Annotated in this window: 48 protein-coding genes (2 of these 48 cut by a window edge); 23 read left to right on the top strand and 25 right to left on the bottom strand. The window is 43.1% G+C overall.

Annotated elements, in window-relative coordinates:
* On the top strand, positions 1–1,891 hold the 3' portion of the coding sequence (locus FHS86_RS13510) for a methyl-accepting chemotaxis protein (RefSeq protein WP_429414578.1). The gene continues 2 nt to the left of window position 1, outside the view; the window shows 1,891 of its 1,893 coding nt (coding positions 3–1,893); its start codon straddles the left edge of the window (only 1 of its three bases is visible, at position 1); its stop codon occupies positions 1,889–1,891.
* Positions 1,892–1,924: 33 nt separating this feature from the next.
* Here the strand turns inward: FHS86_RS13510 and FHS86_RS13515 are convergent, their stop codons facing one another.
* Complete coding sequence (locus FHS86_RS13515) at positions 1,925–2,407, bottom strand: Lrp/AsnC family transcriptional regulator (RefSeq protein WP_429414580.1); 483 nt, start codon at positions 2,405–2,407, stop codon at positions 1,925–1,927.
* 224 nt (positions 2,408–2,631) lie between these two features.
* Between FHS86_RS13515 and folE the strand changes: the two genes are divergently transcribed.
* Positions 2,632–3,255, top strand: coding sequence for a GTP cyclohydrolase I FolE (gene folE, locus FHS86_RS13520; protein WP_429414583.1), 624 nt, complete (start codon positions 2,632–2,634; stop codon positions 3,253–3,255).
* A 21-nt stretch (positions 3,256–3,276) separates the two neighbouring features.
* A complete protein-coding gene (locus FHS86_RS13525; protein ID WP_429414586.1) occupies positions 3,277–4,533 on the top strand; it encodes an amidohydrolase in 1,257 nt (418 codons plus the stop codon).
* Here FHS86_RS13525 and FHS86_RS13530 read toward each other — a convergent pair.
* The gene (locus FHS86_RS13530) at positions 4,519–6,105 is read right to left on the bottom strand and encodes a PAS domain-containing sensor histidine kinase (RefSeq protein ID WP_429414589.1); all 1,587 of its coding nucleotides are present in this window, start codon (positions 6,103–6,105) and stop codon (positions 4,519–4,521) included. The genes FHS86_RS13525 and FHS86_RS13530 overlap by 15 nt on opposite strands.
* Before the next feature lie 351 nt (positions 6,106–6,456).
* Between FHS86_RS13530 and fabD the strand changes: the two genes are divergently transcribed.
* Positions 6,457–7,347: an ACP S-malonyltransferase gene (gene fabD / locus FHS86_RS13535; RefSeq protein WP_429414592.1), complete on the top strand. Its 891-nt coding sequence runs from the start codon at positions 6,457–6,459 to the stop codon at positions 7,345–7,347.
* A 94-nt stretch (positions 7,348–7,441) separates the two neighbouring features.
* A complete protein-coding gene (locus FHS86_RS13540; protein WP_429414594.1) occupies positions 7,442–8,134 on the top strand; it encodes a DUF2490 domain-containing protein in 693 nt (230 codons plus the stop codon).
* Here the strand turns inward: FHS86_RS13540 and FHS86_RS13545 are convergent.
* The 3 genes from FHS86_RS13545 to FHS86_RS13555 form a co-directional block, all read right to left on the bottom strand.
* Positions 8,124–8,639, bottom strand: coding sequence for a hypothetical protein (locus FHS86_RS13545; RefSeq protein WP_429414597.1), 516 nt, complete (start codon positions 8,637–8,639; stop codon positions 8,124–8,126). The two genes, FHS86_RS13540 and FHS86_RS13545, sit on opposite strands and share 11 nt — an antisense overlap.
* An 8-nt stretch (positions 8,640–8,647) precedes the next feature.
* Positions 8,648–11,632: a PEP/pyruvate-binding domain-containing protein gene (locus FHS86_RS13550; protein WP_429414600.1), complete on the bottom strand. Its 2,985-nt coding sequence runs from the start codon at positions 11,630–11,632 to the stop codon at positions 8,648–8,650.
* A 155-nt stretch (positions 11,633–11,787) separates the two neighbouring features.
* Positions 11,788–12,417 carry a peroxiredoxin gene (locus FHS86_RS13555; protein ID WP_429414603.1) on the bottom strand — a complete coding sequence of 210 codons (630 nt, stop codon included), beginning with the start codon at positions 12,415–12,417 and terminating at the stop codon, positions 11,788–11,790.
* Positions 12,418–12,651: 234 nt separating this feature from the next.
* Between FHS86_RS13555 and FHS86_RS13560 the strand changes: the two genes are divergently transcribed.
* From FHS86_RS13560 to FHS86_RS13595, 8 genes are all read left to right on the top strand, one after another.
* The gene (locus tag FHS86_RS13560; RefSeq protein ID WP_429414606.1) at positions 12,652–13,065 is read left to right on the top strand and encodes a Fur family transcriptional regulator; all 414 of its coding nucleotides are present in this window, start codon (positions 12,652–12,654) and stop codon (positions 13,063–13,065) included.
* Positions 13,066–13,338: 273 nt separating this feature from the next.
* Positions 13,339–13,503 carry a hypothetical protein gene (locus FHS86_RS13565; protein ID WP_429414609.1) on the top strand — a complete coding sequence of 55 codons (165 nt, stop codon included), beginning with the start codon at positions 13,339–13,341 and terminating at the stop codon, positions 13,501–13,503.
* Between the two features lie 703 nt (positions 13,504–14,206).
* Complete coding sequence (locus tag FHS86_RS13570) at positions 14,207–16,129, top strand: ORC-CDC6 family AAA ATPase (RefSeq protein ID WP_429414611.1); 1,923 nt, start codon at positions 14,207–14,209, stop codon at positions 16,127–16,129.
* 288 nt (positions 16,130–16,417) lie between these two features.
* Positions 16,418–19,213 (top strand): type I restriction endonuclease subunit R, encoded by a 2,796-nt coding sequence (locus FHS86_RS13575; protein WP_429414614.1) that lies wholly within the window; start codon positions 16,418–16,420, stop codon positions 19,211–19,213.
* A 49-nt stretch (positions 19,214–19,262) separates the two neighbouring features.
* Positions 19,263–19,655 (top strand): GxxExxY protein, encoded by a 393-nt coding sequence (locus tag FHS86_RS13580; RefSeq protein ID WP_429414617.1) that lies wholly within the window; start codon positions 19,263–19,265, stop codon positions 19,653–19,655.
* A gap of 84 nt (positions 19,656–19,739) precedes the next feature.
* The gene (locus FHS86_RS13585; RefSeq protein ID WP_429414620.1) at positions 19,740–21,386 is read left to right on the top strand and encodes a class I SAM-dependent DNA methyltransferase; all 1,647 of its coding nucleotides are present in this window, start codon (positions 19,740–19,742) and stop codon (positions 21,384–21,386) included.
* Between the two features lie 2 nt (positions 21,387–21,388).
* Positions 21,389–22,621 (top strand): restriction endonuclease subunit S, encoded by a 1,233-nt coding sequence (locus FHS86_RS13590; RefSeq protein ID WP_429414622.1) that lies wholly within the window; start codon positions 21,389–21,391, stop codon positions 22,619–22,621.
* Between the two features lie 2 nt (positions 22,622–22,623).
* Positions 22,624–23,679 (top strand): DUF4917 family protein, encoded by a 1,056-nt coding sequence (locus tag FHS86_RS13595; protein WP_429414625.1) that lies wholly within the window; start codon positions 22,624–22,626, stop codon positions 23,677–23,679.
* Positions 23,680–24,044: 365 nt separating this feature from the next.
* Here the strand turns inward: FHS86_RS13595 and FHS86_RS13600 are convergent, their stop codons facing one another.
* The gene (locus FHS86_RS13600; RefSeq protein ID WP_429414628.1) at positions 24,045–24,434 is read right to left on the bottom strand and encodes an HU family DNA-binding protein; all 390 of its coding nucleotides are present in this window, start codon (positions 24,432–24,434) and stop codon (positions 24,045–24,047) included.
* A gap of 852 nt (positions 24,435–25,286) precedes the next feature.
* Between FHS86_RS13600 and FHS86_RS13605 the strand changes: the two genes are divergently transcribed.
* On the top strand, positions 25,287–25,853 hold the full coding sequence (locus FHS86_RS13605) for a helix-turn-helix domain-containing protein (protein WP_429414631.1): 567 nt from the start codon (positions 25,287–25,289) through the stop codon (positions 25,851–25,853).
* Between the two features lie 107 nt (positions 25,854–25,960).
* Complete coding sequence (locus FHS86_RS13610) at positions 25,961–26,803, top strand: ATPase (protein ID WP_429414634.1); 843 nt, start codon at positions 25,961–25,963, stop codon at positions 26,801–26,803.
* Position 26,804: 1 nt separating this feature from the next.
* Here FHS86_RS13610 and FHS86_RS13615 read toward each other — a convergent pair whose 3' ends face one another.
* The 13 genes from FHS86_RS13615 to FHS86_RS13675 all read right to left on the bottom strand — a co-directional run bounded on the left by FHS86_RS13615 (position 26,805) and on the right by FHS86_RS13675 (position 37,983).
* On the bottom strand, positions 26,805–27,410 hold the full coding sequence (locus tag FHS86_RS13615; protein ID WP_429414637.1) for a DUF4294 domain-containing protein: 606 nt from the start codon (positions 27,408–27,410) through the stop codon (positions 26,805–26,807).
* Positions 27,367–27,654, bottom strand: coding sequence for a helix-turn-helix domain-containing protein (locus FHS86_RS13620; RefSeq protein WP_429414640.1), 288 nt, complete (start codon positions 27,652–27,654; stop codon positions 27,367–27,369). Before FHS86_RS13620 ends, FHS86_RS13615 begins: the two co-directional genes overlap by 44 nt.
* Positions 27,655–27,925: 271 nt before the next feature.
* Positions 27,926–28,180, bottom strand: coding sequence for a DUF2442 domain-containing protein (locus FHS86_RS13625; RefSeq protein ID WP_429414643.1), 255 nt, complete (start codon positions 28,178–28,180; stop codon positions 27,926–27,928).
* 67 nt (positions 28,181–28,247) lie between these two features.
* Entirely contained in the window at positions 28,248–28,397 is a 150-nt protein-coding gene (locus FHS86_RS13630; RefSeq protein ID WP_429414645.1) for a DUF4160 domain-containing protein, read from the bottom strand.
* A gap of 48 nt (positions 28,398–28,445) precedes the next feature.
* The gene (locus FHS86_RS13635; RefSeq protein ID WP_429414648.1) at positions 28,446–29,393 is read right to left on the bottom strand and encodes an N-acetylornithine carbamoyltransferase; all 948 of its coding nucleotides are present in this window, start codon (positions 29,391–29,393) and stop codon (positions 28,446–28,448) included.
* Between the two features lie 146 nt (positions 29,394–29,539).
* Positions 29,540–30,787, bottom strand: a complete 1,248-nt coding sequence (locus FHS86_RS13640; RefSeq protein WP_429414651.1) for a glutamate-5-semialdehyde dehydrogenase — start codon at positions 30,785–30,787, stop codon at positions 29,540–29,542.
* 62 nt (positions 30,788–30,849) lie between these two features.
* Positions 30,850–31,938, bottom strand: coding sequence for a glutamate 5-kinase (proB, locus tag FHS86_RS13645; RefSeq protein WP_429414654.1), 1,089 nt, complete (start codon positions 31,936–31,938; stop codon positions 30,850–30,852).
* A gap of 77 nt (positions 31,939–32,015) precedes the next feature.
* Complete coding sequence (gene proC / locus FHS86_RS13650; protein ID WP_429414656.1) at positions 32,016–32,819, bottom strand: pyrroline-5-carboxylate reductase; 804 nt, start codon at positions 32,817–32,819, stop codon at positions 32,016–32,018.
* Positions 32,820–32,841: 22 nt separating this feature from the next.
* Entirely contained in the window at positions 32,842–33,963 is a 1,122-nt protein-coding gene (locus tag FHS86_RS13655; RefSeq protein WP_429414659.1) for an aspartate aminotransferase family protein, read from the bottom strand.
* A 147-nt stretch (positions 33,964–34,110) separates the two neighbouring features.
* Complete coding sequence (gene argC, locus FHS86_RS13660) at positions 34,111–35,079, bottom strand: N-acetyl-gamma-glutamyl-phosphate reductase (protein WP_429414662.1); 969 nt, start codon at positions 35,077–35,079, stop codon at positions 34,111–34,113.
* 83 nt (positions 35,080–35,162) lie between these two features.
* Positions 35,163–36,359, bottom strand: coding sequence for an argininosuccinate synthase (locus tag FHS86_RS13665; RefSeq protein ID WP_429414665.1), 1,197 nt, complete (start codon positions 36,357–36,359; stop codon positions 35,163–35,165).
* A gap of 420 nt (positions 36,360–36,779) precedes the next feature.
* Entirely contained in the window at positions 36,780–37,496 is a 717-nt protein-coding gene (locus FHS86_RS13670; RefSeq protein WP_429414667.1) for a GNAT family N-acetyltransferase, read from the bottom strand.
* 4 nt (positions 37,497–37,500) lie between these two features.
* The gene (locus FHS86_RS13675; RefSeq protein ID WP_429414670.1) at positions 37,501–37,983 is read right to left on the bottom strand and encodes an arginine repressor; all 483 of its coding nucleotides are present in this window, start codon (positions 37,981–37,983) and stop codon (positions 37,501–37,503) included.
* A gap of 208 nt (positions 37,984–38,191) precedes the next feature.
* On the opposite strand from FHS86_RS13675, the gene carA reads away from it, so the two are divergent.
* The 8 genes from carA to FHS86_RS13715 all read left to right on the top strand — a co-directional run bounded on the left by carA (position 38,192) and on the right by FHS86_RS13715 (position 47,679).
* The gene (gene carA / locus FHS86_RS13680) at positions 38,192–39,277 is read left to right on the top strand and encodes a glutamine-hydrolyzing carbamoyl-phosphate synthase small subunit (protein WP_429414673.1); all 1,086 of its coding nucleotides are present in this window, start codon (positions 38,192–38,194) and stop codon (positions 39,275–39,277) included.
* A 31-nt stretch (positions 39,278–39,308) separates the two neighbouring features.
* On the top strand, positions 39,309–42,545 hold the full coding sequence (gene carB, locus FHS86_RS13685; protein ID WP_429414676.1) for a carbamoyl-phosphate synthase (glutamine-hydrolyzing) large subunit: 3,237 nt from the start codon (positions 39,309–39,311) through the stop codon (positions 42,543–42,545).
* 301 nt (positions 42,546–42,846) lie between these two features.
* Positions 42,847–44,385, top strand: a complete 1,539-nt coding sequence (locus FHS86_RS13690; RefSeq protein WP_429414679.1) for an AbgT family transporter — start codon at positions 42,847–42,849, stop codon at positions 44,383–44,385.
* A gap of 350 nt (positions 44,386–44,735) precedes the next feature.
* Positions 44,736–45,005: an RNA recognition motif domain-containing protein gene (locus FHS86_RS13695; RefSeq protein ID WP_429414683.1), complete on the top strand. Its 270-nt coding sequence runs from the start codon at positions 44,736–44,738 to the stop codon at positions 45,003–45,005.
* A gap of 202 nt (positions 45,006–45,207) precedes the next feature.
* Entirely contained in the window at positions 45,208–45,660 is a 453-nt protein-coding gene (locus FHS86_RS13700; RefSeq protein WP_429414686.1) for a cold-shock protein, read from the top strand.
* 96 nt (positions 45,661–45,756) lie between these two features.
* A complete protein-coding gene (gene rluF / locus FHS86_RS13705; RefSeq protein ID WP_429414689.1) occupies positions 45,757–46,503 on the top strand; it encodes a 23S rRNA pseudouridine(2604) synthase RluF in 747 nt (248 codons plus the stop codon).
* 156 nt (positions 46,504–46,659) lie between these two features.
* On the top strand, positions 46,660–47,202 hold the full coding sequence (locus FHS86_RS13710) for a carbonic anhydrase (RefSeq protein ID WP_429414692.1): 543 nt from the start codon (positions 46,660–46,662) through the stop codon (positions 47,200–47,202).
* A 90-nt stretch (positions 47,203–47,292) separates the two neighbouring features.
* Complete coding sequence (locus tag FHS86_RS13715; protein ID WP_429414695.1) at positions 47,293–47,679, top strand: DUF6122 family protein; 387 nt, start codon at positions 47,293–47,295, stop codon at positions 47,677–47,679.
* 102 nt (positions 47,680–47,781) lie between these two features.
* On the opposite strand, the gene FHS86_RS13720 is transcribed toward FHS86_RS13715, so the two are convergent.
* The 6 genes from FHS86_RS13720 to FHS86_RS13745 form a co-directional block, all read right to left on the bottom strand.
* Positions 47,782–48,441: a class I SAM-dependent methyltransferase gene (locus FHS86_RS13720; protein ID WP_429414698.1), complete on the bottom strand. Its 660-nt coding sequence runs from the start codon at positions 48,439–48,441 to the stop codon at positions 47,782–47,784.
* 221 nt (positions 48,442–48,662) lie between these two features.
* Positions 48,663–49,430, bottom strand: coding sequence for an undecaprenyl-diphosphate phosphatase (locus tag FHS86_RS13725; protein ID WP_429414701.1), 768 nt, complete (start codon positions 49,428–49,430; stop codon positions 48,663–48,665).
* A gap of 206 nt (positions 49,431–49,636) precedes the next feature.
* On the bottom strand, positions 49,637–51,877 hold the full coding sequence (locus FHS86_RS13730) for a hypothetical protein (protein WP_429414704.1): 2,241 nt from the start codon (positions 51,875–51,877) through the stop codon (positions 49,637–49,639).
* Positions 51,878–51,894: 17 nt separating this feature from the next.
* Entirely contained in the window at positions 51,895–53,958 is a 2,064-nt protein-coding gene (locus tag FHS86_RS13735) for an OmpA family protein (protein WP_429414707.1), read from the bottom strand.
* A gap of 201 nt (positions 53,959–54,159) precedes the next feature.
* A complete protein-coding gene (locus tag FHS86_RS13740) occupies positions 54,160–57,363 on the bottom strand; it encodes a PAS domain S-box protein (RefSeq protein WP_429414710.1) in 3,204 nt (1,067 codons plus the stop codon).
* Positions 57,364–57,577: 214 nt separating this feature from the next.
* A protein-coding gene (locus FHS86_RS13745; protein WP_429414713.1) for an NAD(P)/FAD-dependent oxidoreductase crosses the window boundary here: on the bottom strand, positions 57,578–57,671 show its end. It continues 1,199 nt past the right edge of the window; 94 of the gene's 1,293 nt are visible here — the last part of the coding sequence; the start codon falls outside the window, past its right edge — the gene reads right to left on this strand; it ends in the stop codon at positions 57,578–57,580.

Below are 57,671 nucleotides of genomic sequence, written 5' to 3' on the forward strand. Positions count from 1 at the left end.
GAACATACGATTTCGTTGGTCCTATAAAGCAAAAATCCTGGCAACCTTGCTTTCCGTTACAGGTTTTATTTTTATTTCAATTCTTGTTTTTTACTTTTTAAATTTTCAGAAGGTCGTGTACAACGATGCGACCCGAATGGTCAATGCCAATGCTCGTGAAAACGCCAATCAAATTGCAGGTGAATTCAATACCGACATCGGGGTATGCCGCTCACTGGCCAATGTAATTGCCTCTGTTGAAGGCTATCACAGTTCGGAGCGCTGGCCCGAATACGTCGATCAGCTGAAAATGATCGACCGTCGGTCGGAAGGTTATCTGAATGTTTGGACCAGCTTTGAGCTATCATCCTTTCGAAAAGGGTACACAAAAGACCATGGACGCAGGGTACTCAATGTATATACAAGCAAGCAGCAACAACACGTAAACGATTATTTTAAAAATCTCGAAGGCGATGATATTGGCAGCAGCTACCATAAAATCAAGCTGTCGAAACAAGAAGCAGTGATTGAACCCTACTTGTTTTCATTAACGGGAAACAAGGAAGACGAACAGCTGGTAACCAGTATTTGTGTTCCCATTTTGAACAACAGCAATAAATACATCGGCCTGGCCGGAATCGACATTGGTCTTGACCGTTACAAAAAGCTAACCGAAGCCATTAAACCGTATGCTGAAAGCTATGCTTTCATGATTGCTTACGATGGTACAGTGATAACCCATCCCGACACCAGCATCATTAACCAATCCTTCATCGATGCTTATCCCGGCATTGAGGAAGCCTATAACTTAATCGCTCAATTTCAGGCTGGCGATCCGGTATCGTTCAGGCACAGTTCCGAACAAGGTGATTATTACTATTCTTTCGCTCCCATTGTTATTGGTGATACCGAGACTCCCTGGACCCTCGCTACCGTGACACCAGCCAGGGTCATTTTCTCTGAATCGCGGGCCATACTCTGGCAAACCATAATACTGGGCTTACTGGGAGCACTGGTTTTCTCACTTGTAACCTGGCTCATTGTAAACCGGTTAACCCGAAACATCAAACAATTTACCCTTTTTGCCAACCGGGTCAACGAGGGAGAATTAACCGCCTCGCTCGACATCGAGCGCAACGACGAAGTAGGCATGCTGGCCGATGCACTGCGCCGCATGGCAGCCTCATTACGAGAAATAGTCAATCAGCTGAAAATAAGCTCTGCCAATATTAGCGAAGCAAGCGAACTACTCAACACCAATTCGCAGTCGATCTCCTACAGCGCCAGTAAGCAGGCTGCCGAGGTAGAAGAGATTTCCTCGGCACTTGAACAAATGGTCACCTTTATTGAACAAAATGCTCAAAACTCGAAAACAACCGAAGAAATAGCCCTTTTATCAAAAGAGCTGGTGAATCAGAGCAGCGTGGCATCCAATAAGGCATCCAAAAGTATCCTCGAAATTACAAGCAAAAACAAACTCATTTCCGACATTGCTTTTCAAACCAACATCTTATCACTCAACGCTGCCGTCGAAGCAGCCCGTGCAGGTGATGCCGGCCGTGGTTTCAGTGTGGTGGCTAGTGAAGTACGCAAACTGGCAGAGCGAAGCAAAATAGCAGCCGAAGAAATCGCCAAATTATCCGATGTGATGGTCAATGATTCGGGCCAGGCCGAACAATCGCTCAATTCGGTACTGCCTGAAATTGCAAAAACCACCAACCTGGTTCAGGACATTTCGGTGTCGAGTAAGGAACAGGCGGAAGGTGTCAGGCAAATCAACATGTCAATCAGAGAACTGAACGACATCACCCAGGACAATGCCTCATCGGCCGAAAACCTGGCAGCCAGCGCCGAAGAGTTATCGGCTCAGGCCCGGCAACTCGAAGAGTTGATTGGTGCCTTTAAATCGTAAAACAAAAAAGAGGGCTGATCCCTCTTTTTTTTATCACTTGATTGGTACCTGCCGTTTAAATTCAAGTTCCAGCGACATGAACGTTTCAGTACGTGCTATGCCGTCAATCTTCTGAAATTCTTCATCGATAATCTGTTTCAGATGCTTGTTGGTCTTGGTCATTATTTTGACAAAAATGGCGTACTGTCCGGTGGTATAGTGACATTCTACAATCTCCGGAATTTTCTTTAGCGCTTCAACAACCTGCTGGTGAAACGAAGCTTTTTCGAGATGAATGCCCATGTATGCACAAGTGTTATAGCCCATTTTCTCAGGACTCACAATGAACTCCGAGCCGGTAACCACCCCCATATTCAACAGACGCTGAACCCTTTGATGAATGGCAGCCCCTGATACGCCACATTCCCTGGCTACTTCAAGAAACGGAATGCGTGCATTCCGCGTAATTAATGATAATATTTTCTGATCGAGTTCATCGATATGCAATTGGTTTAATTTTTCCACACTCATCATCATCTAATTTGTAATTTGAAATCGTAAGCTAAATGTACAAAAAAACTACAGATAATAAATATTGCTGCGGAAATCATCAGCAATATTTTCAGATTAAAAGAAAAAATAAGCTTGAACCAATAAGTTAGGCACTTGTTTCTACTGCATCATTGCGTCAATTCAAAGTTTAGGATTTAAAACATTCAGGGTTTATCAAATAATTGGTTAATTTGTAAAAAAATAATCGAATGGAATTTTCACTCAACAAGAAATCATCCAGCTATCGGAAGATTGAAAAATACGATGAAAAGATAACCGATGATTTATCAGCTCATTATCAGTCGATCATTGAATTACTGGGAGAAGATCCGGCACGCGAGGGTCTCGAGAAAACACCGCTAAGAGTTGCCAAAGCCATGCAGTTTTTACTTCAGGGCTATGAAATGAACCCGGAACAAATCCTGCGTTCTGCCATGTTCAAGGAAGACTACCGGCAAATGGTAGTGGTAAAAGACATTGAACTGTTTTCGATGTGCGAACACCACATGCTTCCTTTTATCGGAAAGGCACATGTGGCCTACATCCCCAATGGCTACATTACCGGCCTCAGCAAGGTGGCCCGTGTGGTCGAAGCTTACTCAAGGCGTTTACAGGTGCAGGAACGGCTTACCACACAAATCAAACAATGCATCGACGAAACCCTGCACCCCCTGGGAGTGGCAGTAGTCATCGAAGCCCAGCATCTATGCATGCAAATGCGCGGCGTGCAGAAACAACATTCGGTAACGACCACCTCCGACTTCACAGGTGCCTTTAACCGGGTAGCCACCCGTGAAGAATTTCTGAAAATTATTGGAACCAATTTACACTAAACAAACACATTCCCATCTTCAATGAGCATCCTCATCAAAAAGGTTCAGCTGAACAATCAGACCAAAGACATTTACATTGCCGGTAACACCATTCAGCACATTGGCGAACAGCTCGATCTGAAAGCCGATCGGATTATCGACGGTAAGGACAAGGCAGCTGTACCAGGGTTGGTAAACGGCCACACCCATGCAGCCATGTCGCTCATGCGGGGTTATGCCGACGACATGCCGCTGATGCCCTGGCTCGAAGAAAAAATCTGGCCGCTTGAAAAAAAGCTGACCGAGGAAGATGTGTATATTGGAGCTAAACTGGCCTGTCTTGAAATGATCAAAAGCGGGACCACGCTTATGATCGACATGTACCACTTTTTACCGGGAACAGCCCGGGCAGTCGAAGAAATGGGCATCAGAGGAATGCTGACCTTTGCCGGCTTCGATTTTGATCAGGAGGAACTGGCTAAAAAATACATGAAAACGGTCAGTAGCTACTATCAAAACATGGAGCATTTTTCCAAACGCATTCAATTTGCCATGGGCCCTCATGCCATTTACTCGGTTTCCACCAAATTGTTAAAATGGATCAGGGATTTCGCTGCCGATCATGCTTTGAAAATTCAAACCCACCTGGCTGAAACCACACGGGAAACTGAAGATGCCATTAAAAAATTTGGAATGCGCCCGGCACGCTACCTCGAATCAATCGGCTTCCTGGATAGCAATGTCAGCCTGGCCCACGCCATCTACCTTAACAACGAAGATATCGATATACTGGCCGATACCGGCGCACAGGTCGTGCACAATCCGGCATCGAACATGAAGCTGGCCTCGGGCAATCACTTTCGCTTTGCCGATTTTAAAAAAGCAGGCATCCCCGTCAGCATCGGTACCGATGGTGCCTGCTCGGGAAATAATCTCGACATGTTCGAGGCCATGAAATTGGCAGCCCTCATGGGCAAGGTCACCTGGCAGGATCCGACCCTTTGGACTGCCGAGGACACCTTTGCTGCGGCAAGCAGTGTGGCTGAAATACTTACAGGCTTCAAAACAGGCAAAATTGAAGAAGGCTATCTGGCCGACATCAACCTGATCAATTTAAAGTTGCCCGAAATGACGCCCAATTTCAACCTCATCTCCAACCTGGTTTATTCGGCCAGCGGAAACGTGGTGGATACCGTGATTTGTGACGGTAGAATTCTGATGGAAAACCGACATGTTCCCGGCGAAGAAGCCATTCTGGAAGCAGCCTCAAATACTGCCTTCAATTTAATCGGGCGCTGATACCGTAAACGGGATGGAAAACCGAAAAGTACTTCCTTTTCCTTTTTCAGAGTTGATACTGATTTCACCTCCCAATAAGCTTAAAATCCCCCTGGTAATCGAAAGCCCCAGTCCGGTTCCTTCTCTTTGTGCACGTTCATCAAGTTGATTAAAACGCTCAAAAATTGCTTCAAAATTTTCCTTATCAATACCAGATCCGGTATCGCTGACAAAGAAACTGACTGTTTCTTCTTCAGCCTTTTCAATTCCAAAAACAATGCGTCCTCTTTCAGTAAACTTCAGTGCATTGTTGAGCAGGTTGATAAAAACCTGATTCAGCCTGGTTTGATCGGTATACAGCATTAATTCGGCATAGCCCTTACTGGTACTTACAATTTCAATGCTTGTTTTTTGCTTCTTCTTCCTTTCTTCTTTCATGGTTCTTTCAAGCGACCCAAGCAACTGAACCACATCGAAGCGGTTTCGGCTAATCTTCATCTGCTTCGATTCCAATTTTGAAATATCGACAATATCATCGATAATCCGAAGCAGATGACTCCCTCCATTTTCAATCAGGCGGGCATATTTCTGTTGCTCTTCAAACCCGAGTTCACCGGAAGCCAGAATGTATGAGAATCCCAGAATTGAGTTCAACGGGGTTCTGATTTCATGACTCATATTGGCCAGAAAAGCCGATTTCAGCTGGTCGCTTTCCATGGCTTTTTCCATGGCTTGCTTTAGCTCCGAATTGATTTGCCTGATTTCGTCCAGACGCCGGTGTAGCTCTTTATTCAAGGCACTCAAAGCATCATATTGTCGGGCAATCTGTTTGTTTTGCTCTACAATGGAGCGTCTTGCCATAACCCGTTCGTGTACATCCCTCACAATCCCAATCATGACCAATGGCTGGTTTGCTTCATTATATTTCACCGTGCGCCCATGTTCATTCACCCAGCGCCATTCTCCTTCCCTACTTCTCATCCGGTATTCACAATAAAACGAATCGGCTTTTTCTTTAAAATAAGCCTCCATCTTCTCATGAATCATCTTCAGATCATTAGGATGAATCAAAGCATGAAAAGCATCAATTGAATCAGGTAGCGCTTCGGCTGTGTAGGCAAGGCTTTTAAAAAGCTGAGGTGTAAATACAGCCTTTCTGGTCCGGTAATGTACTTCGTAAACCGATGCCTTGTTCACTTCGAGCGATAAATACAGGCGGTCCTGTATATGATGCAGGCGGCGCTCCGCTTTTCTCTTTTTAAGTAGCCCGGAAGCCTTGCTTTTCTTTATTTCTGTCTGCTCATTTTCCAGTGCTGCTTCCCTACCCAAAGCCGGCTTATTTTGTTTTTGAAGAAAGGCAGCCACAATTTTGCTGGCATGGCCCGCCAGCTCACAATCATCATTGCTTAAAAATCCATCATATTCAATTCCTCCGTTTGCCTTATCACCAAATGAAATTGGCCAATAAGCCCTTGCTTTACCCTCATGCTCATTCACAAAATGAAAGTTCGCTTCACGAAAGTGCCGTTTAAGTAAAGCAAGGTATTGCACCATGAGCATTTCATCATTGCTTTCGAGTAATAAAGCAGACAAATCATTTAAAAACTGATGTTTGAAATTGGCATTCTGCATAAATAATTCAATATAACATGTTCGAATAAGATGAATTCATGCGTCGAACAGGATTAAAAAAGGATCTGAATATACTATTTTTTTAATGCCCAATGAGCGATGTACCAGCTTAAGTTATTCAAAATAATCAACCACCTGTTCGAACATTCCGCACAAACTGCTTCAATTGCAGAGTTTTTACTTTGATGGTCGGCGCATTGTCTCAAAAATTTTACTTTTGCGCATCAAACAAAAACTTGTAATTACGAATGAACTTTCGTTCACCAAGGCCACATAGTAGTAGAAACCATTAAATCAAAAAAAAGAATAAAAATGAAGGCATTTATTTTTCCAGGTCAGGGAGCACAATATCCGGGAATGGGTAACGATTTGTACGAACGTACTGCCATCGGTCGTGAACTTTTCGATCGGGCCAATCAGCTTTTGGGTTTCGACATCACGGAAGTGATGTTTAAAGGAAGCGCCGATGAATTAAAACAAACCAGGGTGACCCAGCCGGCTATTTTTCTCCATTCGGTTATACTTGCAAAATCACTGGGTAAGATTTTTGAACCTCAAATGGTAGCCGGCCACTCGCTGGGCGAGTTTTCGGCACTGGTAGCTGCCGGAGCACTCAGTTTTGAAGACGGTCTGTTGCTGGTTTCAAAAAGAGCGCAAGCCATGCAAAAGGCCTGCGAAATGCAGGAGTCGACCATGGCTGCCATTGTGGGTCTCGACGACGACACGGTTGAATCGGTTTGCAACGAGGTAAGCGGCATTGTGGTGGCAGCCAATTACAACTGTCCCGGCCAGCTGGTCATTTCGGGTGCCGTCGACGCGGTAAATACTGCCTGCGAACTGCTGAAGGAAAAAGGAGCAAAACGCGCCCTTCTTCTGCCTGTTGGCGGTGCATTTCACTCACCCCTGATGGAACCGGCACGCGAAGAACTGGCTGCAGCCATTGCAGCAACCACTTTCAATGAGCCCATATGCCCGGTATTCCAGAATGTGAATGCGCAGCCCAATACCGACCCGTCGGCCATCAGGCAAAACCTGATTGCCCAGCTCACCGGCCCGGTACGCTGGACACAAACCATCGAAAACATGAGCGCTGCCGGAGCCAGCTCCTTTACCGAAGTAGGACCGGGAAAAGTATTACAGGGACTGGTAAAGAAAATTCATCGCGATGCCGTTTGTAATGGCTACGATCAGTTGCCCGAATAAGAAAACAAGCATACAAACAGGAGTATTCCGCCCTATTTCAGGCCGGAATACTCCTTCGCTTTTGTACACAGGCAGTCTCAAAAAGAAAACCGTCATGATGTTTTTCTTTCGTTATCAACAAGCAAATAAAGGGAGAAAATTCCAGCTTACAGGCAGCTTACTGCTCTTGTTCCTGTCGGGCACACTAAGTGCTGCTGAAAATACCGGCGATTTTCACATCTGGAATACCAACAGTGTGAAAGGATCGCTGACAGAAAAATGGACCCTCAGCTTTGCCAACAAAAACCACATCAGCACGCAGCTGCAGGCCATTGATTTAAGCTACTATGAAATGGTTGCCGGCCGATCGCTGAACCCGTGGCTCAGTACAGCCATTGGCTACCGCAACCTGTTTAGTAAAAAGGCAACAAACTGGAACGAAGAGCAAAGGCTCATGGTCTATCTTTCATACAAGGGAACAAAAGGAAAACTTTATGCGCGCTGTAGTATGCGCTTAAGCTATCGGTGGCTGCAAAACAGCAGCAACAACATGCGCTACTACAATAAACTAACAATAGGATCTTCCTTAAAGGCCGGGACCTTAAAACTCAGTCCCTACCTGGCAGAAGAAAGTTTTGTTCTTCTTAACAGCCAGGCTTTTCACATGGCACGGGTATTTGCCGGATGCAGTATTCACAACAACAGCCCGCTCGCCTTCGATTTTTATTTCGGACGTCATTACAGCAAAGCCAACGAGCAATGGTCGTACTATCAACTGGCAGGACTTGGATTGTCGTTTACTTTTTAGCAGGCAGTGCTGATCGTTGCAAAACGCTCACCACATCGAACAGCTCATTTTCAATAAGCTGCTGAAATTCCTTTTTTGAAGGATCTGCCAGGTAGTATTCCTTTTCCTGGTCGAGCACCTCAACATCCATGAAACGACGCAGCACTTCTATTGAACGTTCATCGGCATTCAACATGTACACAGCCAGTTTGCCCTCATAGAATTTTCCCATAAAAACGGAGAAATAGAGCGAATCGCGAAAGTTGGCAAAATAGAAATCGTTGTAATACTTCACCAACACCTCTCCTTCTCCGGGTGTTTTAGAATTCAAAACAAAGGTATCGGCGTCCACTACAAGATAGTCATTCATTATTGTCACCGACATCAGTGAATCGGAATAGTATCCCTGCAAGTCCTTTTCGAAATGCTTAATGGCCATCCCCTTTGCCGGTTGCGGAGTACTAAAGTACAACTGTGCACATTGGGTAAAGAATGGAATGATCAGGATTATTATTATTCTCTTCATATTCAACATTATTTCTGACGTATCATTATTTTTCTCGCTCTTCCATCCATCAGTATTTCAAGCGGACCCGAAAAACGTACGTGCTTGATATAGTTGGTGCGCCGCACTACGGGCAACACCTTCAGCATATCGGTATTGACAAACGACTCTCCCGAATTGTAAGGCACCGAAAAGTAGCCCACGTTCATCGAAGTGACATTGTGAAAAAAATGTGACCCGAGCGAGGCGTCGATCGGGAAATCCTCGAGCCCCAGTTCCACAATGACCCGGGCATTCGATATCTGCGACCACACTACCGGAATGCCGGTAAAAGGATCGAGTGTACCCCAGCGCCCCGGACCAATCAGTATATATTCCTTTTTTTCTTCAACCATCAGGTCATTCAAGCGTCCAAGCTCCCTGGCCATTTCACGCGTTCTGGTCCGGTCGAAACTGGCAATATCAACGTAAATCAAATCGCGGATATGATCCAGCTTTCCATTGCCCATGCCCCGGGTGGCATACATCAGGGTGTTGCTTCTGTCTGCCTCATCAATGTCAACCAGCACCAGATCTTCTTTTCTGATCAGGGGCTTGATTTGCAGCAGGTAAAGGGTGGGTTGTCCGTTCTCGTCCGATTTATCCAGATCGACCGAATATTCCAGTTCAACAGGTGCCCCCATGGCTTCCTTGAAAATGCTTAATAACAGATGAAGCGAATCGGCCAATGGTATATGATCGTATTTCAACACATTGGCAAAATCGATCACGCGGGGCCCCAGTTTTTGAGTACCCGGTAACAGCATGTCGTTTTCGAAATCATAAGTTGACACCAGGTGGGTAATGGTTCCGTCCTTCTCGGCCTCCCGAATGGGAAATTTTTTGATGGTTGCCATTTCTCCTTCACTATCGAGATCAAACTCGCTCCTGGTCATGTCGATGGCATAAAATTCCACCTGGGTATCACGCATCAGATCGTTCACCGAGGCAGGATTAATTTTGGGATAACGCGGACAAAAACGGAACGATTTCTCCCCACCAACCACATACATCCCCAGTCCTACTCCTGCCACCGAGAATCCATCCGACGGCTCCATGTAGGCCACCGGATAATAATTGTACGACTGGGCAATTCCACTAATGTGCGGATAATACTTCTGATTGTACTCATGCCCCACCACTTCCTGAATAATGACGGCCATTTTTTCCTCTTCCACCTTGTAATTCACGGCATTAAAATACGAACGGGCCGTATGGGCAAAGGTTGATGCATACACCAGCTTAATGGCCTCGCGCAACTGCTGGTGCCGTACATTGATATTGGGATGATTGTTGGGCAATAAAAAAGTGCTGTACACCCCTGCAAAAGGTTGTAGCAGCGAATCCTCGAACAAACCCGACGATCGAACGGCCAGTGGCTTTTTCATATTCACCAGGTATAGAAACAGCCGTTCGTTGAGTGCTTCACTTATTTTTCCCTTCAGAAAAAGCTCATTAATATTGTCGTAGTTGTGCTGAACAATAATCTTATTGTACAGATCGTTGGCCTCGATAAAGGCATCAAATTCGAGGGCTCCGATGATGGCAGTGGCGGGCATCCGAATGTTGATATTGGGGATAATTTTCTTGAAATCGATGTTTTCGATGAAGTTGGAAATAAACGCCAGTCCACGCCCCTTGCCTCCCAGCGATCCTTTGCTAAGTCTGATCAGATAACGGTTGCCTTTTACCAGGCTGGGGTCAAAGTTGACAATGCGCCCCCTCAACTGTTGCATCTTCACATTTTCGAATACCTTTAGAATAAAATCACGCACATCCTTTTTGTGCTCAAATTCATCGGCCTGTTTCACCATGAGCTGTTCGGCCATGTTAATCTCCCCCCGGGCCATGAGCCATTTCGAAAATTCATTGCGGGAAGCATGATACAAAATCGATTCAATGGGCACTTTTTTCATCAGTTCCTGAAACTCGTGCAGGGAATGGGCCTCGGCCACTTTGCGTCCGTCGGGCATTAAAAATTCAAAGTTTCCAAAGCCCAGCCGCCTGAATATATAACGTTGAATGTCTTTTGAAAGACTGTCGGAATTCTTATTGATGAAATCGGCCCCCACCGTAGCGGCCCTTTCCTCATTGCTTACATCGTGCGACTGCAGCAGGAGCGGAATTTCAAACTGAATGGTCTGTTTAACGTATTTCAGCAATTCAATTCCGGCATCAATGTCGTCGATCCCGTTGCGCGAAAACTTCACATCGCTGATGACACACAAGAGGTTGTCCTTGTACTTGTTAACGATGGCAATGGCTTCCTCGTAGTTACTAACCAACAGAATTTTAGGCCGTGCCCTCATTTTCAGAATCATGTGCAGCTCGTCGGTCGAGTCGTCCGAAACCAGATTCTGGGTTTGCAGCATCACATGGGTATACAGCAGTGGCAGGTAGCGTGAATAATACTTCACCGAGTCTTCAACCAGCAAAATGATGCGTACACTGCCCACATTCACATCGCGCCATACATTTTTCTTGTCTTCAATGTATTTGATCATGGCCAGAAAGATGGTGGTATTCCCATTCCACACAAATACCCGGTCGATAAAGTGAAGCGGTTCGGCCGTTTTGGTAAAGTAAGCCAGATCGTAATTGTTATTCACCAGCAAAAGAATAGGCAAGCGGGGCTTGATGCTGTTGATTTCGCGCGCCACACTCACCGGCGCCTCCCGGTCGACACCAGCCATGATAATCACCATGTCGAAATGTTTCTTGTCGAGCACATCGATGGCCTCGGCATAGGTGTTCACACTGGTAAAACGGGGAGCCGAATAAAGATTCAGCTGCAGGTATTCACCAAATATCTTGTCGGAAAACTGACCTTCGCGCACAATCGAATAAGCATCGTACTTGGTAGCAATCAGCAGAATTTCCTTGACCTTGGTAGGCATCAGCTCCTGAAAAATATCACGGTCGCTTTTCCGTTTTTCGTAGATCGAAGCAAGCGATACATTTTTAATGTCAATCATAGAACTCAATAGTTGGTGTTGGACGAAATTAATAAAATAAGCCGGCTAAAAGCTGAGCAAAAGCACAAAAAAAGCCGGTATTTCGCATACCGGCTTCACGCCTGACTTAATAAAGTCGAAAATATAATGTAAATCAGTTTTTTGGGTTAAATGCCTTAATTCTTCGACAGGTAAGTGGCAACTCCCTCAGCTGTTGCATTCATTGCCTGCTCGCCTTCTTTCCAGTTGGCCGGACATACTTCACCATGTTCCTCAAAATGCTTCAGTGCATCCACCATGCGCAAAACTTCATCAACGCTGCGACCTAAAGGCATGTCGTTTACCAGCTGGTGACGTACAACACCTTCTTTGTCGATCAGGAACAATCCACGGTAGGCCACCGGATCGCCCTTAAATTCAGCTTCGTCGTTTTCATTGTATTCATAATTACCTGCCAGTACTCCATAATTCATGGCGATGGTTTTCGACAAATCGGCTACCAGCGGATATTTCACGCCCTTAATGCCCCCTTTGTTTTTATCGGTATTCAGCCAAGCCCAGTGCGAATATTCCGAATCGACCGAACAGCCTACAAGGGCCACTCCCCGCTTTTCAAATTCCTCTATGCGGTTTTGAAAAGCAATGATCTCGGTGGGACACACAAAAGTGAAATCCATGGGATAAAAATAAAACACTACATATTTTTCACCTTTGAATTGCTCCAGCGAAAAGTTTTCTACAATGTCGTTCCCATTGATTACTGCCTTTGCATTGAATACCGGTGCTTTTTTTCCTACTAAACTCATATCAACTATTTTAAGATTCTAATTACGGATTTGTTTCATTTTTGTAATGATTACAAATTAACTCAAGCCGTGTGAGACCTGCAAGACTTTGCCTGTTTTTTTATTGTTAAAAGCACAGAACACCTATTTAATGCTGAATTCCTGAATCTTAGTAATGTTAAAATAACATTAAGTCACCCTAAAGGGATAAAATCAAAACTTTCTCTATATTTGTAATCAAATCAATTATTTTTTATGAAGCATTTTAGTGAATACCTTAACAGCAATGGCATCCGGCCTTCCTTACAGCGGCTTAAAATTTACGAGTACCTGTATACCAGCCGCAACCACCCGACGGCCGACACCATCTACACCGCACTGGCACCGCACATCCCCACCCTGTCGAAGACCACGGTGTACAACACCCTGAAACTGTTTGTATTGAAAGGGGTCGCTGTGGTGGTGAATATCGAAGATCATGAAGCGCGCTACGATGCCGACACCTCGGTACACGGGCACATGAAATGCAAAGGCTGCGGCCAGCTCTTCGACATCAGCCTTACTGCCGGTGATTTCAGACTGAACCGGCCCGACGGTTTCACCATCGACGAAATGCAGATTTACATGAAAGGCTATTGCAAGGTTTGTAATCCGAACAAAAGCAATTGAAGGATATTCAGGATTTCACAGCTGTTGAAGCTTTGTCCGGAACAGGCACTGAAGTCCTGGCCACAGCAGCCATTAAGTAAATGACCGGCTTTTGTACCGCAGGCATGTTGCCAATTAATTGACTGTGCTGACGGAAGCAAACGTTCGTTTGATTCCCTTTCGGTATTCGAGCGAGGGATAACCAAATATCACAAACAGACCTTCCCTACTGCGATACCTAATCCCATACGCTGATCTGAACCTTCGCGCCTTTCTTCCATTTTGAATCAACGGATGTACTCCGCCAAGCAAGCAGCTTCCCAGTCCGAGCGACTCAAGGCCAACAGTCCCCGCCTGCCCTTTGAGATTTCGGCTGCACTGGCTGCCGATTACGGCCAGCTATACCCAACGCGCTGGGGCGCCATGCTAAGCATCAGCAAGCGCTGGGGGAATGAATAAGCTGCACCGTACCAGCCTGTGCGCATAAATAATTGAACCCTGGCTTTTAGCATGGCCCCTTGAATATTTTGGATCGTATCATCCCAGCTTCTTTTTTGCAGTATGGCCTTAGCCACTCCGTGCACCCTACCGCAGCCCTGTCCTCTTTAACTTTTACCGGTAACGCTTCGCAGAATGGAAGCACGGGCTTGCTTCTCTGCAAACTTAAACACACAGCAGTACAAATACAGGGCTTAAACAAGTGAATTACTTTGTCTTCAAGCACCATCAGCAAATTCACTGCAAGCCTGTCAGCGTCTTGAATGCTGACAGACATCTTTTCAGGCTCGCCATTCGTTCCGGCACAATACTACTCCTTTTCTCATACTCCATCCTCCACCCTTTACTCATCAAATCAAACCATTCACTCAATAAATCCGACCATTTACATAATATTTTTTTAAATGTCTATAAAATTCCTTTACTTAGAAGTGGTGAAGACGCAATGTGTTGGAAGGAAGAAAACAACAAAGCAAAAACTGATGCATGCAGTAAATAGAAGAGCAGATACCACCTGGCCCGGCTTCATGAAAAATCCACTACTTTGAATTGAATGCTTCGCGAAATGCTATCTATTGACAAGACTGTGGTGAAAATAAAAAAGAACACAAGATTAGCAATATAAACAGAGTAAATTTAAAACCGATGAACAAATCTTAACAAAATGGATAAAAGACAAAAACAAAAATTGAGAGATGCTTTTGATTCAATATTAAGAGCTGATTATATTACTCTTGACAAATTGGAAGAACTCGACAATCTTGAAAGCTATTACATTGACTATTTCGGTATTTTACAAGGTATACTGCAAAAACAAGATAACTATATATCAGGAAGGCGAGGCACTGGGAAAACTACAAATTTACTGAGAGCATATTATGAATGCTTAAAAACAATTGCCCCAAAACTAAAAGATAAAACTAGTGTCCTAGGAGATACCAAAATACTTCCAATATTTATTGACCTCAGTACTTGCAATGACCTCTTCGATTCAGACAACGATTTAAATCTGGTTGAAGTTCACTTTATTCGACAAATAATCGAAGCTCTCAAGAGACAACTCGCTTTAATGTTTGATGAATCTTTTCTATTGATATTTAAAAAGGAAAATCCTGCATTAAGTGACTTAGATTATATTGAGAAGGTATTGGTAGAAGGAGTTAAATTATTCAATCAAAGAAGTGTATTAGTAAAAGAAAGAAGCAAAGAATCAGCTCAGGCATCGGTTAGCGCAAAAGCATCTTTCACAGACGCATCAATTGAAGCTAATTTATTTGATACAGCAGAGGTTGAAGAAGAAAAAAGTTTTTCTCAGTTACGTGGATTAAACGTTCAAGATTTTCTAAATAAAATAAATGATATCAAGAGAAAAGCAAAAATTGATTCTATTTTCGTATTTATTGATGAGTTTTCTGATTTGAATAAATCATCCCAATTAAAATTTAGTTCGCTCTTAAAATCATTCCTTGGTTCAAGAATGGGTATGTTCTTCAAAGTAGGGGTAATTACGGATAGATTTGATTTCGGAGACAAAATTATTTTGGGTAGAGATATTTTCCCAATACCTTTGGATTTTAATGAATATGTGGAAAGATTTGGGGGAGCAGTTGCTGCAATGAACAAAATGCAGGAATTTGTTCAAATTCTAATCGAAAAAAGAATTGAAATATTTTGCCCTGAGCTCAGCGTGTATGAAGTATTTAAAGGCAACTTATCAGAAGCTTATTATAGGATTACTAGAGAAACTATTGGAGTTTCAAGAACAATTGGGATGATTCTACAAAATGCTTTTATTCAGGCTCAATCAACACAGAATGATAGTCGAATTGGATTGACTGAAATAAATTATGGAATAAGCAGTGCAAGAAAAACATATCAAAAACAGTTTATTGGAAGTGTAAAACGTAAACTTGTTTTTGGATTCTACATGGATATGTGGAATGCCATCCTTAAGAAAGCTCTTGCAGAAAAAAGCAAATTCCCAGACAGAGCAGCTAGTCATCTAATGATTGATCCGCTTAGAAAAGAATATTTAAATGTTTTATGTGAGAATTTCTTGATACATTTCCTATCTGAAAATATCTCATCAAAACACGGAGGAAACTACAATTTATATTCAATTGATTTTGACATTTGTGCTGAGCTTAGCATCAAATATGCTGACAAAAAAGATGATTATACTCCAATTAGATTTGTGTACGATTCTGTTCTCTCAGAATTTGACCCATATTTCCTCCAGACAAAATCCAAAAGTTACCGATGTCCTAAATGTGAAAAGATTTATGCAGAAGATGAAGTCGTTAAATTTAAAGTAAAAAGATGTTTTGATGATGATGAAAAACTAATTGAAATTGTCCATCAAGATATGCCGACAACTGAAGGCAACTATGCAGAAGTAGAAATAAAAATTCTTGGACTTATTTCACAATTGACAAAAGAAGAAGAAACAACTGCGAGGGAAATAGCAGATTCGGTTGGCTGCACAGTACAAAAAGTAGCAATTTGGGGGACAAGAGTTTTGGCTAAAAATGGTCATATCTGTATCGGCCAAAAAAATGGGAGAAATTTCTATTACAATAATGAATAAAATTCTAAACCTGCTCCTCGAAACACACAGAATGATGGCAAGCGCCTGGTGCGTATATGATCCACGCCTTTCAAATAGTGGATTTATAATCATCTCATTCCTGGTCAAAATAACTGGCTTGCTTGAAAATGCCAAGATGTAGCTCCCCGGATAGACACAGTGCAGAATTCATAGCCCGCCCCGCTCTTTTGCAGAAATACCCTCGAGTATATATTGCAGCTGAGTAATTTTAACGACACACACGGTGCTATAGTGAAGCTTAAATTGTATTTTTGAATCTTTTGATAAATGAAAAACGAAAAACTAACAAGAAAAGAAATTATTGACATCCGGCTAAAACTAGCCGGATGGAATGTTAGTGATCGTTCACAAGTAATTGAAGAATTTGACATCATTGTTGACCAAAACCTGGTTCAGGAAGCTCCTACTCCTTATGCCGGACACCAATTCAGCGATTATGTTTTGCTCGGAAAAGATGGCAAACCCCTGGCAGTTGTTGAAGCCAAAAAGACTTCTGTTGACGCTGCTATTGGACGCGAACAGGCAAAGCAATATTGCTATAACATTGTAAAGGCTCAGGGAGGAGAACTCCCTTTTTGTTTTTATACCAACGGACATGATATTTACTTTTGGGATTTGGAAAACTATCCGCCCAAAAAAGTATATGGATTTCCGACCCGTGATGATTTAGAACGATACTTATACATTCGCAAATCAAGAAAGGCATTAGCTGGCGAATTAGTAAATACTAAAATTGCAGGACGGGTGTATCAAATAAATGCTATCCGTATGGTAATGGAAGCCATTGAAAAACGGAAACGAAAGTTTTTGTTGGTAATGGCAACCGGAACAGGAAAAACAAGAACCTGTATTGCTTTTGTAGATGCTTTAATGCGTGCCGGATGGGCTGAGCGCATTTTGTTCCTTGTGGATAGAATAGCACTGCGTGACCAGGCATTGGAAGCTTTTAAAGAACATTTGCCTAACGAACCGCGATGGCCAAAACAGAGTGAAAAGGAAATAGCCACCGACAGGCGTATTTATGTTTCCACTTACCCGACTATGTTAAACGTAATCAGGGATGAGAAAAAAAGCCTTTCGCCCCATTTCTTCGACTTGATTGTGATTGATGAAAGCCATCGAAGTATTTACAATACGTATCAGGAAGTTTTAGACTATTTCAATACCATTACATTGGGTTTAACAGCTACGCCAACCGATGTAATTGACCACAATACCTTCGATTTGTTTGAATGCGAAGATGGTGTACCCACTTTTGCATATTCATACGAGGAAGCCGTAAATCATATTCCACCTTACTTGTGCAATTTTCAGGTAATGAAAATTAAAACCAAGTTTCAGGACGAAGGCATAAATAAAAGGACGATTACGCTCGAAGACCAACAAAAATTGATTGTTGAAGGGAAAGAAATTGAGGAAATCAATTACGAAGGCACCGATATTGAAAAAAAGGTAATCAATCGGGGAACAAACGCATTGATTGTGCGAGAGTTCATGGAAGAATGCATCAAAGATGCCAACGGTGTTTTGCCCGGCAAAACAATCTTCTTTTGTATCAGTAAAGCCCATGCACGGCGGATTGAAGAAATCTTCGATTCACTTTATCCCGAATACTGTGGCGAACTGGCAAAAGTATTGGTAAGCGACGACCCTCGTGTTTATGGTAAAGGCGGCTTGCTCGACCAGTTTACCAAAAACGACATGCCTCGTGTGGCTATCAGTGTGGATATGCTCGATACAGGTATTGATGTTCGGGAATTAGTAAATCTTGTTTTTGCAAAACCTGTTTACAGTTACACCAAATTTTGGCAAATGATTGGACGAGGAACACGTTTGCTCGAACCTGCCAAAATGAAACCGTGGTGTACCGAAAAAGATATGTTCCTTATTCTGGATTGTTGGGACAATTTCGAATATTTCAAACTCCATCCGAAAGGAAAAGAGCCAAAACAGCAGATTCCTTTACCTGTTCGTTTGTTTGGTGCACGGCTGAGTAAAGTTGACGAAGCGCAAAATCAAAATGAAACGGAGATTGCATCAAAAGAGATTACAAAACTTCAAAAGCAAATAAAAACGCTGCCTAAAAACTCGGTGGTGATTATTGATGCTCAGAATGATTTGCAACGATTAGAGGATGATAATTTCTGGAACAATTTGACTGCCGATAAAATTGAGTTTTTGGAATCGGTTGTAAAACCATTGTTCCGCACGGTTTCCGATTCCGATTTTAAAGCCATGCGATTTGAAAAGGATATTGTGGAAGTATCGTTGGCTCATCTGCAAAAGGATGAATCTAAATACGAAACCATTCGCGAAAGCATTGTAGAAAAAATTGGCGAATTGCCTTTGAGTGTTAATATTGTAGCCAGAGAAGAGGAACTGATTAAAAAAGCGCAAACCAATCATTATTGGGCAACCATAAATGAAAGCAAGTTTGACGAATTGATTGAAAAAATCTCTCCATTAATGAAGTTTCGTGAAGCAGTGATTACGCTTCCGCCTGCAAAATATAACCTGAAAGATATTGTTTCGGAAAAGGAATTTGTGGAGTTTGGCCCGCAACACGAAGCCTTGAGCGTGGCAAAATACCGTGAACTGGTGGAGCAAAAAATTAACGAACTGGTTTCTTCAAGTCCGATGCTGCAAAAACTAAAACAAGGCTTGGAATTAACACCCGAAGAAACTGAACAACTGGCGGAAGACCTGCACAACGAGCATCCGCATATTACCATTGATTTACTCCGCAGGGTTTACAACCATCGTAAAGCACAATTGGCTCAATTTATCAAACATATTTTGGGCATTGAAATACTGGAAACTTTTGCCGAAACCGTAAGCAAAGCATTTGACCAGTTTGTGAATCAACACAGCTATTTAACAAGCCGCCAGTTACAGTTTTTAGACTTATTGAAGAATTATGTATTGGAAAAAGGTGAAATCACCAAACGCAACCTGATTGAATCGCCGTTTACCATGATTCATCCCGAAGGCGTAAGAGGCATTTTTAATGCCAGAGAGATTGAAGAAATTATTGAATTAACGAACAAAGTATTAGCAGCCTAAATTGTCTGAATCAGGATGAACAGAATTTGTGAATTTTCAGAATAGAAAAATGGAAAAAGATGAATTGACATATAAAATTATAGGCTGTGCAATGAAAGTTCACAATACCATGGGGCCAGGTTTTCAGGAGGTGATTTATCAACGTTGTCTGGCTATAGAACTAAAAAGAGCCGGTATCGACTTTCAAAGAGAGCAGGAACAAACCGTTTTCTACGAGGGCATTCATGTTGGTACACGACGTGCTGACTTTATTGTTGAAGATAAAGTGGTCGTTGAATTAAAGGCATTGGTCAATTTGGAAGATGTTCATCTGGCTCAGGCAAAAAACTACACGGTTGCTTATGATTTTCCTCTTGGCCTTTTAATTAATTTCGGCAGCCAAAGCTTACAATATAAATTGATATTTAATCCTAAATATCACCCCAAACCAAATTCAGTGTAATAATTTTAAAAATTTTGTAAATTCTTTAATTCAGTAAATTCAGATTCAGACAATATGCTCCAAAATAACAGCACATTAAAATCATTGATAGCCAAGCTCTGGCAAAACTTTTGGGAGGGCGGAATTGCCAATCCCCTAACGGCCATTGAGCAAATGACCTATTTAATTTTCATGAAACGTTTGGACGATTTGGAAGCCAAACGCGAGCGTGATGCCGACTTTACAGGTGAAACCTATAATTCTCGTTTTGCTGGCACTTATACCTTGCCAGGCAGCAACCAAAAAATCGACAAAAGCGAATTGCGTTGGAGTGTGTTTAAGCATAAACCAGCCGATGAAATGCTGATGCATGTGCAAACCCGTGTATTTCCGTTTATGAAAAACTTAAATCGTCAGAAGCAGGATTTTCAGAATGAAAGAATTACCGGAATTGTAAATAATAAAATAGAAAACCAGAGCAAAGTAAATCCTGAAAATTTTGTTAATCCTGTAAATTCTGATTCAGACAGTTTTACCCGCCACATGGAAAATGCGGTTTTTATAATGCCTAAAGCCAGTTTGTTGGTTTCGGCTATTCAGCTGATTGAAGATATTTTTACTGAAATTGAATGCGATGCCACTGAAGGCGGACAATCTTTTCAGGACATTCAGGGCGATGTATACGAAATGCTGTTGGGCGAAATTGCACAAGCAGGCAAAAACGGACAGTTCCGTACACCAAGGCACATCATTAAATTAATGGCTGAACTGGTTGCACCGCAATTAGGACAACGCATTGCCGACCCTGCTTGTGGTACGGGTGGTTTCTTATTAGGTGCTTACCAATACATTTTAAGCGATTTGGTGCGTAAAAAAGATGCTTCGAAACTGGTAACCGACGAAGATGGTTTTGAACGTGCTGCCATTAGTGCCATACTCACGCAAGAAGTAAAACTGATACTCGACCAAAGCTTTTCGGGTTACGACATCGATACTACCATGGTTCGTTTGGGCATGATGAACCTGATGATGCACGGCATTGATGAACCCTTGATTGACTACAAAGACACCCTTAGCAAAAGTTTTAACGAAAACAGCCAGTACGATGTCATTATGGCCAATCCGCCATTTACAGGCAATATAGACAAAGGCGACATAAACGAAACACTGCAACTACCCACCACCAAAACGGAGTTGTTGTTTGTGGAGCGTATTTTCCACATGTTGAAAATGGGAGGTACGGCTGCTGTAATTGTGCCACAAGGCGTTTTGTTTGGTAGCGGCAAAGCCTTTAAAACTTTGCGTCAAACACTTATTGAAAAAGCCGAACTAAAAGCCGTTATTGCTATGCCAAGCGGAGTGTTTAAACCTTATGCAGGAGTAGCCACCGCCATTTTACTATTTACCAAAGGCGGAGAAACCAACAATGTTTGGTTTTATGGCATGGAAAACGATGGTTATAGCCTCGACGATAAACGCAACAAAATTGCCAACAGCGATTTACAGGATATTGTAAAGCAATTCAGAAAATCCAGAAATTCTGCAAATTCTGATTCAGACAGAAAGGGAAAACACTTCTTCGTTCCCAAAGCCGAAATTGAAGCTTATGGCTACGACCTGAGTTTCAGCAAATACAAAGAGGAAGTGTACGAAGAAGTGGTGTACGAAAAGCCTGATGTGATTATAGGCAAACTGGAAAGTATCGAAAGTGATATTAATAAGGGCTTAGCAGAACTTAAAAGGATAGTTTAATTATGTTGGAAAAATTAGGTTCAGTTTGCGATTTTCAAGGAGGTACACAACCACCAAAAAAAGAGTGGTCTGCCATAAAACTTGATGGTTATATAAGGATGCTTCAAATAAGAGATTTTACACAGCCAAAAGAGGAGTTTATTGGATATGTAAAAGATAAGGCCACTCTAAAAAAGTGTAATTCTGACGATATTTTAATTGGGAGATATGGAGCTTCAGTAGGTAAAATATTAACTGGTCTTAGCGGTGCATATAATGTTGCAATTATTAAAACAGTTCCAGATGATGAAAGGCTTGACAGAAAATATCTTTATCATTTTCTAATAAATCCAAGGTTTCAGAATTTTATAAAGAATATTGGTGGTCGTGCCGCTCAGGCTGGATTCAATAAAACTGATATTATTGATTATCCGCTTTATGTGCCAAAAAAAGAAACTCAACTCCACATCGCCAACATCCTCACCAAAGCCGAGCGCCTGATAGCCCAGCGCAAAGAAAGCATCCGCCTGCTTGATGAATATTTAAAATCGGTGTTTTTGGAGATGTTTGGTGACCCGGTAAGGAATGAAAAAAGTTGGACAAAAAACAATTTTGGAAATTATATTCTTAGAATAATAGCTGGTTCAAGCTATGGTGGAGAGCAAAAAGAAGAGCTAAACGATGATGAATATGGAGTATTAAAAGTTAGTGCAGTTACATGGGGAATATTTAATTCGAAGGAATTTAAAGTTGTAAAAAAAAGTAATTTGCGTGGAGAAATTATTTCTCCCCAAAAAGGAGATTTGTTATTTAGCAGAGCTAACACAAAGGAACTGGTTGGAGCCACTTGTATAGTTGACAAAGATTATCCAAAATTATTTCTGCCAGACAAACTTTGGAATATTGTATTGGACGAAAACAAATTACAGAAATCATTTATTCATTTTCTTTTTAAACATCCTTCCTTCAAAATGGAGTTGACTAAAGGAGCAACTGGAACAAGTGGTTCAATGCTCAATATTTCAATGGAAAAACTTCGGAAAGTGAACGTTCCTGTTCCCCCTCTCGAACTTCAAACCAAATTCGTTCAAATCGTTGAAAAAACCGAAGCCCTCAAAACCCAATACCAACAAAGCTTGCAGGAGTTGGAAAACCTGTATGGTAGTTTAAGCCAAAAGGCTTTTAAAGGCGAGTTGAGTTTGAAAGATGAGGGTTTGTTAATGGCTGCGGAGCCGGAAACTAAATACGGCGTATAGAAATGGCAAGTGAAGCATTAATGACATACCAACAAGTAATAGAGTCTTTGAATAAGAAAGGACGGCAGAAACATTTATTGCTTGGTAATGGATTCAGTATGTCATATGATTCAGGCATTTTTTCATATAATGCATTAAGCGAGTTTCTTGAAAACTTGGATAATGACATACTTCAAAAGCTTTTTCAGATAATCAAAACAAGCAACTTTGAATTATTGATGGAGCAACTCGACAATGTGGCTCAAATAGCAGAAGTTTTTGAAGCAGATAAAAAAGTTGTTGCTAATATTCGGAAAGCTACAGAAACCCTTAAAGAAAGTCTGATTGAAGCTATCAAAGAACTTCATCCGGAGCATGTTTTTGAAATTCCTGAAGAAAAAAGTAAAGCATGTGCAATTTTCCTGAATGAATTTCTATCAAAAGACGGTTACATCTTTACAACCAATTATGATTTATTACTCTATTGGGTTTTAATGAGAAATCAACTTGACCGCATGGGCGATGGTTTCGGGCGTGAAACAGATGATACTGATGAATGGATTGAACCCGAAGAAAGAGATTGGTCTGAATTGCGTTGGGGTAAAAATAGTGACTCACAATCCATTTTCTATATTCATGGAGCACTTCATTTATTCGACACAGGAATTTATGTAATTAAAGAAGAATACAATAGTGAACATGTGTTGCTTGAGAATGTGAAAGAAAGAATGGAACGCAAGGAATATCCGATTTTTGTAACTGCGGGAAACGGAGAAGAAAAGCTAAGTCACATTCGCCATAATCGATATTTATCATATTGCTACGACACGCTTTCAAACATTGAAGGTACATTGATTTGTTTCGGTTTTGGTTTCGGCGCATATGACGAACATATTATTGCTGCTATCAATAAAGCTGCAAAAAAGAAGAAAGATAAAGATGGTAAATGGCACATATTAAACAGCATTTACATTGGTGTTTATTCTGATTCAGATTTGAAACACTTAAAATCAATAGAAAGTAAGTTTAAATGCTATGTCCGATATTTTGATGCTAAAACTGCAAATGTATGGGGATAAGTCAATCCTCGCGCCCCACAACATGCAGAATAATCCCAAACGCCTGATTCAGATCTCCGTGCCATTTAAATGGTAGCCTGGTAATTAAGTGGAGCAGTTGCCGCAGTAATTTATCTGCGACTCATTCCGCAAAACGGATCCCGAAAATCGGGATCCGTTTTGCTACAACTTCCAATTCGGGAGTTTTCGATGAACAGGAAAATCGATTTTTTAAGAGCAAAAGCCTCTTCCGTAAAAACCAAGCTTGCTTTTGGTCAAAACCAAGCTTGATATTGAGTGAAACCTAGCTAGGTTTTGAGTGAAACCAAGCTAGGTTTTAGGTGAAACCAAGCTAGGTTTTGGGTAAAACCAAGCTTGATATTCATCTAAGAGCTGATTTTGTTAAATCCGGCCTGTTCAAGCGCATGAAGAATGCGCTTACCCGGCCTGTAGTTCACACTTACACTTTTAATAGAAGCAGCAGATACTTTATCGGCCGACTCCTCACCCCGACTACTAAGAGACGGGTACAGACTTCCCAATTTTTCAAGCCTTACAATCCGGCTTTGGGACAATTTTGTCTGGATCACATTTTCCAGGGCAATGATGACGCCCCGAATATCAGACTCAGACAACGCACTGAACTTTTCTATGTCAGCAACCAGTTCGTCAATGGTAGCTTCTTTACCATTAACAACATGCGCATAGAACTTTTTCTCGCCACCACCGGCTATGCCGGGCTGAGCTTTTTCAACAATTTTGAAATCTATAGACATACAATTATAGAAATTTAAGATTAAAAACCTGAAAGCGGCATTGCTTCCGAATCATACAGAATCGATGGCACAAGGTCCGCTTACAGCTAATTTGAGAGGCTTTTGCTTTCTTATCTTATCATTTCTAATTCTTTCTTTTTATTTATCCGGATTTGCTGCTGCCTTCATAAGTGCATAACAGTCAGCATCAAAAACAATTAAAAGTTAACTGCTTTCAGGCGCTTTTGAAAAAAAATTGAGTGAATGGCCGGAAATATTGAGTGAATGGACGTTTTTATTGAGTAAACAGAATTCGCCCCCGGTTTGTAAGTGATACGCAGTGGCTAATGTCTGAAATAAAGACCGTCTCCCGCTAATTGTGTAAACCCGGTTTATTAATATAGTTCAAATCGTTCATCAAAAATAATTAGAAATTGATTCAGGATCATTCCCCAGTCACGGAAGAGGTGGCATTCTTCCATCACCCCACCTCCTGTTGTGTTCTATTGTTTCTATTGTGGTTTTCGTCGAGTGTCTGAGTTTCTGTGTGCATAAGTTCATTATTTTATAAGCTCTCTTAAAGGTTAACAACTGTTTTCCATCGCTTCCAATTACTTTCTATTGCTTCGATGCATTTGCTATAGCGGTTAATTTTTGAGTGCATGAGTTCATAGATACATAAGAAGCCCTCTGTAAGAACCGTTTACAATTAGACGTGGCAAGCTGTTAAAAAGCAGCTGTGTTGAGTCTACTTTTACTCACGCCCTTTCAGCTGTTGCTTTGTATCCTGTGTCTTTTGTCTTAGGTCTTGTGTCTTCAATGAACAAAATTCACAGAAAAGCTTTGTATCATTGTATACCAAAACAAAGAGTGATGTCACAGAAGCTTCCAATCAAAAACATGGTTTGCCCGCGCTGCATTGCCACCGTAGAGCAGTTGTTCATGCAGGAGCAAATTCCTGTTCGCTATGTCAAACTGGGTGAAGTTGAAACGCTTGATAAGCTGGATGAGCAACAGCTTCGCACCATTGAACAGGAACTAAAAACAAGGGGCTTTGAACTGTTAAAAGACCACAACGCCGTTTTGATCAGTAAAATAAAAAGCATCATTATCGATCAGGTGCATCATCACGACGAGCGGCTCCATATCAACTTTTCGACCCTGCTTTCCGGGCAGCTGCATCACGACTACAGTGCACTCAGCAAATTGTTTTCGTCGGTCGAAGGCATTACCATTGAGCGCTACCTGGTGAAACAGCGCATCGAAAAAGTAAAGGAACTGCTATTTTACAACCAGCTCACGCTGTCGGAGATTGCCTTTAGGATGAACTACAGCAGCGCAGCCCACCTGTCGGCCCAGTTTAAAAAAGAGACCGGCATGACGCCTTCCGAATTCAGAAAAATGCGAAAGCCGGGCCACCAGCCCCTCGATTTGATTTAGTGCGTTCAAAGACACAAAAGAAAAATGACAAACTAGAAAATCGAATTTTAAATGCTAAAGTTGCTTCCGGAAAAATACTATCTTCATTAAAAATTTAAACACGAAAGATGATATTAATAGCTGAAAGCGGATCGACCAAGACGCAGTGGTGCATGGTGTCGGAGCAGGAAATTGTTTCACTGGTCAATACGCCGGGTATTAACCCGGTATTGCTGTCGACCAATGAAATCATCAATCTGATTCATCCCATTGTTTCCGAAACCGACCAAATTATCTTCGACGATGTTTACTATTACGGAGCGGGTTGTTCATCGCCGGTGAATGCAGGTAAAATCCGTTCGGCTCTCGAAGCGGTGGTAGCCTGTGAAAGGATACATATTGATACCGATCTGAAAGCAGCCTGTCTGGGCCTGGCCGGTCATGAACCCGGCATGATTGCACTTTTGGGTACCGGCTCCAATTCATGCATTTGGGACGGGAAGCAGATTCAGGCGAAAATTCCCTCGCTGGGCTACATTCTGGGCGACGAAGGAGGTGGTGTTTCCATTGGCAAAAAACTACTTGCCGACTATCTGCGCCTGCTGATGCCCGAAGAATTACGCAGCAGCTTTGCCCAAAAATACGACATCGATACTCCATACGTACTTGAAAGGGTTTACCAGGGCCAGATGCCCAACCGCTTTTTAGCCGGTTTTGCTCCCTTTGCCGAAGAACACATCGGGCACCCCTATTGTCTTTCGCTGGTAAATGAACAGTTCAAAGCCTTTTTTAACAGCAACCTGCTGCGTTATCCCAATTACCGGAATTACCCGCTAAGTTTTTGCGGATCGATTGCCATGTGCCATGCCGATCTGCTCGAAGCGCTTTGTAAGGAACATCAGCTCAGCATCAACAAAATGGTAAAGGCACCGATTGACGATCTGGCCCTTTATCATCAGCATTTGCTTTAAATTATTGCTGCTTGTAAACCGGTTCAATTTTTAGCAGAATGTGCTCCAGCATGGGGTTTTCTTCCGGATTGTAATCGGCTTTAAGGTTGGTAAAATGAAGGTGGGCGGCGATCTGCCATAGCCCGGCCCTGAATCCGTTCCGGTATTCTTTGATCAAATCGTAGGGAGTTACATTCAGTTCACGGGTAATCAATTTTAAGAAGAGCCGCCCCTGACGCGAATTGATGTCTGAAAGATGGTGAAGGTATTTTTTCTTGGTCTCATTTTCATACCATTTCAAAAAAGCTTCTTTCTCATCGCCCTTATACATTGGCAATTCACGGTTTACCTTCTCGTATTCCTTTTTCACAATCAGAACCAGCGGATATACCTTGTGGAGGTCCTCTTCCATTTGCCGGTATTGTTCCCGTTGCTTTTCGCTTTCAAAAGGAAAGGGTTCAATCACCACCACCTCGTCGATCAACAGGTTGATCATGGCCGAATCGGCTTCCTGCTGGGCCAAAATTATATTGGCCCACAAAAACAGCAAAAAGGTGATGGTCAGGTAGCGCATGCGATTGTTTTCATTTCCTGCTTGTATTACTGAAAAGTTTTTCAATATCCTCATTGATATCGATAACAAACAGCTTTTCAAAATCGTTGAGGCAAGCGAGCAGATGGGCAAGTTTTAGTAAGGACTCCAAAGAAATTTGTCCGCTTTGTTCAAAGCGCTTAATAGAGCCCAACGAAACACCCGACCGTTTGGCAAGCTCTGCCTGGCTCAGCTTTTTCTTTTTTCTGAGTTGTTTATGCCTCGATGCTATTTCGTGCATAACATCGGATGGTAGTTTATTGGTGCTAAATCGATTCACTTGGATAAAATATTAGCCAAATATAGCCATTTATGCACAAAATAGATAATATATTATCTATTAATCTTCAATAAACCTGAAGTGTGGCCACTCCCATAACACTTCGTACCGGCAAACAATGCATAAATTTTCCTATAGGGTTATGAGTCTGTTTTAGTTCTTTTAATGTAATCAAACAAGAAGTTCAAAGCTACAAGTCTTCCAGTATCATCTTGAGCACTGCCTGGGCCGAAACCACGCGGTTGGCCGCTTCTGAGATCACAATTGAAAACTACATTTTACCATATCGACCTTCTAAAATCCCAATTACAGACAGGTCTTCGTCTAAATCAGGCCAATGTAAACCGGTGCCACCACAAATGATCTCAATATTGTTTAATTGCTCAGTATTAGCTTTCTTAAATTTTGAATTTAAATAGATTGGAAAACGCACTTCTTTTTCGTCTGACAACTTAAAGCAAATATGATCCTTCTCATACCAGGCTTTTGTTGCAATATGGTTTAACTCAGCTATTGTGTACTTCATCCCACTTCGATTTTATTAATTCAAGACTTTCAAGAACTAACTGTTCTGCCATCCTCAAGTCAGAAACCTACATGCCCTGAGCATATTCCAACTCTACAGGTTCTATCCAAAACTTAGCAAAACCTCCTGCCTTCCTAACATGTATATGCACTGGTTCACTTCCTTCATTGGAATAAAAGAAAAATACAAATCCATATTTTCGAAAGACTTCAGGCATAACAAATACAAAGTTAGAAAAACCAGATCAAGAATAATATTCAATAAACTACAAGTCTTCCAGTATCATCTTGAGCACTGCCTGGGCCGAAACCACGCGGTTGGCCGCTTCGGGGATCACAATTGAATTAGGGCTTTCAATCACCGAGTCGCTCACCACCATGTTTCGCCGAACCGGTAAACAATGCATAAATTTGGCTTCGTTGGTCACCGCCATCTGCCGGTCCGAAACGGTCCAGTTCATGTCCTTCGAAAGTATTTTTCCATAATCGGTATACGAAGCCCAGTTTTTGGCATAAATGAAATCGGCTCCTTCGAAGGCTTTCATCTGATCGTATTCCACCTTCACATTGCCCATGAATTCAGGTGCCAGCTCATAGCCTTCGGGATGGGTCACCACCAGTTCGTAGTCGGTTTGACGCATCCATTCAACAAAGGAGTTGGGAACAGCCTGCGGCAAGGCCCGTGGATGGGGAGCCCAGGTCAAAACCACCTTGGGCCTTTTTACCTTTTTATATTCTTCGATGGTAATATGATCGGCAAAACTCTGCAGCGGATGACGGGTAGCCGCTTCCATACTCACCACCGGCACACCGGCATATTGCACAAACTGATTCAGGATGATCTCGTTGTAGTCGTCCTCCTTGCTTTCAAACTGAGCAAAGGAACGCACACCAATAATGTCGGCATAGGAACCAATTACCGGAACAGCTTCCAGCAGGTGTTCGGCCTTGTCGCCGTCCATTACCACACCCCTTTCCGACTCCAGTTTCCAGGCCCCCTGGTTTACATCAAGCACCATGACCTTCATCCCCATATTTTCGGCTGCTTTTTGTGTACTCAAACGGGTACGCAAACTCGAGTTAAAAAACATCAGAATCATGGTTTTATTTTTCCCCAGGTGCTGAAAATCGTAGGGACGTTCCTTTACTAAAAAAGCTTCTTTCAAACCTGCTTCCAGGCTGGGTAAATCGAATACTGAGGTGAAATGTTTCATGGTATAAGAATTTTAAAAGTCAATAGGAAAAAGTCATTGGTCAAATGGAAAAAGTCACTGATTCATTGGTCAATAGGAAAAAGCCATTGGTTATTAAGTCATTGGAAAGGGTCATTATAAAATGGTTTTTTTTAACTTATTGACTCTTATGGTCTGATCTGTCCTTCGCCTTCAATGAGGTATTTGTACGAAGTCAGTTCTTCGAGTGCCATGGGTCCCCGGGCGTGCAATTTCTGGGTCGAAATGCCAATCTCGGCTCCCAGACCAAACTGGGCTCCGTCGGTAAAGGCAGTCGAGGCATTGGTATAAACCGACGAAGCATCGACCAATTTACGGAAAAGTTCGATGCGCTGTGGATCATCCGAGATAATGGCTTCGCTGTGTTTCGAGCTGTGACTTGCAATCTGATCGAGTGCTTCATCAAACGAAGCGACGGTTTTGACCGAAGCTTTTAACGAAAGGAATTCAGTTCCAAACGACGCATCGGTGGCGTGTTCAAGCAAATGTGCCGGATATTTGCCTTCGAGCACCGTGTAAGCTTCCTGGTCGGCATAAAGCAACACACCGGCTTCGGCCAGGAGTTCGGTCAGATAAGGCAAATCGCTCAAGCGCTCCCGATCAATGATCAGGCAGTCGAGTGCATTGCACACACTGGGCCGCCGGGTTTTGGCATTGTGAATAATGGCACGACCCTTTTCCTTGTCACCCGAAGTTTCAAAATAGGTATGACAAATGCCCGCACCGGTTTCAATCACAGGTATTGTCGCATTTTCGCGTACGAAATTGATCAGCTGCTGACTTCCCCTTGGAATGAGCAAATCGACATAAGCCCGCGCATTCAAAAGCTGCCGGGTTTCTTCGCGCCCCGCGGGCAACAGGGTCAGTACATTTTCATCGATCCCGTGCTTTTTAAGGATTCCGCGAATCAGCTGAACACCGGCGGTATTGGAGTCGATGGCATCGCTTCCACCCTTTAAAATACAGGCATTTCCCGATTTCAGGCAAAGCGAAAACACATCGAAGGTCACGTTGGGGCGTGCTTCATAAATGATCCCAATAACGCCGAAAGGCACACTCACCTTTTTAATCTTCAAACCGTTGGGACGTTTTGTTTCCGACAAAACCCTTCCAAGTGGTGAAGGCAGTGAAGCCACATTGTGCATGTCGGCAGCAATGCCTTCAATTCGTTCGGCTGTCAGCTGCAAACGATCATATTTCGGATCCTCCTTGTCCATGCGGGCAAGGTCTTTTTGGTTTTCAACAAGCAATTCAGCAGTGTGAGCCACCGCCGCATCGGCCACTTCGCGCAGTACCTGGTTAATACTGGCTTCATCCAGTAAATTCAATGTTCTTCCGGCTTTTACTACCGCTTCAAAAATTGGAGTACAGTCCATAATATAGTCATTAGTCAAAAGTCATTGGTCATTAAAAAATGATTGACTTCCGCGAATGCGGATTATTCATTTAAAAACATATAATCATAGTAAATCAAAGGCTTACGGGCCTTTTTGCCCAGCAGTAACTGTGCCTCGTCTGAATCGTACTGCGACTTTCCAAGCCCCAGCTGCCTTCCTTCTTCATCCTGAATACGGATGATGTCACCTTTTTTGAAAAAACCGTTCAGTTCAGAAACACCTATGAGCAGCAAACTATTGGCATTCGTGTCAAAAAGTGCTCTTCGTGCTCCTTCGTTTACTACCACCACTCCTTTGGCAAAACTTTCGGAATGGGCCAGCCATTTTTTGTTACTTTTCAGCTTCTTTCCATTGGGCACAAAACGGGTACAGGGCACTTCGGCCTGATGTACTACATCGACGAGTATACCGCTTCGGGTGCCATTGGCAATGAAAACATCAATGCCTTCGAGGGCAATCTTTCGGGCTACACTGTATTTGGTGTGCATGCCGCCGCGTCCAAAACCCGATTTTTGCGACGAAATATAACTTTCGTGACTCCGGTCGGAGGCCTTGATCTCCGCAATCAGCGCTGTCCCTTCGTCACCGGGATGACCATTGAAAATACCATCAACATTCGATAAAATAATCAGCGCCTCACAGCTCATCATCGACGAAATCAGACCCGAAAGTTCATCGTTGTCGGTAAACATCAGTTCGGTAACCGAAATGGTGTCGTTTTCGTTCACCACCGGTACCACATTGTTTTCGAGCATGGTGCTGATGCAGTTCTTCATGTTAAGATAATGCTTTCGGTCGCCAAAATTCTCCTTGGTGGTGAGCACCTGTGCACAAACAAGATCGTGGGCCTCGAACATTTCGCGATAGGTATTGATTAGTTTTACCTGACCAATGGCCGACCACAACTGCCTTGCCGAAACGGTATCGATGCGGGGCACCGTTTTTACCATGGTTCTTCCGGCAGCAACGGCGCCCGACGAAATCAGTATGAGCTCAACACCTTCGTTTTTCAGCTCACTGATTTGATCAACCAGGTGGCGAATGCGCTGAACATCAAGACTCCCGTCTGTTCCGGCCAGCACATTGCTTCCTACTTTAACTGCTATGCGTTTGTATTTCTTTAACTTCATTGATTGGTCTTAGTATAAAACATGACAAATGTCATTATTTTAAGTTGAATGACCAAGAAAAACTGCCATCATATGATTTAAGCCTTGCGTTCAATCTTGTTGTACGAGGCCAGCAGGCCTTTAATGATCGACGAACTAAAACCCGCATGTTCCATTTCGTTCAGTCCGGTAATGGTAATGCCTTTGGGTGTTGTCACCTTGTCGATTTCGGCCTCAGGATGCGAATTGTTCTGCAGAATAAGTTCGGCTGCACCTTTGGTAATTTGTGCGGCCATTACTTTGGCATCCTCGGCACTGAAGCCAATTTCAACACCGGCCTGAATGGCCGCCCTGATGAAACGCAGAGCAAAGGCAATTCCGCAGCCCGCCAGGGCGGTAGCTGCCGGCATGTGTTCTTCGGAAATAAAAAGCACCTGTCCCAACTGACCGAATAAAGACTGGATGGCCAGTTTTTGCTCCTTAGTATTGTTATGACCCGAGATACACGACATCGACTCACTGATGGCAATGCCGGTATTGGGCATCACCCTGAACAAGGGTGGTTTACAAGCCAGCTGGTCGTAAATATACCCCGACATGATGCCGGTCACACACGAAACCAGCACGGGCATGTTCTTTTGAACTTCTTCTTTTATTTCATCGAGCAGTCCGTCGATTTGCCAGGGTTTTACCACCAGCATTACCAGGTCGCTTTGAGCAACGGCTGCCCGGTTATCGTCGAGTGCCTGGTAACCATCGTTGATGAGCGACTCCAGGCGCTGAGGATTTTTCTCTGTCAGAATCAAATCCTTACTGCTGATTGCACCAGAACTGATCAGTCCCTTGGCAATTGAGAATCCAAGATTTCCAGCACCTAAAACGGCAATCTTCTTTAAGTCCATATCCTATATTTTTTGGCTTTCATTAAAGTACTTCTTTCAACTTTTCAATAAAATAAGCGGCATTTTCCTTTTTCAGATTAAGCGGAGGCAGCAGCCGAATAGTACGCTTTCCTGAAACACCGGTAAAAATTTTCTTCTCAAAAAGAAGTTTTTTTCTGATCTCCGCAATTTCGCGGTCGAATTCAATTCCAATCATCAGTCCAAGGCCCCTCACCTCTTTAATTCCATCAACTAAGGCCAGTTCCTTCATCAAAAAATCGCCCACCCTGGCAGCATTGCTCATGAGTTTTTGCGACTTCAGCACATCGAGCACGGCAATTCCTGCAGCACAAGCCAGATGATTGCCTCCAAAAGTGGTTCCCAGCAAGCCGTATGAAGCTTCGAACGAAGAATCGATCAGCACTCCGCCCATGGGAAAACCATTGCCCATTCCTTTCGCCATGGTAATCAAATGGGGTTTAATTCCGGCATGCTGAAAAGCGAAGAACAAGCCGCTACGGCCATAGCCCGACTGAATTTCATCGAGAATCAAAACTACCGATTTTTCTCTGCACAATTGTTCCAGATCGCGTAAAAACTGCGCTTCAGGTACATGTATGCCGCCAATTCCCTGAATACCTTCAATAAATACAGCGGCCACATCATCGTTGGCCATTTCGCTGCGTAGCGCTTCAATATCGTTCAGAGGCAGCCACCGAACATCGCTACGATGATTTACAGGAGCCACGATCGACGGATTATCGGTAATGGCAACGGCCCCCGAGGTACGACCATGGAAGGCCTTCTTAAAGGCCAAAACTTTTGACTTTCCTGTTTTAAACGAAGCCAGCTTCAATGCATTTTCATTGGCCTCGGCGCCGCTGTTGCAAAGAAAAAGACGGTACTCATCCATTCCCGACAATTGCCCCAGCTTGTTGGCCAGTTCCTGTTGAAGCGGATTTTGAACAGAATTGGAATAAAAGCCCAGTTTCTCGAGCTGGGCCGAAATGCTTGCCACGTAATGCGGATGAGAATGCCCAATAGAAATTACGGCATGACCACCGTACAAATCGAGGTAACGCACCCCGTTTTTATCCATAACATAGGAGCCTTCTCCTTTTACCGGTTCAATATCGAACAGCGGATATACGTCAAATAAGTTCATAATACAATGTTTAGGAAAACAGGAAAAAGTCAGTGCTCATAACGTAATCGTATTAATATATTAGCCTGGTAAAAATATTTTCTCACTTTTAAACATTTACCGACTTTTCAACACAATGACTCAATGACTTTTTCCTTTTTGACTAACTCAAAAGGCCGATGGTTTCAGATACAGGCCCGTTTTTTCTGGAAGCCCGAACATGAGGTTCATGTTGTGTACCGCCTGACCCGACGCCCCTTTAATCAGATTATCACTAACACTGATTACCAGAAGTTTGTCGTCGTGTTTTATTAAATGCAGCAAACATTTGTTGGTGTTGACCACCTGTTTCAAATCAGGGTTTTCATTTGTCAGGTGCACGAAAGGTTGCTCGCTGTAATACTGTTGGTAGAGTGCTTTGGCCTCATCGAGACTGCCCTCGAAGCGGGTATAAGCCGTCACATAAATTCCACGGGTATGGTTCCCGCGCACCGGGATAAAATTCATGGCCGGCTGATAGCCTGCCTGCAGTTGTTGCAGACTTTGATTGATTTCGCCCAGGTGCTGGTGTTCAAATATTTTATACGCCGACAAGTTGTTGTTTCTCCAGCTGAAATGCGAAGTACGGCTGGGTTGCTGCCCGGCACCAGTTGAACCGGTAATCGCATTCACATGGATTTCGTCGTTGATTAAACCTTTTGCAGCCAAGGGCAAGACTGCCAGCTGAATACCGGTAGCAAAACAGCCCGGATTGGCTACATACTGTGCTTTCCGAATGACTTCCTTATTCAATTCGGGCAAGCCGTATACAAAATTATTTCCAGTACGTTTCAGCCGATAGTCGTGGCTTAAATCGATTACCTTCAGTTTTTCGGGCAGGGCGTGCTGTTCAAGCAGTTCGAGCGATTTTCCATGCCCCATGCAAAGAAATACCACATCGAGCCCTTCGAAGTTGAGTTCACCGCTGAAAACAAGGCTGGTATCACCCAGCAAATCACGGTGCACACTGGCTATACTGCTTCCCGCATTGCTGTTGCTGTGAATGTAGCTTAGTTCCGTTTCGGGATGTGCCAGCAAGATCCGTATCAGTTCTCCGGCAGTATAGCCTGCGCCTCCTATTATTCCTGCTTTAATCATAAAAAGTCATTAAAAAAGTCATTGGTCATTAAGAAAAAGTCTCCAACTCACTTAATGACTCATTGACTTTATTCTTTCTCCTTTTAAAATTCCTTATTTACCGAATTATACACTTTCAGCGAGGTACCCAGTATTTTGGTAAAGCCTTTCACATCGTCGGCAGTCCAGGCCTTGCTCACCTCGCCATACTCGCCAAATTCGGCCTTCATGAGGTCAAATTTGCTTTCGACACCTACCAACTGGAAGCTATAGGGTCGAAGTTTAATAATGACTTTACCGCTGACAGTACGCTGGGTGTTTTCCAGAAACTTTTCAATGTCGCGCATGGCCGGTTCCAGATAAAGTGCTTCATGCAGAAACATACCATACCAGTTACCCAGCTGATCTTTCCAGTATTGTTGCCACTTGGTAAGCGTATGTTTTTCGAGCATCTGATGGGCTTTAATAATGATCATGGGGGCAGCAGCCTCGAAGCCTACCCTTCCCTTGATGCCAATGATGGTATCACCAATGTGCATGTCGCGACCAATGGCCCATTTTGAGGCAAGCGCTTCAAGTGCACGAATGGCTTCAATTTTATTTTCATACTTTGTTCCTTCAACAGCCAGCAATTCCCCCTTTTCGAATTCGATTTCGATGTTGCGCTCACCGCTTTCTTCCAGCTGCGAGGGATAAGCTGCTTCGGGCAGTGTTTGTTCCGATTTCAGGGTTTCCTTTCCCCCGACGCTGGTTCCCCACAATCCGGCATTGATGGAATATTCCATCTTTTTGAAATCGGCTTCAAAACCATGTTGCTTCAGGTAGTTAATTTCGTATTCGCGGGTAAGCTCCATGTCGCGGGTTGGGGTCAGTATTTCGATGCCGGGAGCCAGTACATCGAAAGTAAGGTCGAAACGTACCTGATCGTTTCCGGCACCAGTACTGCCATGTGCCACATAACGGGCACCAATTTCCTTTGCATATTCAATGATGGCTATGGCCTGAAAGATGCGTTCGGAGCTGACCGATATGGGATAGGTATTGTTCCGTAAAATATTGCCATAAACCATGTAACGGATACACTTTTCGTAGTATTCAGCTGTTACATCAAGGCTAACATGTTTTACTGCGCCCAATTCATAAGCTTTCTTTTCGATTGTTTTCAGTTCGTCTTCGGTGAATCCACCGGTATTGGCAATGGCGGTGTACACTTCGAGGCCTTTTTCCCGGGCCAGATACATACCACAAAACGAGGTGTCGAGTCCTCCGCTAAATGCCAAAACTACCTTCTTGTTTTCCATATCATTATTTTTGTAATTCATTGCTTACCAAATTGATAAACAGGGTAAATATCGTCTGTCAGAAATCAAAATCTTAGCCCTCCTTTTAACAAGCAAAGCATGGGAAGCTCCTTGCCTAAGGATGTATATTTTCAAAAAAAACAGGTCGGACGGGCAGCGCCCCGGTTGAAAATTTATGCTGCGCCATATAAAACGACACAGCTTGATTGTTTGATTTGCTGTTGTTAAGCTAAAAAGATAAAAAAATGGTGCCGCACAAATTAACTTTACTAACCCAAATACCAATGCTGCATTGCTTTGCTGATGAGAATAAAAACCAATTACACGACTTCAAAATGTTGCAAAACAATACTCATTAATTGATGAAATTGCGAATTACCTGGCATTGATTTTAAAAATAGCGGCACCATTTTATCTTTACTATTTTCTTAAAAAATTCAATTTATTCATTAGCGTTTCGGCAGCAATTCCGTCAGGCTCTCCATTTCGTAACCAACGCTTAAAGGGAATCAGCTTTCGTTTGTTATTTTGCTTCGAAGCATTCAGCGCTTCCTGTGCTTCGGCTTCGAGTTTTTCCCGTTCTGCCTTTTTCTTTTCCCATGCGGGGTCGAAGATCATTGCCGTGCAAAGGCATTTGGTACGTTGGGTACGCATCAGGATGTCGTAATTAACACAACTCTGGCAGCCTTTCCAAAATTCCTGATCGTCGGTAAGCTCAGAAAAGGTAACCGGTCGGTATCCCAGCTCCGAGTTGATCTTCATCACGGGCAGGCCGGTGGTTAAGCCAAAAATCCGCGCTTCAGGAAACTTCTGACGCGAGAGCTCAAATGCTTTCTTTTTAATGCTCTTGGCAAGCCCCATTCCGCGGTACTGCGGCACTACAATTAAACCTGAGTTGGCTACAAAACGGTTATGCCCCCACGATTCGATGTAGCAAAAGCCGGCAAACTTCCCTTCATCCAATGCGATAATTGCCTTTCCCTCGTCGATTTTGCGAATGATGTATTCGTCGGTACGACGGGCAATACCAGTCCCCCGCTCTTCAGAGGCATGTTGTATGGTATCATTGATTTCCTGAACATATTTCAGATGCTCAGCAGTGGCAACCAGCACTTCAATTGTATTTCTTTCTTCCATTCTTTTAAATCAATCGTCCTTTTAAATTAGGCATCGCTCTCACTAAAAACTGAAAAACATCACTTTTCTCAACTCCTTCACGCAAAACCAGGAAAATCGTATCATCACCGGCTATGGTTCCCAATACTTCAAAGGGACGGGTATCGTCAATCACGGCAGCAATACTGCTGGCATAGGCTGGCTTGGTTTTTATCACCGCCATGTTGCCTGAAAAGTCGATCGACAAAAAGCCGTCGGCCAAATAATTAACTCCGGGTCCTGCATTGTTGGACGCAGGCACACTTTCGCGTGGTAAAACATAAGTATATCCACCCTGCGGATCAGGACTCTTCGAAACCTTTAAGGCCTTCAAATCGCGTGAAAGTGTTGCCTGGGTCATTTCAAAACCTTCATGTTTTAATAACATAAGCAATTGCTCCTGCCCGGTTACCTTATTCGACGCAACGATATTTCGTATGGCAAGTTGCCTTTCAAGTCTCAGCTTCATCCGTGAGTGAATAATTATACATTTACGCTGCAAATTTATTCATTATTTTATCAAAACCAACTGATTTTCGAGAAAGTTTATTATTTTTGTCGCAGCAATTAAAATTGAAGCAAACAAAAGGTGAGCATAGTTCAGCTAAAAATAAAAACGGAGTTAAAATGCGTTTAACTGCAACCGCAGTCAAACGCATTTTTTTTAATCATCATAAATGTCTGCAACATTGAAAAAAGTAAAATTAATCCTGGAAGATGGGACTGAATTCACGGGTCAGTCGTTTGGAAGTGAGAAATCGGTGGCCGGCGAAGTAGTGTTTTACACCGCCATGGTAGGTTATCCCGAGAGTTTGACAGATCCTTCGTACACGGGGCAAATTCTGGTATCGACCTACCCAATGATCGGTAACTACGGTGTTCCCGGAGCAAGCCTCACCGACAAGGTGCACGATTTTTTTGAATCGGACAAAATTCATGTATCGGGTTTTATCATCTCCGATTATTCGGTCGAACACAGTCATTGGAATGCAGCACAAAGTCTGGGTGACTGGCTGAAGGCCAACGATGTACCCGGGCTGTATGGCATCGATACGAGGGCACTGACAAAGAAACTGCGCGAAAAGGGATCGATGCTGGGTAAGATTGAATTTGAAAACGAGCCTGTTGAATTTTACGATCCCAACCACGAGAACCTGGTCGCCCGTGTAAGCATCCCCTCGCCCGAGACTTACGGGGAAGGAGACTACAAGGTCGTTCTGGTCGATTGCGGAACAAAAAATAACATTATCCGTTGTCTTACCTCACGCGGTGTAACAGTAAAAAGAGTACCCTGGGATTACGATTACAGCAAAGAAGCGTACGACGGACTGTTTATCTCGAATGGACCCGGCGACCCGGCCATGTGCGACATCACGGTAAATCACCTCAGTAAGGCACTTGAAAACGACCGCCCCATCATGGGTATCTGCCTGGGGAACCAGCTGCTTGCCCGCGCAGCCGGTGCCGAAACCTATAAAATGAAATTCGGACATCGCAGTCATAACCAACCCGTCCTGCTAAATGGCACCAACCGTTGCTTCATTACAGCACAAAATCATGGTTATGCCATCGAAAACGATACGATCCCTTCTGACTGGGAAGCCCATTTCATCAATGTAAACGACGAAAGCAACGAAGGAATCAGGCATAAACACAAACCTTTCTTTTCAACACAGTTTCACCCCGAAGCCACAAGCGGGCCGGTTGATACCGAATTTCTGTTCGACGATTTTATCGAGAATGTAAAGAAGTATAAGAAGTAGAAAAGAGGATTAACGATTAATGACTGAAAAGATGGAAAATTTCAAATCACATATTAAGAAAGCAATTGTTTTAGGCTCGGGCGCGTTAAAAATTGGTGAAGCCGGTGAATTCGACTACTCCGGATCGCAGGCACTGAAGGCATTAAAAGAAGAAGGGGTGGAAACCATTCTCATCAATCCCAACATTGCCACCATTCAGACTTCAGAAGAAATTGCAGACAAAATATACTTTCTTCCGGTAACTGCCTACTTTGTTGAGCAGGTGATCAAAAAGGAAAAGCCTCAGGGTATATTGCTGGCTTTTGGCGGGCAAACTGCACTGAATTGCGGGGTTGAACTGTATGAAAACGGCATACTCGAAAAATACAATGTGGAAGTGGTAGGAACGCCGGTACAATCGATCATCAATACCGAAGACCGTGATATTTTTGCCAAAATACTTCAAAGCATCGATGTAAAAACACCTCAGAGCATTGCCTGTGCCAACATGGCCGAAGCCAAAAAAGCAGTAGAAACCATTGGTTTCCCCATTATTATCCGTGCAGCTTATACGCTGGGAGGAATGGGATCGGGCTTCTGCGAAAACATGGAAGAGCTCGAAATACGTGCCAGCAATGCTTTTTCCTACTCAAAACAAATACTTGTTGAAGAATCGATCAAAGGCTGGAAAGAAGTGGAATACGAAGTGGTACGCGATCAGTTCGACAACTGCATCACCGTGTGTAACATGGAAAACTTCGATCCGCTGGGTATCCATACCGGCGAGAGCATCGTGGTGGCTCCCTCGCAAACACTTAGCAACAGCGAATACCATAAACTGCGTGAGCTATCAATCAGGATCATCCGCCGCATTGGGGTGGTGGGCGAATGCAATGTGCAGTTTGCGCTCGATCCTTACAGCGAAGATTACCGTGTAATTGAAGTCAATGCCCGCCTGAGCCGCTCATCGGCCCTGGCATCGAAAGCCACCGGCTACCCGCTGGCCTTTGTTGCTGCCAAACTGGGCATGGGTTACGGCTTGCACCAGCTTCAGAACTCAGTTACCAAGGTCACCACCGCCTGTTTTGAACCTGCCCTCGACTATGTGGTGTGTAAAATACCCCGCTGGGACCTTGGCAAATTTGTTGGCGTATCGAAACAAATTGGCAGCTCGATGAAATCGGTGGGTGAAATCATGGCCATCGGTCGCAATTTTGAAGAAGCCATTCAGAAGGGGCTGCGCATGATCGGACTGGGCATGCATGGCTTTGTGGGCAACAACGAGGAAATTACCATCGATGCCATCGAGGAAGAGCTGATCAACCCAACCGACCGACGTATTTTTGCCATTGCCGAAGCTTTTAGAAAGGCATATTCGGTGGAGGACATTCATCAGAGAACAAAAATCGATCGTTGGTTTCTGCATAAACTGGAAAACATTTACAAGGTTCAAAGCGAGCTGAAAGAATACAAAAGCCTTGCCACCCTGCCCGACGAGCTGCTTTTGAAATCAAAAAAACTGGGCTTTTCCGACTTTCAGATAGCCCGTATGGTTTTCGAACCCAAAAGCAGGGACATGCAACAGGGGCTGCTCGAAGTACGTGCCCACCGTAAAGCGAGAGGTATTACACCCATCATCAAACAAATCGACACCCTGGCGGGTGAGTATCCGGCCCTTACCAACTACCTTTACGTGACCTATAATGGCAGCGAACACGATGTCGAATTTAAGCACGACATGCAATCGGTGATCGTATTGGGCTCGGGCGCATACCGCATTGGCTCATCGGTTGAATTCGACTGGTGCGGGGTGAATGCCGTCAATACCATTCGCAAGGAAGGATTCCGCTCAATTATGATCAACTACAACCCCGAAACGGTGAGCACCGATTACGATAACTGCGACCGCCTTTATTTCGATGAGCTGACTTTTGAAAGGGTAATGGACATTGTTGATCTGGAAGATCCCATGGGAACCGTGGTTTCAACCGGCGGACAAATTCCAAACAACCTGGCCATGAAACTGGCTGCACAGAACGTACCCATTTTGGGAACCTCGGCCGAGAAAATCGACAATGCCGAGGACCGTCAGAAATTTTCATCCCTGCTCGACCGTATAGGTGTTGACCAACCCCGTTGGAACGAATTATCGACCATCGAAGAAATACACAAATTCATCGGCGAAGTAGGATACCCTGTGCTGATTCGACCATCGTATGTACTTTCGGGAGCTGCCATGAATGTGGTTTCGAACGAAGACCAACTGGTTAATTTCCTTCAACTGGCTGCCGATGTTTCGAAAGAACATCCCGTAGTAGTGAGTGAATTCATCGAACAGGCCAAGGAAATTGAGATTGACGCGGTGGCCGACAAGGGCGAACTGGTTGCTTACGCCATTTCGGAGCACGTAGAATTTGCAGGCGTTCACTCAGGCGATGCCACCATGGTATTTCCACCACAAAAATTGTACATCGAAACCATTCGCAGGGTGAAGAAAATTGCCAGACAAGTTGCTGCAGGACTTGAAATATCAGGCCCCTTCAACATGCAATTGCTGGCCAAGGACAACGACATCAAGGTGATTGAATGCAACCTGCGCGCGTCGAGGAGCTTTCCTTTTGTATCGAAGGTAATGAAATTCAACCTGATTGAACTGGCGACCAAGGTCATGCTGGGAGTTCCCTACGAAAAGCCCGACAAATCGCTCTTCGAACTCGATCATGTGGGCGTTAAGGCACCGCAGTTCTCGTTTCAGCGTCTGCTCAATGCCGATCCTGTACTCGGAGTCGACATGAGTTCGACCGGCGAAGTAGCCTGTTTGGGCGATAACTTTTATGCAGCCATTCTCAAATCGATGCTTTCGGTAGGCTATCAGATTCCAAAGAAAAACGTACTCATTTCGTCGGGTCCCACCCGCTCGAAGGTTGAATTGTTGCGCTCGGCAGCCATGCTGGTTGAAAAAGGCTACAACCTTTTTGCCACTGAGGGAACTGCCAAATTCTTCAGCGACAACAACATAAAATGTACTGTTTTGCACTGGCCCGATGAAGAAGACCGAAAACCAAACACCATCGATTATATCAAGGAGAAGAAGCTCGATCTGGTTATTAACATTCCGAAAAACTACACCCGTCGTGAGCTGAGCAACGGATACCGAATCAGGCGCAATGCCATCGATTACAACATTCCGCTCATCACCAATGCCCGTGTAGCCAGTGCCTTCATCTACTCCTTCTGCAAGTATACCATCGAGGATCTGGAGATCAAAAGCTGGAATGAGTATAAGTAGACGATTGATAGATATTGGACAAGAGATCAAACAGACAAGAGATATCAGACAAGAGATATTAGACAGTAGATTAGATTTCAGATAAGAGATCATAAGACAAAAAACCGTTTCCTGAGGGAGGCGGTTTTTTTATTAAACAAAGTCAGGAAGAATGCTGCTAAACAATTTACTAAGCTTCCGGTTACTTTTCCTGTTGATCTGCCAAACACTTGGCAGATGCCTATTTCACCAGCGAATAACAGGAATCATTTTAGATTTTGACAAATCTTTTTTTCTTTGTGCCCTGTAAAAAAGAAGCAAGATGAACAAGAGCAAGCCCAAGAGAAGTATTTTTGACCGACTTTTAAACTGGACCGAAAGGGCCGGCAATGCCCTGCCCCATCCCGCAACCCTGTTTGCCATTTTTGCCCTGCTGGCCCTGATATTCTCCGCCGTAGGTTATTATCTGGGCTGGGAAGTGATCCATCCGGGCACCCAGGAACTTGTAAAACCCGTTAACCTGCTTTCGCACGATGGCATTCATCGCATCCTGCTCGAAATGGTGGATAATTTTACCGGCTTTGCTCCTCTGGGAATTGTTCTGGTAGCCATGCTGGGCATCGGCATTGCTGAAAAAAGCGGACTTGTTAATGCCATTATTCGTATGCTGGTACTTAACTCGCCTCGTCACCTGCTCACTTTTGTGCTTGTTTTCTCTGGTATTTTATCGAACCTGGCATCCGACGTGGGTTATGTGCTCCTCATCCCGCTGGCCGGGGTTATTTTTATTGCCGTTGGGCGGCATCCTATTGCAGGAATGGCAGCAGCCTTTGCCGGCGTATCGGGTGGCTTTAGTGCCAATCTGGTGCTGGGAACCGTTGATCCGCTTCTGGCTGGTCTGTCGCAGGAAGCAGCCCGCATTCTCGATCCAGCTTATCAGGTGAATGCAACAGCCAATTACTATTTCATGGTAGCTTCTACCTTTGTAATAGCCATTGCCGGCACCCTGGTAACCGATAAAATAGTAGAACCCCGGCTGGGAAAATATACCGGCCATGTCGATGAACAGGATCAGTCGTTTGATAAGCTGAGCAGGAAAGAACGAAAAGGAATTAAGGCAGCCCTGATCACCCTGGGAGTTATTTTTGTCATCACGCTTATCGGGATCATTCCCGAGGACGGTTTTTTCAGAGGAAACGATGGCGGCTTGCTGTCATCACCACTCATAAAAGGCGTTGTAGCCATGCTGTTTATTACAGCAGGTGCCATGGGACTGGCTTACGGTTTTACCACCGGAGCCTTTAAAAACGACGTCGATGTCATGAACGGAATGGCCGATTCAATGAAAACACTGGGTACTTACCTGGTGCTCGTTTTCTTTGCAGCGCAGTTTGTGGCCTATTTCAAGTGGAGTAACCTTGGAATTATTCTGGCTGTTAAGGGAGCCGGAGCACTCATGTCGGCCGACATTGGTCTTATTCCATTGATGATTTTCTTCATTCTGCTTTCGGCGGCCATCAACATGCTCATGGGAAGTGCCTCGGCCAAATGGGCCATTCTTGCCCCCATCTTCATTCCCATGTTCATGATTATGGGCTACTCTCCTGAATTATCACAGGTGGTTTACCGTATTGGCGATAGTGTTACCAACGTCATTTCACCTATGATGAGCTTTTTTGCACTCATTATTGCCTTTGTACAGAAATACGACCCCAAGGCCGGAATTGGAACAATCATCGCTACCATGGTCCCCTACACCATCACTTTCCTTGTTTTCTGGATTGTGTTACTGATCGCATGGCTGCTGCTTGGTATTCCTTTGGGGCCTGGTGCCGAAATCCACTACAGCCTGCCGGGTTAAGCAGGCTGAGAGGCGGCAGAATTGGAAAAATCACCAGCTTCTTCCCTTATTCTGTACAAGGTCTTTTTGCCCCAAAACTGAAAAATACGCCGAATATTGTGATTCAGTGAAACTAAAAGCGTACATTTGCAAAAATTTTGATGATAGAGGGTAAGTCCCACAGCGTAGAAAATCGCTCTGAAATTGCCTGAGAATATGCTAAAATCAATTTTTTAAAGCAATAACATACAGGTTTTCTGCCAGTTAGACAATACACTGCCTTTGACTTCCAAACACTGAAGTTTCAGCCATCTTGCGCTTTCCCGGTAATCTTCCTGATGTTGAAACAATAACAATTAAATTACTTTCGAATGAACATTTATGTAGGAAACCTTGACTACAACGTAAACGAAGACGACTTGCAAGGTATTTTTGAAGAATACGGAGCAGTAAGTTCTGTAAAGCTGATCACCGATAAATTCAGTGGTAAGAGCAAAGGTTTTGGTTTTGTAGAAATGGACAACAAGGATGAAGCCATGAAATCGATTAACGATTTACATGGTGCAATGCTTGAAAACAGGGAAATGGTGGTTAACGAGGCAAAGCCTAAGAAAGCCAGCAGCAATTCCCGTCGTTACTAGAAAAGCAGGAGCTGTCGATCGCGAAGACGACAGACATAAGCTATAACAATTAAACAGCAGTACGTCAGGCCAGTCCTTTCGCTGCTGTTTAATGTGTTTAAAGAAAAACTCATTTGTTGAAACTTTTTGGAAACCTTTCTGCGGTTTCAACGTATGTCAAAAATGCATATCAATACCAATTATTAATTTTAAATAGAAATATATGGGCAGATCCCAGGAATCGTTTAACAAAAAAGAAGTAAGAAAGAAAAAAGAGAAAAAAAGAAAGGACAAAGAGAAAAAGCGTCTGGCAAGAAAAGATGATGTGAAATCAGGAGGCCTTGATGACATGATTGCCTATGTAGATGAATTCGGACGCATTACCGATACCCCACCCGATCCCGATCAGAAAGAAGAAGTCGCAATTGAAGACATTGAAATCAGTGTTAGCAAAACCGATCCTTCCGAAAAAGAAGATCCAACCCGGAAAGGAATTGTAACCTTCTTTAACGACAACAAAGGCTTTGGTTTTATCCGCGACCTCGAAAACCGTCAGAGTGTATTTGTACACGCCAATAATTTACAGGAAGAAATCAGAGAGGACAATGTGGTGACCTTCGAAGTAGGTAAAGGCCCTAAAGGACCAACTGCATTAAATGTAAAGCTTTTCAAATAATACCGCTTTCTTTTACTGTTCATTGATTCACTCTTTAACGAAAGGCAGCTAAATGTGCTGCCCGTGGATTGTATTGAATCAACACAGCCAGAGTAGATGAATACGCCAAATGAAATACAACAGGTAAGAATTAACAAATACCTGAGCGAAGTTGGGTTTTGTTCACGACGAATGGCCGATCAGCTGATCGAAGCCGGAAGAGTGACCATTAATGGAAAGATACCTGAAAAGGGCACCAAAATAAGTACCGGAGATGAAGTAAGGGTTGATGGTAAAACCATCGACAACAAGGAACAAAAACCGGTATTTATTGCTTTCAACAAACCGGTAGGCATCGTCTGTACTACCGACACGAAGAATGAAAAAAACAACATCATCGACTTCATTGGTCACCCCGAAAGAATTTTCCCCATTGGCCGACTCGACAAGCCCAGCGAGGGACTCATTTTTCTTACCAACGATGGTGATATTGTAAACAAAATACTAAGGGCACACAATCACCACGAAAAAGAATATGAAGTTCGGGTTGACAAGCCAATCAATTCTAAATTTATAAAGCAAATGGCAGGAGGTATCCCGATTTTGGGAACCGTCACCCGAAAATGCCTTGTAAAACCCACCGGGAAGTATGAATTTACCATTGTACTCACACAGGGTCTAAACCGACAAATCCGCCGGATGTGTGAATACCTGGGTTACCGCGTCACAGCACTCAAGCGTACCCGTATTATGAATGTCAGGCTCGACCTGCCAACGGGACAATGGCGCGATCTGAGCGCTGCCGAAATCGACGATATTAACCGCCGGATTGCCAATTCTTCAAAAACCCACTCCGCTGGTTGAATGTTCCATTTTGCCTTCATACCAAACAATACACTGCTTATAAGCACGATGTAGCCTAAACAGGCATTCTCTTCTCTATTTTTTTTGTTATCAAATTGAACTCCCGTAAACCCAGGGGCCATTTTTTTCGTTTATTTGGCAAACAAATAAATAACGATGGACAGAATTGTAGCAATCAACAGTAACAATCAAATTTTTCCAGCCTACCAAAACACACCAATCGGCGATCTTCTCAGCTATCACAACCTGGGAAAAGAACACAAAGACTACGAAAAAGCAGAATTGCTGGTGGGTATGTGTATGGACAACAGAAAGAAGCTTCAGATTCCCGAAAATTTTGCCTTCATCATCCGTGCCGGTGGAGCCAATCTGCGTTACAGCGAGTTCAAGGTTTCGTATGCCATTGGTGTTGGCGGAGTGCAATACATTGCGCTCATAGCTCATACCAACTGTGGCATGGTGAACCTGGCAGCCCGGAAACAAATTTTCATTGATGGTCTTATTGAACGTGCCGGCTGGGACGCCCAAAAAGCCGAAGAACATTTCAGCAATTTTGCCCCCCTGTTCGAAATCGGTAATGAAATCGATTTTGTTTTAAGCGAAGCACAAAGACTGCGCATCAAATATCCGAAAGTTGTTGTGGCTCCTATGCTGTATAAGGTAGAAGACAATCAGCTGTACCTGATCAGGGAAGACTAAAGGCCCAAATAGAACCGACTGACGGCACGGAGCACGTGATTTAAAGTCACACCGTCAGCAAGAATGAGTGCAGTTGATACTTTCAAAATTATGCAAACTTTTATTCACTACTTTTTGCACTTTGGTTTTCCTTTTATTATTGCCTTTGTATTCTACAGAAAGGATTGGAAAAGGGTGTACCTGCTTCTCATTGCAAGCATGTTGGTCGATCTGGATCATTTGCTGGCTACTCCAATTTTCGAAGCAAACCGTTGTAGTATTAACTTCCACCCGCTGCATACCTACTACGCAATGGCAGGGTATGTTGCATTGCTCTTTTTTCGCAAACCATTCAGAATTATTGGCATAGGACTGCTGTTTCATATGCTCACCGATTTGATTGACTGCTTAATGACCTATGCAAATTGTAAAGAATGTTTAAGCAATTCGCCTGCAATCGAACTCATAAAAAACATTTCAAAAATAATTGGATTATAAATCATCGCTTCAGAAATTACAAAGCGGCTCCCCTTTCTTATGAAAAAATATTTTGGAAAAGAATTGCCAGGTGAAGCCAGCTGAACCCAATTTTAGATTCATCTAAACTGTCGGAGGAAATTCTGCTTTGCTGGTGTTTCGAGCGTCGGGTTTGATTAATTCTACCTCGTAAAAGGGAAGCCCCATTTTGAAGTATTCTTCCCGCTTCACCAGAAACCCTTTTTCTTTTAGCAAAGTATCCGTTGGTCGGTTTAGCTGACATCCTTCGGCTACCTTTTCCCATACAGGATTGAAAAAGTCCTGCATTTTTCCACCCAGATGCCGGTGCGCTCTCACATGTTCGAGAACCAGCAAGCGACCACCGGGTTTGAGCCAGCTCATGAACTGATCCAAAGCAAGACCAGGATCGGGAATGGTGCAAAGCACCAGCGTACATACCACCGCATCGAGCGTAGCGGGAGCTATCAACTGCTGCATTTCGTGGTAACCACAACCGGTGTTATGCAAACTCACCCGGTCGGGAAACAGCAATAAATCACGTTTTTTTTCTGCCCTGTAAAACATGTAGGGCGAAGGTTCAATTCCGGTTAGTTGTACTTTTTCGGTATAATGCTCAAGATTTACACCGGTGCCAACTCCCACTTCCAGCACATGACCTTCGAGCTCCGATAAGAGTCGTGCACGCCTTGCCCTGAGCTGCCTCTTTTCGAGGTAGTACATGAAATAATCGTAGCTCGCTCCAAATATCCGACTGAATCTCATATTAAAAAGTCATTAGGAAAAAGTCATTGGTAATGGAAAAAAGTCATTGGTCATGGAGTCATTAAGAAAAGTTCACCCTGTGAAATGGCTTGTATTGCCAGCTTATTTTCCAGGGGATAAAAGTTGCTATTTGTTAAACACCTTATCAAAGATCTTATTTCACAGTGGCTTTCCTTATTAAGTCCGAAAATCTGACAAGGAGTTAATGCCTGCAGCTTCCACTAGACAATAAAAATAAGGAAAAGAAGGCCCAGCACAATGCGGTAATAGCCAAAATGCTTAAAACCGTAATTTTCAACAATTTTAAGAAACACCTTTACCGCAAGCCAGGCACTAACAAAGGCAAAAAGCAATCCTACCAGCAGCATAATGATTTCCTCACGTGAAAAATCGATGGGTGTTTTTAGCAGGTCGTAACCCGAAGCAGCAAACATGGTAGGTACGGCCAGCAAAAAGGAAAACTCGGTGGCCTGCTTCTTATCGAGCCGGTTAAAAACTCCACCAATGATGGTGGCAGCAGCCCTTGAAGTACCTGGTACCATGGAAAGACATTGAATGAGTCCGATGAAAAATGCATTTTTGTATGGAATTTGTTCCAAACTGGCAATTTCGTTTTTCTTGTTCACCACCCTGCGATCGACCCAAATCAGTATTACACCGCCCACAATGAGCGAAACCGATACCACCACCGGGTTGAATAAATAAGCCTTGATGTATTCGTAGGCAAAAAAACCAACGATGGCTGTTGGAATAAAGGCAATGATCAGTTTCAGGTAAATATCGATTCCCTGTAAAAAGCGTTTAATGTACATCAGTGCTATGGCCATGATGGCGCCCAGCTGAATAACAATTTCGAAGGTTTTCACAAACTCATCCTCATGAATTTTCATGGCTGCTGTAGCCAGAATCATGTGGCCGGTCGATGAAATGGGTAAAAACTCGGTAAGTCCTTCAATAATGGCAATAATAATCGATTGAATTAAGCTCATGTTCGTGCATCAATTTTGGGCTAAAAAATAAAGATTCTTAAAGTAGCCGGTAAAAATAATGAACCGTCGGAAATAAAGGCCATTGTCGGGGAATTATTTTAAACACAGTTCGCTGTGTTGATGATGAATTAAGCAACCCGGCCTCAGACAAACACACATTCTAAGGCTCACATCCTGTTTCTTGTATGGTGCAAATGCCAAATATTTCAATTATTCTTGATTGGCCGGCTGCTTTTCTCAGTGTAAATCTCATAAGTCACACCTTCCCGATTACACCATTTAGGTTGTCCGAGCTCATCGGTTAAGAGGTAAAAAACGCCCGACATGCCTTCATTGGTGAAATCATGTCCAATGTAATTAAAGGTGTTGTCGTTGATTTTTAAACACGAGGTAAGGTCAACCCGACCATCGATATGATAAGTGCCAATGTGTTTCATTTCGCCTTCGCGGGTCAAATAAAGCGAGCTTACAATCTGATTTTCTGCGGAATAATTCAGCGACCAGGCCTGGTAATTCATGCTTTTTCCTTTGATGGCAATTAAAAAGTTGTTGTTGGTATTGACCACATCAATAAGTTCGGCATCGGTAAAAATTTCTTTCTCCCATTTCAATGAATCATTGAAAGTGTACAAGGCCACTTTTAACACGGGCAAATCTGTAAGTGAATCATTGAACGTGCTACGGGTAATCAGCAGGTATTGTTCATTGATTTCATCCACTTCAAGATGAAGCGGAAATGCATTCTTCTGTAATACTACATTTTTCTCTTCCTTCCCGTTCCAGTCATAAGCCGCCACAAAGGTCTCCTTTATCAATTGTGAATCGCCAGGTATTTCGGTCCATCCAACGACGTAACAGGTACTGTCGTCGAGAATTTTATGATCGAAAAGGAGACTGCTTCCCTGCACTTTGTCCCGCGGGCTTACCAGCCAGCGCCCCCTGTCCTGTTGATCGAAACCGGCCAAAAATGCTTTGCCTTTACCATTTTTGTCGATTTGAACGCCATGCAAATATTTCCAACGCTTATTAAAAACCTTGAAGCCAGTGGTTAAAGTGGTATCAATCATGGTTTGTGACGCTGTTGTACGTTGAATACCAAAAGGAATTAACTGATTTTGAAAGCTTACAACACGATCGCTGAAGAAGTATTTTTCACGATCGTGTTGAATGAATTTAACAAGATGCTCCAGATTGCTGTTCAGCAATTCATCGTTCCTGCTTTTTTCCAATACGCACCAGCGCATCAAGCCGTCCATGCCGCCGTATTGCTCGTTGAAAAAATGATTATAAAGGATGATTTTTTCGAAGCTGATATTTTGCCTCAGGAGCGCCAGCTCATCGTTCAGTGCTTTAACTTCTTCGGCCAAATCTTCATAATAACGCAGTTTGGCAATCAGGTAAAAGTTATCATGAAGGCTTGTATCGTTCACTTCCTGTTTTGTTGCAGCCAGCCACTCAATTTTTGAGTTTTTGTAATCGAACAGGTCATTGCAAATCGATGAATAATCGTATTTGCCGATCAGATTCTGAAAACGGGCTTCTGGCCGATAATAATCGATCTCATTCTCAAATGCAGTACGATGAATAAGCTGTTCGATTTGCTGATCCATTGCCTGATCCACATCAAATAATCCGTCACGAATGGTCTTTATGTCGGTATCCATCAGCTTCAAAAAATTTTCACCCCAGCTTTTGAAATCCCACAAATTAACAACTTCCTTTTCAAAGTCGGCTTCAGTAAGACCTTCAAGCCGGTAGGTTACGATGGGATGAATCTGGTAAGTATTTACCTTTAGCAAATGAGGAAGTTGACTACAGGCAGTTTTGTACGCATCAAAATACACAATGGAAGAATCAAAATCGGCTACCATATTGGCAAGCTGTTCCAATAAATCGTCGTCGGCCTTTAAAAAAAGATCCTTGTAATTGGGATATCGTTCAAGCACATTCCGGTAGAAATAAAGACAACTGTTGTATTTACTAACACAGCGGGTAAAATTAAGGTGCACACTTTCGGCATATCCAAAGTATTCATCAAGCTCTCCGAGCCGTCGGTTCACTTCGTTTACCACATCGTCCTTTTCAATCTTCTTATGATCTTCAGCCTTCGGAATAGTACCATAATAATCCCGATCGTTTCGCACCTGCCGATCGTCTATTTTGAAATTAACCAGTCCGTAGTAAATTTTAGCCTGTGAATAATAATTTTTCAGAATAGGATACATGAACAAGGGATTTGTTTCACGCAGGTACTCATTGTTAATTTCAGCCAGTTTGAAATAGACAATGGCATGATCGGGATTTTTTCCCTGATAATGAATCAGATTTTGCATGTTACTGAAGCGGTCGTTCACCGAAAAACTTTCATATAAATCATTGAATTTGTCCTGGGTGTATGCCGAATAAGCAAGCAACAGGCAGCTTGTAATGAGTAGTAATTTCTTCATCGTCGATCTATTTGAAATTATTCAGTAAGTCGTTTCTCAATAAAAAATATTTCGTCCTGTTCGTCCAGAATTTTCATTTCGACCCTGCGGTTAATGGCGCGGTTTTCGTCGGACGTATTGGGAACCAGGGGCACTGTTTCACCATAGCCTTTGGGTTGCAGCTTATGGCTTTCGATGCCGTTGATGATGAGGTATTCAACCACCGATTTGGCCCGTTTTTCGGCCAGTACATTATTATAACGCTCACTGCCCACATCGTCGGTATGTGCCATGATCTCGACATGGATGTCGGGATTGTCCTTTAGAAGCTGAATCACCCGAGCCAGTTCCTCAAAAGAACTTTCGAGCAGGTCGGCTGAATTGAATTCAAAATTGATGTTGTTTAACTGAATGGGGACTTTAATCTTAAGCGGACTAAGGGAAATTGTTTTTTGCTTCAAATCGCGATGGGCTGCCAAATCTATTAACTCGTGTTTAAAAGCAAACCCCCGGGGGCCTCTCACTTCAACATCATAAACTTCACCTTCGCGCAATACAAGCGAATACCTGCCGGCTTTGCCTTCAAGCGCTTCAGGTTGATACAGGCGCTTTCGTTCATCAAAAAGTTCGATGGAAGCTGAAAGCGGATCATTGGTTTCTTCATCGAGAACCAGTAATTCGAGTAGCCGCTTTTTGGGCTTAAGTTCAATGTCACGTATAAATTCATCGAATAAAACAAGGTCTGAAAGATTCAGCTGCAGCCGATTGCTTTCATAATGTTCCACATCAACCTGTAAAGTATATAATAAGCCAATGGGCAGGATGATCTCCTTTTTTCCTTTGTAAATTTCATGTATTTCAGCAGCTACATTCTTTCCGTTTGGGTCAAGAATGCTCAATTTTCCGTCGAGCGGCCATAGCTCTTCCTCATCATACATATTCAATGAGACTTTAACTTCGGGATACAAAGCGAAATCGAGACTACGATGTTCATGAGTCGCCATTTCGTCAAACAAATGGAACTTATGAGAAAAAGCTTCACCCCAAATGTGGTACATGTAGCTTTTGCCGGCATTGACCAGTGTCCACCACTGTCCACTTTTCGGGTCAGCATTGGCATAAAAAACAGTATCTCCTATTATCGGATCACTTACCAAGACCTTAGCCGCAATGGGCTCGCTGGTAACTGCATTGCTGACCTTCCCGCTGATTATAATGGTTTTATCCGGAATAAACCGTTCATCGAGCGGATAACGGTACAACTGACCCTTTGGATGTTTTCCATTGTCGCTTACAATATAATACAGAAAGCCATCGGCTTTGCAATACGAAGGGGCTGTTTCACTGTCCTTCGATGCCAGTGTATCGATTTTAACGGGCAGAAACCAATGAATTCCGGTCATGCTTTTCGTCCAGTAGAGCTTCCAGTTTTCCTTATTGTCTTCAACACGAGAATAAATCAGGGTGTGGTTGTCGTCGTATACCTTGGGCCAGGCGATGCCGCCGTTGTTAATTTCGGTATTGATTTTTTCGGGCTGTTTCCAGCGGGTATGATCGCTGTTTATTCCCGATTTCCAGATTGCGCCCGTTTGGTAGTCTTCAAGTTTTTTCATCACTTCTTCGCGGGTAAAAAACAACTCCCGCTGATTACCCGAGACAGACGGATAATTCTCATCGGCTGCGGTATTAACGGGAGCTCCCAGGTTAACCGGAGCCATTATTTCCCTGTTAATAATTTCGCATTGGTAAAGATCAAGACCACCTTTGGTATCGGGCAAATTGGCAGCAAAATAAAGCACTTTACCATCAAAACGGAACGAGGGACCACAGATTCTTGTATCCTCTCCGGTCAAATCGTTAATAACATTGACGCTGGAAGCCGGCCACCAGTTACTCCCGGTATCAGTGCGTTTTGTAACTTTTACCAGTCTTTTTTCTTTACGCGGCCAGTCAATAATCACCATTTGTAATCCATCGGGGCTAATGGCAAAATCAACCGGATTTTCAACTCCTCTTACAAGTATTTGCTCAAAATCGTATTTATATGCCTTAACAAGAAGTACGAAAAAGATCAGCAGGGGAAGCAGGATTGCTTTTTTCATTTATCTGTTTTTTTGATCATATTATCTATAACTGCTGGAAAAAGATTCATTTAAAAATTAGAAATGACAGCATAGAAAGTTTTAGACAATTTAAGGAACAATCCCATACGAGACAATATCATCATACACTTTATAGTAATAATCATTTACTGATTTTCAATGTTATTTAATACAGCTTAGCCCACTGAGGTATTCCTCCATTTAATCGGGAATGGTAAAGAAGAAGGTGCTGCCTTTCTTAGCTGATTTCTCATCGGGATCACTTTCGACCCATATGTTACCTCCGGCCAACTCAATCAACTCTTTAACAATACTTAAACCCAGGCCGGTTCCGCTAATGGCTCCCTTGTCGACATTCGATGCACGATAGAAACGCTCGAAAATTTTCTTCACTTCATTGGCGGGTATTCCAATGCCCGTATCGCGAACAAAAAACCTTAATTCATTTGCCTGCCTTTCGACGCCTATCGTAATGCTACCCTCGGGGGTGTATTTGAAGGCATTGAAAACAAGGTTGGTAATCACCTGTCGTAACTTTTCATAATCAGAATGAATGAGGATTTTACCATCACTTTTCGGGTCGATTTGCAGCATTGCTTTATCGGTAAACTCAGGCAGGTTAAACGATTGGACAATGTCACTGAAAAGCCTTTCGGCACTGAATTCACTTGGGTTATAGGTCAATAAGCGGGTTTGCAGCCGCGAATAAAGAACAATGTCGTCAATAATATGCACCAGTTGTTCCGAATTCCGGACGATGATTTCAGCATATTGCTTAATCAGCGCATTGTCATCTTCTTCGGGAAGTAAACTGGCAAAGCCCATGATGGAATTCATGGGAGTACGAATTTCGTGACTCAAATTGGCCAGGAAAGATGACTTCAGCCGATCACTTTCTTCGGCTTTTTCCTTTGCCTTAATCAGGTCCTGAATCATTTGCTTACGTTGCACCACAGTGCTTAATTCGTGGGCAACTATTTCAAGAAAACGGGCATGTCCTTTGTTGAAAGCATCTTTGTTGGTGTAGCTTTGTACCACCATTACACCAATTACTTGCTGGTTATCGACCAGTGGAACTCCCAGCCAGCATTTCACTTGTTCGCTAAGATATGCCAAACCGTTTTTCTTTCGAAATACACTGATTTCATTTTCAGTTAAAAGCAGTGTTTTTTTACTTCGCAATACTTCACCCGACAAGGTGTTACGCACATCCCATTCTTCGAGGCTTTGTTTCTCATTCACGTAAATGATTTTACGAAGGGAATTGCTGGCAGCTTTGTACATTGCCACATAGAAATTGGTGGTGTCAATCACCTTGCTTAATTCGTGCCGTACCACTCCAAGCATTTCTTCTATGGCATTGGCACTCATCGAGGTGCGGGCAATTTCATACAATATCTGATTCACCTCTTCGTCGTGTTTACGCTGGGAAATATCGATGAAAGTTACTACAGCTCCAATTATTTTTTTGTTGCGTACAATAGGATATGACCAGTATTCAACCGCAAAACTACTTCCGTTTTTTGACCAAAAAACTTCATCATCGGCATGTGTGCCGCTTTTGCTTTTGAAAGCTTTGTTAATACTACACTCGCTGATTGAATAGGATGATCCATCGGAGCGACTGTGGTGCATCAGCTCATGCATATTCTTACCAATCACTTCGTCTTCATTTTCATAGCCAAGCATTTTCAAAGCTGCCCTGTTGCAAAAAGTACAAATACCCTCGGTGTCGATACCATAAATGCCTTCGGCAGTTGAATTGAATAAAAGACGTATGGTTTCTTCACTTTCACGCAACTGCTGTTCCATTTGTTTGCGTTGGGTGATATCGCGGGCAATGCTCAAAATGGCTCTTTTCCCCTGATAAGTCACGATACTGGAGTATATTTCTACCGGAATTATCTGCCCTTCTTTTGTTTTATGGGTGGTTTCAAAAATCTGCAGCTGATCATCGGGCATTGTTTTGGCCAGTTCAACAATCATCTCTTTTTTCAAGGAAGCATCAATCCCGTACAAACCAATTTGCAGGAGTTCATCTTTTGTATAACCCATGGTTTGAATGGCTGTTTCATTCACATCGAGCAAATTGCCCTGAAAGTCGATCACCCACACGGTTTCGTTCATCCCGTTAATCAGCTCACGATAATTCTTCTCACTCTCTTTTAAAGCGGCTTCAGAGAGTTTGCGTTCGGTAATGTCTTCGGCATATAGAATTATCCCTCCTACCGTACCATCGGCTGCATACCAGGGACGACAATCCCATTGTTTCCACTCTATTGTTCCGTCGGGATGAATCAGTTCATCATTATTTCCACTTATTGTTTCTCCCTGCAAGGCACGTTGGTGGGCTTTTCTAAATTTTTCAGGCAGGTAAGGAAAAAGTTCGTAATGGTTCCTGCCAATAATGTTGGTATCGGCCGAAATATTAAAATCGTCAAGATAATGCTGACTAACAAATACATAATTCATATTCCGGTCGAAAACGGCCACCGAACCCCGGTTGTGCTCAATAATGTATTTCAACAAATTGTGTGAATGCTTCAGATCGGCTTCGGCTTGTTTTTGCCAGCTGATATCGGTACAAATTCCATAAAGGCCAATAACTTTCTTACTATCTGTTAAATCAAATATGGGTGTTTTAATTTCCCGATAATAAACGTTTTCACCATTCAAGTCTTTACCCTGCACCTCATTATCCGTATCAATTCCTTTCGAAATCACTTCCTTGTCAATATGCTGCAAGCGTGCGGCCAATTCGGGGGTGAAAAAATCATAATCAGTTTTCCCTATCAGCTCATTAGGATGGCATTTGAAAAATTCAAGTGTATGGTTGTTGGCATAGGTATAATGACCTTCGGTATCTTTCAGATAAACATAGGCATTAATTCTGTTGAGCGCATTCCGAAATATTTCATTCTGATTTTCAAAGGCATTCTTTATTTTCTCTGCATTATTTGTTAGCGCTTCTTCTGTTTCAGCCAGACTTTCAGTCTGGCTCTTCACGAGAAAATCATCGTCAATCGTAGTATTGGCTACCTCCTCCTGCCGTGTGGCCCCCTGATTTGCTTGATCAATCACTATTTTCTGATCTGTACTGCCTGCTTCCAGTTCCAATTTTTCGATTAGCACAACAAGAAGTTTAAGTGCTTGTTGCAATTCGTTAAGCTGATCATGCTTTTTCGACCATGTAGTTGGATAACTGATAAAGCCATGCACTTGACTTTTGCTCCTTAATTGGACTGCAGGTTCTTTTGATTCCGGTGCATTTTTGTGCCACTTAAAAGAAGCCTCAGGGAAAATGGCTGGCAATGCTTCAACAAAATGTTGCAAAAGCATTTCCTTATTCCTGATGTCGCTTAAGTCTGCAATGAGTGATAGCAATGTGGTACTTCCATGATTCATAGCACAATTTTTTTCTGCAAGAAGAACATCAATCGCTCCAGTTTGTTGATCGCCGATACAATCAACGATCAACAATTTAGTTTTTTTTCTTACAGAATACAAACAAGGTAAGGGCTCAGTTCAGTTTCCGCTCAACAAGGCCATTCCATACAAACTAATTGAAGCCATGGTGAAATTCAGGTTCGAAGAAAACGAGCTGAAAAAGTAATGACTATTACTCCGCTCGTTGTTTTGCTTTTGCCGAAGGTTTTAAGATCAAGCGCAGCGACTGGTCGAAAGTGATATAACTCCACAGCCAGTTAATAAAA

It is taken from the genome of Roseimarinus sediminis, assembly GCF_050433125.1.
Taxonomy (GTDB): domain Bacteria; phylum Bacteroidota; class Bacteroidia; order Bacteroidales; family Prolixibacteraceae; genus Roseimarinus; species Roseimarinus sediminis.

Excerpts from the sequence above, each read along its gene's own strand:
- FHS86_RS13515 (WP_429414580.1), bottom strand. The coding sequence starts at position 2,407 with ATGATGATGAGTGTGGAAAAATTAAACCAATTGCATATCGATGAACTC.
- folE (WP_429414583.1), top strand. The coding sequence starts at position 2,632 with ATGGAATTTTCACTCAACAAGAAATCATCCAGCTATCGGAAGATTGAA.
- FHS86_RS13525 (WP_429414586.1), top strand. The coding sequence starts at position 3,277 with ATGAGCATCCTCATCAAAAAGGTTCAGCTGAACAATCAGACCAAAGAC.
- fabD (WP_429414592.1), top strand. The coding sequence starts at position 6,457 with ATGAAGGCATTTATTTTTCCAGGTCAGGGAGCACAATATCCGGGAATG.
- FHS86_RS13540 (WP_429414594.1), top strand. The coding sequence starts at position 7,442 with ATGATGTTTTTCTTTCGTTATCAACAAGCAAATAAAGGGAGAAAATTC.
- FHS86_RS13545 (WP_429414597.1), bottom strand. The coding sequence starts at position 8,639 with ATGAAGAGAATAATAATAATCCTGATCATTCCATTCTTTACCCAATGT.
- FHS86_RS13550 (WP_429414600.1), bottom strand. The coding sequence starts at position 11,632 with ATGATTGACATTAAAAATGTATCGCTTGCTTCGATCTACGAAAAACGG.
- FHS86_RS13555 (WP_429414603.1), bottom strand. The coding sequence starts at position 12,417 with ATGAGTTTAGTAGGAAAAAAAGCACCGGTATTCAATGCAAAGGCAGTA.
- FHS86_RS13560 (WP_429414606.1), top strand. The coding sequence starts at position 12,652 with ATGAAGCATTTTAGTGAATACCTTAACAGCAATGGCATCCGGCCTTCC.
- FHS86_RS13565 (WP_429414609.1), top strand. The coding sequence starts at position 13,339 with ATGTACTCCGCCAAGCAAGCAGCTTCCCAGTCCGAGCGACTCAAGGCC.
- FHS86_RS13570 (WP_429414611.1), top strand. The coding sequence starts at position 14,207 with ATGGATAAAAGACAAAAACAAAAATTGAGAGATGCTTTTGATTCAATA.
- FHS86_RS13575 (WP_429414614.1), top strand. The coding sequence starts at position 16,418 with ATGAAAAACGAAAAACTAACAAGAAAAGAAATTATTGACATCCGGCTA.
- FHS86_RS13580 (WP_429414617.1), top strand. The coding sequence starts at position 19,263 with ATGGAAAAAGATGAATTGACATATAAAATTATAGGCTGTGCAATGAAA.
- FHS86_RS13590 (WP_429414622.1), top strand. The coding sequence starts at position 21,389 with ATGTTGGAAAAATTAGGTTCAGTTTGCGATTTTCAAGGAGGTACACAA.
- FHS86_RS13595 (WP_429414625.1), top strand. The coding sequence starts at position 22,624 with ATGGCAAGTGAAGCATTAATGACATACCAACAAGTAATAGAGTCTTTG.
- FHS86_RS13600 (WP_429414628.1), bottom strand. The coding sequence starts at position 24,434 with ATGTCTATAGATTTCAAAATTGTTGAAAAAGCTCAGCCCGGCATAGCC.
- FHS86_RS13605 (WP_429414631.1), top strand. The coding sequence starts at position 25,287 with ATGTCACAGAAGCTTCCAATCAAAAACATGGTTTGCCCGCGCTGCATT.
- FHS86_RS13610 (WP_429414634.1), top strand. The coding sequence starts at position 25,961 with ATGATATTAATAGCTGAAAGCGGATCGACCAAGACGCAGTGGTGCATG.
- FHS86_RS13615 (WP_429414637.1), bottom strand. The coding sequence starts at position 27,410 with ATGAGGATATTGAAAAACTTTTCAGTAATACAAGCAGGAAATGAAAAC.
- FHS86_RS13625 (WP_429414643.1), bottom strand. The coding sequence starts at position 28,180 with ATGAAGTACACAATAGCTGAGTTAAACCATATTGCAACAAAAGCCTGG.
- FHS86_RS13630 (WP_429414645.1), bottom strand. The coding sequence starts at position 28,397 with ATGCCTGAAGTCTTTCGAAAATATGGATTTGTATTTTTCTTTTATTCC.
- FHS86_RS13635 (WP_429414648.1), bottom strand. The coding sequence starts at position 29,393 with ATGAAACATTTCACCTCAGTATTCGATTTACCCAGCCTGGAAGCAGGT.
- FHS86_RS13640 (WP_429414651.1), bottom strand. The coding sequence starts at position 30,787 with ATGGACTGTACTCCAATTTTTGAAGCGGTAGTAAAAGCCGGAAGAACA.
- proB (WP_429414654.1), bottom strand. The coding sequence starts at position 31,938 with ATGAAGTTAAAGAAATACAAACGCATAGCAGTTAAAGTAGGAAGCAAT.
- proC (WP_429414656.1), bottom strand. The coding sequence starts at position 32,819 with ATGGACTTAAAGAAGATTGCCGTTTTAGGTGCTGGAAATCTTGGATTC.
- FHS86_RS13655 (WP_429414659.1), bottom strand. The coding sequence starts at position 33,963 with ATGAACTTATTTGACGTATATCCGCTGTTCGATATTGAACCGGTAAAA.
- argC (WP_429414662.1), bottom strand. The coding sequence starts at position 35,079 with ATGATTAAAGCAGGAATAATAGGAGGCGCAGGCTATACTGCCGGAGAA.
- FHS86_RS13665 (WP_429414665.1), bottom strand. The coding sequence starts at position 36,359 with ATGGAAAACAAGAAGGTAGTTTTGGCATTTAGCGGAGGACTCGACACC.
- FHS86_RS13670 (WP_429414667.1), bottom strand. The coding sequence starts at position 37,496 with ATGGAAGAAAGAAATACAATTGAAGTGCTGGTTGCCACTGCTGAGCAT.
- FHS86_RS13675 (WP_429414670.1), bottom strand. The coding sequence starts at position 37,983 with ATGAAGCTGAGACTTGAAAGGCAACTTGCCATACGAAATATCGTTGCG.
- carA (WP_429414673.1), top strand. The coding sequence starts at position 38,192 with ATGTCTGCAACATTGAAAAAAGTAAAATTAATCCTGGAAGATGGGACT.
- carB (WP_429414676.1), top strand. The coding sequence starts at position 39,309 with ATGGAAAATTTCAAATCACATATTAAGAAAGCAATTGTTTTAGGCTCG.
- FHS86_RS13690 (WP_429414679.1), top strand. The coding sequence starts at position 42,847 with ATGAACAAGAGCAAGCCCAAGAGAAGTATTTTTGACCGACTTTTAAAC.
- FHS86_RS13695 (WP_429414683.1), top strand. The coding sequence starts at position 44,736 with ATGAACATTTATGTAGGAAACCTTGACTACAACGTAAACGAAGACGAC.
- FHS86_RS13700 (WP_429414686.1), top strand. The coding sequence starts at position 45,208 with ATGGGCAGATCCCAGGAATCGTTTAACAAAAAAGAAGTAAGAAAGAAA.
- rluF (WP_429414689.1), top strand. The coding sequence starts at position 45,757 with ATGAATACGCCAAATGAAATACAACAGGTAAGAATTAACAAATACCTG.
- FHS86_RS13710 (WP_429414692.1), top strand. The coding sequence starts at position 46,660 with ATGGACAGAATTGTAGCAATCAACAGTAACAATCAAATTTTTCCAGCC.
- FHS86_RS13715 (WP_429414695.1), top strand. The coding sequence starts at position 47,293 with ATGCAAACTTTTATTCACTACTTTTTGCACTTTGGTTTTCCTTTTATT.
- FHS86_RS13720 (WP_429414698.1), bottom strand. The coding sequence starts at position 48,441 with ATGAGATTCAGTCGGATATTTGGAGCGAGCTACGATTATTTCATGTAC.
- FHS86_RS13725 (WP_429414701.1), bottom strand. The coding sequence starts at position 49,430 with ATGAGCTTAATTCAATCGATTATTATTGCCATTATTGAAGGACTTACC.
- FHS86_RS13730 (WP_429414704.1), bottom strand. The coding sequence starts at position 51,877 with ATGAAGAAATTACTACTCATTACAAGCTGCCTGTTGCTTGCTTATTCG.
- FHS86_RS13735 (WP_429414707.1), bottom strand. The coding sequence starts at position 53,958 with ATGAAAAAAGCAATCCTGCTTCCCCTGCTGATCTTTTTCGTACTTCTT.
- FHS86_RS13740 (WP_429414710.1), bottom strand. The coding sequence starts at position 57,363 with ATGAATCATGGAAGTACCACATTGCTATCACTCATTGCAGACTTAAGC.